The sequence below is a fragment of the uncultured Roseobacter sp. genome (assembly GCF_947495275.1).
GTDB lineage: Bacteria > Pseudomonadota > Alphaproteobacteria > Rhodobacterales > Rhodobacteraceae > Roseobacter.
The window spans coordinates 1-57,671 of sequence record NZ_CANLYL010000015.1 but is presented as its reverse complement, the minus strand read 5'-3'; the positions used below and the strand labels follow the sequence as shown (position 1 = coordinate 57,671).

Below are 57,671 nucleotides of genomic sequence, written 5' to 3'. Positions count from 1 at the left end.
TCAACATGATGTCATCGCTCATGGGAATCCGACTCGGCCACGTCTATCAGGGGCAGATGGTCAATGTCGTTGCCGATAACGCGAAATTAGAAAACCGCTCAGCCGGAATGGTGATGAACATTGCAAATGTGAACCGAGAGGCTGCGCAGTCAGCCCTGAAAGCGGTCCAAGGGAATACCAAGCTGGCAATTCTGATTGCTGCGGGGTGCTCGCCTGAAAAGGCGGAGGATATGTTGAATGCTCACGACGGGCATTTGGCGGAATGTATGAATATCCTGAATTCAAACCAAGACAAGACTGTCAAAAAGGGAGAAAACCATGACTAAATCAACACTGATCGGTGCCATGCTGGCAACAACAGTGCTCGCGGGGGCTGCTGCTGCGGAAGATGTGACGCTGACCATTGAGAGCTGGCGCAACGATGACCTGGCCATCTGGCAGGATAAGATCATTCCGGCATTCGAGGCCGCGCACCCCGGGATCAAATTGAACTTCACACCCTCCGCGCCTGCGGAATACAACGCCGTGCTGAACTCGAAACTGGATGCGGGATCGGCAGGCGACATTATCACATGCCGTCCTTTCGATGCATCATTGGCTCTGTTTGAAGCGGGTCACCTTGCGGACATCAGCGGCCTCGAGGGCATGGCCAGCTTCTCGCCGGTGGCAAAATCGGGTTGGAGCACTGACGATGCGTCAATCCAGTACTGTGTGCCCATGGCCTCGGTGATCCACGGATTTATCTACAACAAGGATGCCTTTGCTGAACTGGGCATCGAGGAGCCCAAGACCGAAGCTGAGTTCTTTGCGGCACTCGACAAGATCAAAGAGGACGGCACTTACATCCCGATGGCGATGGGCACCAATGACCAGTGGGAAGCCGCGACGATGGGATACAACAACATCGGGCCGAATTATTGGAAAGGCGAAGAAGGGCGCCTGGCATTGCTGGCCGGAGATCAGAAACTGACGGATGAGGCCTGGGTTGCTCCTTACCGCCAGCTTGCAAAATGGGGTAACTATCTGGGCGATGGCTACGAGGCACAAACCTACCCGGACAGCCAGAACATCTTCACGCTGGGCCGCGCCGCTGTCTATCCGACAGGGTCGTGGGAGATCTCCGGCTTCAACGGCTTGGCGGATTTTGAGATGGGCGCATTCTACCCACCTGTCCAAAATGCCGGCGACACTTGCTATATCTCCGACCACACCGACATCGGGATCGGCATGAACGCCGCAACACCCAACCCCGAAGCGGCCAAGACGTTCCTCAACTGGGTGGGTTCGTCAGAATTTGCCACGATCTTTGCCAATGCGCTGCCGGGGTTCTTTCCGCTGTCTGATGCACCTGTCACGTTGGAAGATCCCTTGGCACAGGAATTTATTTCCTGGCGAGCCGAATGTGAAAGCACCATCCGGTCCACCTATCAGGTCCTGTCGCGTGGCACGCCAAACCTTGAGAACGAGACATGGAACGCCTCCGTGGCTGTGATCAAAGGTGAGGAGAGCCCGGAAGATGCGGGCAAGCGCCTGCAAGAAGGTCTTTCCAGCTGGTACGACCCGCAGAAATAACATCCGATAAAACGACCACTGCTCCGGGACTTCCTCCTCCCTTGGTCCCGGGGCAGCAAATGGAGACCATCCGGCTCCAAATAATGACCACCTTTGAATCACCCGCTTGCCCGGTCTGTTGAAGCTGAGACTTCAACGGTCTCGGCAAGCGCATACCGAAACTGCGTCGCAAAATAGGAACCGCTCATGTCTGATCCGCATTCAAAGCCAAAGTTCAGATGGCATATCGTCGTGTTTCTGGCGCCTGCTGTGCTGGTCTACACGGCGGTGATGATTTACCCGCTGTTCAATACCCTGCGCCTGTCGCTTTTCACCGAAGTGGATCAAGCCCGCGTCTACGTCGGCTTGCAGAACTTCAGGACGCTTTTTGGTGATACCGTATGGTCCACCCAATTCTGGAACGCCTTGGGCAATAATTTCTGGTTTTTTGTCATTCACATGCTGGTGCAGAACCCCATAGGGATCGCGCTTGCAGCCATCCTCAGCCATCCAAAGCTGCGTTTCGCAAGCTTCTACCGTTCCGCTATTTTCATCCCGACCATCCTGAGCTTTGTGATCGTCGGCTTCGCCTGGAAGCTGATCCTGTCACCCATCTGGGGCATCGCACCCGGCATGCTGGATGCGGTCGGGCTGAAATCGCTCTACGCCCCCTGGTTGGGCAAGGAAGCCTACGCGCTGACAACTTTGTCGCTGGTCTCCGTCTGGCAGTTTGTGGGCATTCCGATGATGCTGATCTACGCGGCGCTGCTGTCCATTCCCGAAGAAATCCTCGAAGCTGCCGAAGTTGAGGGGATCACCGGTCTGGCGGCTTTCTGGAAGATCAAACTGCCGCTGATCCTGCCTTCGATCGGCATCATCTCGATCCTGACGTTTGTAGCCAACTTCAACGCGTTTGACCTGATTTATGCAGCGCAAGGAGCATTGGCGGGCCCGGATTTCAGCACTGATATCCTCGGCACCTTCATGTACCGCACGTTCTTCGGGTTCCAGCTGCAACTTGGCGACCCCCACATGGGCTCGACCATTGCGTCCGCCATGTTTGCCATCATCCTGGTCGGTGTGTGCCTGTACCTCTTCGGTATCCAGTCGCGCATGCGTCGCTATCAGTTCTGAGGAGAACGGACATGAACGCCGCACGCAAGAACCCTTTCAACACCTACGCCGCCCATGGCGCGTTGATCCTCTACACGCTGATTGCTCTGTTTCCGGTCTTTGTGATCGTGATCAACAGCTTCAAGACCCGCAAGGCGATTTTTCGCGAACCTCTGGCCCTGCCAAACAGCGACAGTTTTTCGTTGATCGGTTACGAGACCGTTCTGAAACAGGGGGATTTCTTCCTCTACTTCCAGAACTCGATGATTGTCACCGTGGGATCGCTTTTTTTCATCCTGCTCTTTGGCGCCATGGCCGCCTTTGCGTTGGCAGAGTATCGCTTCAAGGGCAACCTGATCATGGGCCTTTATCTGGCGCTGGGAATCATGATCCCGATCCGCATCGGCACCGTCGCCATTCTCGAAATGATGGTGCAGACCGGGTTGGTCAACACGCTCTGGGCGCTGATCCTTGTCTACACCGCCCAAGGATTGCCGCTTGCCGTCTTTATCCTGTCGGAATTCATGCGTCAGGTCAGCGATGATCTCAAAAATGCAGGCCGCATCGACGGGCTTAGCGAATACCGCATCTTTTTCCGTCTGGTTCTGCCGCTGGTGCGCCCGGCGATGGCAACTGTAGCCGTGTTCAACATGATCCCGATCTGGAACGATCTGTGGTTCCCGCTGATCCTGGCCCCGGCCGAAGAGGTCAAAACGCTGACGCTCGGCAGCCAGGTGTTCATTGGTCAGTTCGTAACTGACTGGAATGCGGTTCTGTCGGCCCTGTCTCTGGCGATCCTGCCGGTCATGGCGCTCTATGTCATCTTTTCCCGCCAGTTGATCCGGGGCATCACATCGGGAGCGGTGAAATGAGAGTTGTTGTCGCAGGTCTTGGGAATATGGGGCGCAGCCACGCGCTGGCCTATCACAATCACCCCGAGGCGCAGATTGTCGGGCTGGTCAATCGTTCAGATGTTGCGCTGCCCGAACCGCTGCAGGGATACTCCCGCTTCACCCAATTTGAAGAAGGGCTGGCGCAAAATCCCGATCTGGTCTGCATCGCAACCTATTCGGACAGCCATGCCGATTACGCCATCGCGGCCATGGAAGCGGGCGCGGATGTTTTCATCGAAAAACCTCTGGCCACGACGGTTGCAGATGCCGAACGCGTTGTTGCTACGGCCAAACGCCTGAACCGCAAACTTGTGGTTGGGTATATCCTCCGTCATCACCCCAGTTGGCAACGGTTGATTAGCGAGGCCCGCGCATTGGGTGGGCCATATGTCTTTCGAATGAACCTCAACCAGCAATCGGACGGACCAACCTGGGAAACCCATAAAGCGCTGATGCAAGCCACCTCTCCGCTGGTGGATTGCGGTGTGCATTATGTCGATGTGATGTGCCAGATCACCGATGCCAAACCGCTCCGCGTCAGCGGCATGGGGCTGCGCCTGTCGGATGAAATTGCGCCTGACATGTATAATTACGGGCAGCTACAGGTCTGGTTCGACGATGGGTCGCTGGGCTGGTACGAGGCCGGTTGGGGACCGATGATGTCGGAAACCGCCTTTTTCGTGAAGGATGTGGTGTCGCCCAACGGTTCCGTGTCCATCACCGATGGCAACAAGGGCGCCTCAGACGACATCGACGGACACACCTCTGTCGGCGGCCTGCTGGTGCACCGTCCCGAAGGCGACAGTCTGATAGACCTGCCAGACGAGCCCGGCCATCAGGCGCTTTGCGATGCCGAGCAGGCATTTATGCTCGATGCCATAAGCAAAAACACCGACCTCACGCGTCACATGAACGACGCCCTGCAATCCCTGCGCATCTGTATTGCCGCCGATGAAAGCATCCGGCGTGGCGCACCAGTCGATTTAGGAGATCTGAAATGACCGCTCTGACCCTCACGAATGTCCATAAATCCTTTGGGGAGATTGAGGTTCTCAAGGACATCAACCTCACCGTTGAAGATGGTGAGTTCGTGGTGTTTGTCGGCCCGTCGGGGTGTGGCAAATCAACCTTGCTGCGCGTTATCGCGGGGCTTGAGGATGCCTCCAGCGGTACCGTCAACATTGGCGGCGATGTGGTCAACGCAGTGCCACCCGCCAAACGCGGAATTGCGATGGTCTTCCAGTCCTACGCGCTTTATCCGCACCTCAGCGTCCGCGACAACATGGCCCTGGGGTTGCGGCAGGAAAAGCAGCCCAAATCCGTCATTGAGGAACGGGTGGAGAAGGCCGTGGAGATGCTCGATCTCGCGGCATACGTGGACCGCCGCCCGTCTGATCTGTCAGGTGGCCAACGACAGCGGGTTGCGATTGGACGGGCCATTGTGCGAGACCCCAAGCTCTTTCTATTCGACGAACCGCTGTCGAACCTTGATGCCGCATTGCGGATGAATACACGGATCGAGATCGCTGAGTTGCATCGTACACTCAGCGCGTCGATGATCTATGTTACCCATGATCAGACCGAAGCGATGACGCTTGCCGACAAAATCGTGGTGTTGCGGGATGGCCGGGTTGAACAGGTCGGAAGCCCGATGGAGCTTTACAACAATCCGGCAAACCAGTTCGTTGCGGGATTTTTGGGATCACCATCGATGAACTTCCTACAAAAAGCTCCGCTGGCGATCCCGGTAAACGGAACGCTTGGTATCCGGCCAGAGCATTTACGTATCGTGCCAAAGGGGCGGATCAAAGGCGCCGTCACCCATGTCGAGCGTTTGGGTGGTGATACCAATCTTCTGGTCGCAACGGACGAAAAAGAAGCGCTGACCGTGCGCCTCTTCGGTCAGAACGGCACGAACGTCGGTGAGAAGATCGAACTGGATTTCGATGATCACGCAGCATTTGTTTTTGACGCGGAAATGCAAAGAGCAGCGCTGTAGATAATCTGGAGATCAAGTCGCCTGTGAACGGATGCGATTTGGTGCCAGCTTCTTAGGTTGGTCCGTTGCGTTTAGTTCAAAAGTAGCTGCGCACTAAGCTACTTGCGATCAATCCCCAGCCGTCGGCGATAACAAAAAATGCCAGTTTAAACGGAAGCGACACAATTACCGGGGGCACCATCATCATGCCCATCGACATCAACACGGCCGCAACAACCAGGTCGATTATCAAAAAGGGCAGGAATATCAAAAACCCAATCTGAAATGCGCGGGATACTTCCGACAATAGGAAACTTGGCACCAAAACTGAAAGAGGCGCATCCGGGGTTGGCGAGGTACCAATTGTATCTGGACGAAGCTCTGCCATGGCAAAATAGGTTTCAGGGTCCAACCGACTGGCCATAAATACGCGAAATGGTGCCAGCACGCGCTGAAATGCGACCTCAATTTCTATTTCCTCATTGTTCAATGGAACAATACCATCTGTCCATGCTGCAACGAAAACCGGTTCCATCACGAAATAGGTCAGGAACAGAGCCAGGCTGACGATAAGCATATTTGGCGGGGATTGTTGCAGTCCAATTGCCTGGCGCAGAATTGAAAGAACGGTCACGATGAAGGGAAAGCAGGTCACCATTATTGCGAGCCCAGGCGCAAGACTCAAGACCGTTATAAGCGCGAATAGCTGGATCGTGCGCGCGCTTAGCGAACCATCCTCTCCCAGAGAAATGGATAGTTCCTGCGCGTTCGCCTCCCACGGAAATACTATGAGGACGAGGAGAACAGCTGCAAGTTGCCAGCGATGCCAGAACAAAAAATTACATACCTGCTTGAAGGTCAACGACTTCAGTCAATCTGACAATCAACTGACCATTCTGATCACCTTCCTGTTCTTCAAGGAGGCCCCGTGCGATCAGCCTGTCGCCAACATAAAGCTCGACGGGATCTTCAACTGATCTATCGAGCGCAAGTACGGCGTTTTCTCCAAGTGCGACAAGCTCTCTTATGAGCGGCCGAGCCTTCCCGACACACACGCTGACCTCAATCGGGACAGAGGTAAAAGGATTTGAAGAATCCAAGGCCGAACTCCGGGAAACACTAGCTTCATCCATCTTTATTCTCCTGCTCAGCTTCATGGAAAAACGCGGTCATCGCTTCTGAAATACCCGAAACAACCGCATCAAGGTCTACACTCTGCTCGGCGGACCCAATGCGGACAAAAGCCTGCCCTTCACCCAGCGTGGCTTCTGAAATCAACTCGAATGGGGCAGAAATCTTTCCCTGCGCCAACTCCCGAACGGTTTCGACGTTGGCGGGCGCGACCACGATCTCTACAGGCTGCTCGGCATTTTCTTTGATCATCTGGCATGTCTGCTCGATGATGTGGGCGCCAAGTGCATTTTTCACAACTTCTGGCAGCAGCTTGTCGATGATCTCTGCCATTATCGGCTCGATTGAAACTGTAAGCTTTGAAAGCGCCTCTTGGTATGTGAAGGTCATGTCCTGGAGGTTTTGACCAAAATCCGCACTGATCTTGGCGACGGTATCTGATTGCGCCTTTACGGCATCATCCCACCCAGCCTGATATCCTTTTTCAAAGGCGGCAAGCTTTTCATCTTCCAAACCTTCAATGCTGACGTCACCCGACGCCTCCTTATCAGCCTTCGAACCACCAAGATTGCGGTATCTGTGTGATAGGGACATCAGACACTCTCCTCTTTATCTTCCAACCAGCTCCGCAGAATTTCGACGGTTTCTTCCTGCCGTTCGCCGATCATTGCGCGAAGGCGATCTACCGGATCCTCCGAAAGCCCACCCCCCATTGGTAATTCTGGCAGCTCACCACCTTCGCCCCCAAACCCGGAAATGATCGGCAACTCAGGCAAATCGAAATCCTCGGATGTAACTTCTCCGGTTAACCCTGCTTCGTCTGATGATGCGTCAGTGCCTGCTGGCAACGCCGGCACATTTGAACTCGCCGGTTCAGCTGGCTTCATCAAAAGCGGTCGCACAACAAATAGACCCAATATTAGTGTAACCAGCGCCAACACCGCCATCTGAATGGTCGACATCAAATCGATGTGGAACCCATCCAAAAGAGACGTTCCCGCTTCTGTCCCGACGGGCGGCACATTTTGGAGTGCCATCGATTTAATGGTGATGATATCCCCTCTGGATTCATCAAACCCGACAGCTGAGGCAACCAAATCTTTGAGCGCATTCAACTCACTCTCTTCGCGTGGAGCAAACGTTTGGGACCCATCATCGCCCGCTATCGTCGCTTCATTTACCAAAACCGCGACGGTCAGCCTCTTGATTGCACCCGGAACGCGAACGATTTCCCGCTCAGTTTCAGAAACTTCGTAGTTGACGCGTTCGCGGGACTCACTGTTTTGGGAGGATGAGTTTTCACCACCAGCACCTTCTTCATCAGGTAGGTTCGAAGCGACCGTTACGTTTCCGCCCCCCGCTTCATTGGAGGTATTGCTCCGCTCCTCAGTGTCTGTGCTGATCGCAACACGGCTTTCAGGATCAAATGTCCTCTCCCGAATGGCTTCGCTTTCGGTCACAGTGTCGACGCTGACTTCGACAACTGCATTGCCAAAACCTACGCGCGCCTCCAGCAGGCGTTGAACCTTGTCTCGCAACAATTGGGCTTTGTCATCGCCACCATTGGCAGGAACGACATCTTCCGCCGTACCAACAAGTGTCCCATTTGCGTCGATAACAGCAACGTCTTCTGAAGCCAGGCCTGCGACCGCAGAGGACACAAGGAAGCGAATAGCCTTCGCTTGCTGAGCGGTAATTGTGGCTCCAGTGGATGTCACGGCAACGGACGCCTTGGGTGTCACACCTCGTTGAAAGGGATTTGATCCGGTGCTGGCAATATGGACGCGCGCCATCCCGATATGAGGGCTCGAAACGATGGTTCTTGCGAGCTCCCCTTCCTTTGCGCGCCAATAGGCCGCGTCAAACATTTGTGACGTTGTGCCAAATCCGGAAAGCGTGTCGAGAAGTTCATAACCACTGCTGGAATTGGCAGGAAGACCTTCACTTGCCAGCGTCATACGCAACTGGTCACGTTGCTGCGCATCGACGAAAATTGATCCCCCGCGGACCTCGAATTCAGCGCCACGCTGTTCCAATGCGCGAACAACGTCTCCTGCCGCACCGTTCTCCAACCCTGCATACAAAAGTGTCATGGTCGGCGCTGATGCCATTCTCGACATTGCCAGGATCGCGAAGAACATTGCGCCAGTTGCCACGACAACAATTATTTGACGGCGTATATTCATCCCCGTCCAGGCATTTAGTAGTTGCTGCACATTCGCCTCCGTCAAGCCAAACGTTCTGTTTAGCGATGACAACAGCAATGAACGATCTGGCTTAACAATCGGTTAGTGCAATCGCGTCTATAACGATTTTCGTAACCGCAAACGGAAATAATATGGCAGATGCGACGGCCGACGAACCGGCAACTGAAACAAAATCATCGAAAATGCCTTTGATTATTGGGCTCGTTCTGCTTCTGGCAGGCGGCGGTGGCGGGTTTTTCGCCACATGGTCTGGCATGATCCTTAGCGGCGAATCGGTGGATGAACATGCGGAAGAGGCGAAAGAACCGGATGCCCTTCCGGAAGTCGCCTTTGTAACGATCGATCCTATCACGATATCGCTTCCCAGTCGCAGCGTACAACAACATTTAAGGTTCAGGGCATCGCTTGAGGTACCAAGCGAACATGTCGACGATGTTGAAGCCATCTTGCCCCGTGTCGTCGATGTATTGAACAGCTACCTACGCGCACTTGAGTTAAAGGACCTCGAAAACCCTTCCTCACTGACGCGACTGAGGGCGCAAATGCTGCGCCGCGTTCAAGTAGTTGCCGGACCAGACCGCGTAAACGACGTACTGATCATGGAATTCGTGTTGAATTAAGGAGGGTGAAATGGACCTAATTGCAGACATTTTGTTGGCAGCAGGCGCTATTGGCGCCGGAATTTATTGTTTCGTCCTCGGGCGACGCCTCAACCGTTTCAACGACCTTGAAAAAGGTGTTGGCGGTGCGGTGGCGGTGCTTTCGGCGCAGGTCGATGATTTAACCAAGACCCTATCTGCGGCTCAGGCCACTGCCTCGACGTCAGCTCAAACGCTTACCGATCTTACCCAAAGAGCAGAAGAGATGTCGCGTCAGCTAGAGCTTCAAATGGCGTCCTTGCATGATATCCCAACCGCTGGCCAAACAAGTGCGCCGATCGCACCCAGCGAAGCCCCATCGCAGCAATCAAGCAATGAACCGATGTTTGTTCGGCATCGAGGAGCGGAGGCACATCAGTGATGATTAATTTGTCTTTCGGCGGCCGAAACGGTCGCGGGTCAATTTTGCTCATCGCCGGTCTTTTAATCGCGTCTGCTGCTCTTCGGGTCAGTTCGGGAGCGGGCCAAGCGATCGCTACCGAAAATCCCATGGCACCAGCTGAGGAAATGGCTGAGACCAAAAACAATACGCCGTCTCTGACCAAAGCGGAAAAAGCCGACATGTCCAATATGCTCAGAGCATTTCAGGAACGCGAACAGCGCATCAGTGAGCGCGAAATTCAAATCGATATGAGAATGAAAGCTCTAGCGGTTGCAGATGAAGAAATCGAACGCCGCCTGACCGTTTTGCAAGATGCCGAAGAGACATTGAAGGGTTTGTTAGCGCTTGCGAATACAGCCGCTGAAGACGACTTGGCGCGGCTGACGTCCGTTTACGAGAACATGAAGCCCAAAGATGCGGCACCGCTTTTCGAAGAAATGGAACCTGCATTTGCAGCCGGGTTTCTCGGTCGCATGAGGCCTGATGCCGCCGCCGGAATCATGGCGGGGCTTTCGCCGCAAGCCGCCTACTCGATCAGTGTGATTTTAGCCGGTCGCAATGCCGATGTTCCAAAAGGTTAGGTCTTGCTGAGGCTTTCTTAACCTCCATTTGCGATGGTGCAACAGTACTCTGGACTGGGGAATGACATGATTGGAATCATCGGCATTATCACCATTTTTGTCATGGTGTTCGGCGGCTACCTAGCCGCTGGCGGCAAAATGGGCATTATTTTTAAAGCATTGCCCTTCGAGCTCACGATGATTGGTGGCGCGGCGATTGGTGCTTTTCTGATCAGCAACGACATGTCCGCCATCAAGCAAACGGCTCGTGACATGGGAAGAGTGTTCAAGGGACCCAAATGGGCACACGAAGACTATCGCGACCTTTTGTGCTTGCTGTTTGAACTCATTCGCCTTGCGCGTCAGAATCCAGTCGCAATCGAAGAGCATATTGAGGCACCCGATGATTCATCGATTTTTTCCAAGTATCCAAAAATCTTGAAGGACCGCGAGGCAATCGCATTGATTTGTGACACAATGCGATCCGCTTCGATGAACTATGACGATCCGCACCAGGTCGAAGAAGTTCTTGAAAAGCGAATGGAAGCCAACATGCATCACGCGATGCATTCAAGCCATGCCTTGCAAACAGTGGCAGACGGATTGCCCGCGCTAGGTATCGTTGCGGCCGTCTTGGGCATCATCAAAACGATGGCATCGATCGATCAACCACCGGAAGTCTTGGGAAAGCTGATCGGCGGGGCGCTAGTAGGTACATTTCTTGGTGTATTTTTAGCTTATGGTTTGGTCGGGCCATTTGCCGCAAAAGTGAAAACAGTAACGGAAGACGATGGTCATTTCTATCAATTGATCCGTGAAGTCCTCGTCGCCAATCTTCATGCACATGCAACTAATATCTGCATCGAAGTTGGTCGCCAAAACACTCCTTCACACTGTCGTCCCAGCTTCTCCGAACTGGAGGAAGCGCTGAAGTCTGTAAAACAGGGTGCCGCATGAAGATACTGTTGGCCAGCTTGTTGGTTGGTACCGCAACTGTAGCAGTAGCCGAACCAATTGTCGTCCGCTCTGGAGATCATGAAGGATTTACGCGTCTTGTAATGCAACTTCCACAATCGGTCGACTGGCAGCTGGAAGGTGCAGCAGGTCAACAATCGATATTGTTTTCGGGACATTCCGACGGCTTCGACACAAGCCAAGCATTCGATGTAATCTCCCGGGACTTCCTGACGGAAATAAGGGCCTCTCCTTCACGACTGGATTTAGAACTTTCCTGCCTGTGCGAGCTGAATACATTCATTGACCAAGGGGATTTTCTGGTCATCGATATTCTGGACGGGCCCGCACTTCCGGAAGAACTCCCTTCCGCTACACCCCGTCGTGTTCAAGCGATACCCAGAACTGCGTTCAATTTTGGAGACTTGCTGTGGTCCGCTCCGGAGTCGAATGTAGGAGCTCAAAACAGCTCGGAAATTGATACGATTACACCTCGACTTTCAAGTTCGCCGCCTACAAATGACGAAGACAAACGGCAGCAAGCTCTGATCGAGGAAACCCGAAGCCAGCTTTTGGTTGGAGTAAGTAATGCGGCATCGCGAGGCATTCTGCAGCCCGCGACCCCAAATTTGGGAGACCTCGTCAGAAATAGCGATGAACAAGAGGTCATTTTTGATTCATCGGAACAGATAACAGAAGCGGCAACGCCGAGTCCGGGGAATATGAGAGTTACCAACAGCCGTGATGTTCCTGAGAGCGATTCCGATATCGATTTAATGACTTCAGGAGCAACCTGTGGGGATCCTAAAAAACTAGCAATTTCAGATTGGGGAAATGACGAAGCATTTTACCTACAAATCGCAGCTCAACGTACGGCGCTCTATAACGAACTTGACAAGCTTAACACTGATCAAGCTCTTCAACTTGCTCGATTGTACCTTTACTTTGGCTTCGGCGTTGAAGCCAAACAAGTTCTCCGACTGGCCGAAGGTTTAGAAGCCGACTACCCAGAGTTACTCGACCTCGCCGATATAATGGAGTTTGGCCATGCTAGAAATCCCCGCTTCGCTCACCGATACCTCGACTGCGATTCCGATCTGGCGCTTTGGGCCTTGATGGCAGCAAAAGATGTGCCCGTAGATCAGATACTGAACGAAAAGGCAGCACTTCGTGCACTCTCAAAGCTCCCGTTCCACCTCAGGGCGTTTCTCGCTCCTATCGTGAGTAAAAGACTGACGCGTTACGGCGACTTAGAAGCTGCATCGATTGCATTGAGAAGTGTGCAATTGGGTAGTGCGGCGCCCACAAAACAATCCGAGTTAGCAAAGGCTAAAATTGAAACTGAACTTGGAAACAATGCTACAGCAAACGAACTCTTAGAGGGCGTCATCCGATCCAATACTCAAGAGACACCTGAGGCGCTGATCGAGTTGGTCAATAGCTCAGTGGAGGAAGATAGCCCAATATCGGCAGATGTAGCTTTGCTAATAGAATCGTTTAATTTCGAACTTCGCGATAGCGACATTGGGACGGAACTGCTTCGAGCTCACACGATTGCGTCAGCGAAATCAGGCCAATTCGAAAAGGCATTCCTCGCCATGCAGAGTCCGGAAATAGTCGCTGACAATCAGTTGATTGCGGAACTTCAGTCCCACGTTTTTCATGAGTTGGCGCGCTCTAGCGATGACATTATCTTTTTGGAGAACCTGTTTTCTCGATTCCCGCCGCAGCCTCAAGAGCTTGATCCAAAAACAATAGTGGCGACGGCTTCCAGGCTACATGACCTTGGGTTCTTTCGGGAAGCTGAGCGCGTTTTAGCAAACGGGATTTCGGACAATCACAATCCTGAGACTTCGCTGCTGCTAGCGCAAATTCAGTTAGCCCTTGGTCACCCAAATGATGCCCTCGTTTCGCTCGGAGATATCACTGGGCAGGACGCGAACAGAATCCGAGCGGAAGCATATTTGTCGCTTGGGGACAGTCGTACTGCAGCCACGCTGTTTCTTTCAGCAAATGACTTAGAATCCGCATCGCGTTCAACTTGGCTATCCGATGATTGGGTTGATCTTGCGCCGACACACGCTCCAGAGTTATCTGAAGTTGGCGCTCTGGCTAACGAAACGGTCGCTGAGATTCCAAGTGGCAACAGAATGCTGGCTGTTACTGGAACAGCTTTGAAGCAAAGTGCCTTAGCACGTGGAACTTTGGCAAATTTGTTAAATGAGTTTTCTGTCGCGAATTAAATGATTTTGGAAAATTAGCTGATTCATCTGTCAGTTACTAAAAATAAACTTTGAATAGCTACCCTAAATGAAATCCGCAGAATGCGGCTTTGAGGGATCAGAATGTCAATTGTTGAGCAGTTCAAGCATCTGTCATATTCGCGTTTGTTGGTTGTGCTCAGTTTAGTGTGCCTAAACGCGCCAGCGCATTCTGCAGAAGATAACTTATGCGACCAAGCAGCAGCCATAGCCGCCGAAGAAGCTGGCGTTCCATTAGAGATACTTCGTGCGATCAGTAGAACCGAGACAGGGCGAACAACAAATGGCCGCTTTGAGCCTTGGCCATGGGCAATTAATGTCGAGGGAAAGGGGCTTTGGCTAACGACCGAGGTCGCAGTCGTAGATTTCACTCGGAAACACCTCTCTTCTGGAAAAGAAAATATCGATATTGGATGCTTCCAACTGAATTATCGATGGCATGGCGACGCATTCGCCTCGATCTCGGAAATGTTCGACCCCGTCAGAAATGCTCAATATGCCGCCAAATTTTTGTCTGATCTCTTTGCTGAGAAAGGTGATTGGGTGTCGGCTGCGGGAGCATACCATTCGCGAACGCAAGAGCACGCAACACGTTATCAACGGAGGTTTTCAAGGGTGCTCTCGGGCTTGGGCGAACCGGGCCTTCAAACTGTCGACGCGGGTTTATTGCCATCTCAACAAAATCAATTCCCCCTATTGCGAAAAACTAATCATAAACCTTTGCGAGGATCTCTTGTTCCTCTGAGCGCAACGTCAGGCCGGTCGCTCCTTCGGCGTGGAACTAAAGGTAGCGGATTGTGAAAAACCTGTTTGACAAAGCTCTGTTTAACCCCACTATCCTCCTAGCGGTAGCTCTCATGGCCATCATCGTAATGATGATTTTGCCCATGCCGGCGTGGGTGTTGGACGTAGGGCTTGCAGCATCTTTTGCGTTGGCAATACTGATATTTACTGTCACTCTTTTCATAGAACGGCCGCTTGATTTTTCAGCTTTCCCTACAATTTTGCTAGCATCACTGATGTTAAGGCTGTCGTTAAATGTTTCATCGACCAAGTTGATTATTGGCCAGGGCCATACCGGGACAGATGCAGCAGGTGATGTCATTGAAGGCTTCGCTCAATTCGTCATGGGCGGCAGCGTCTTCTTGGGTCTTGTCGTATTCTGCGTACTTCTGATCGTTAACTTCATGGTAATCACCAAGGGCGCGACACGAATGGCGGAAGTCGGTGCGCGGTTTGCGCTGGACGGAATGCCAGGAAAACAACTCGCCATCGATAGCGATATGGCAGCGGGGGCGATAACGCATACAGAAGCACGCGAGAGACGCGAAAGAGAACAACAAGAAACCACCTTCTTCGGATCTTTGGATGGCGCGTCAAAATTTGTGAAAGGCGACGCGGTAGCAGGTTTGCTCATTACGCTGCTGAATCTCGTTGCGGGATTGGTGATGGGTGTTGCCGTCCATGGCATGCCTATCGGTCAGGCATTCGAAACATATTCAATTCTGACTGTTGGGGATGGGCTCGTATCCCAAATCCCTGCAGTTGTGATCTCGATAGCATCCGCTCTGTTGCTTGCTCGGGGCGGCGCCCAGGGTGCCACCGATCTCGCTGTCTTCAGCCAACTTGGGAAACACCCCTCTGCGATCGCAACTGTGGCCGCTCTAATGATCCTGTTTGCGTTGTTCCCCGGACTGCCTTTTGCACCATTCATATTTGGCGGCGCCTGTCTGGGCACAGCCGCATATTGGCTGCACCGACAAGCTAAGGCCTCACCGCAATTGTCAGAAACCGGTCCCACCGAAGAGGCATTGCCCAAAGACAAACCACTCGGAGATATTTTGGAACTGGATGACATTCACGTCGAATTCGCGCCAGATTTAGTAAACATGGTTCTTGATCCTGGAACGGGGCTAGATGCGCGTATCTCGAACATGCGTACGCATGTTGCTTCAGTTTTTGGTCTTATTCTGCCGGAGATCCGGCTGACCGATAATGCAGCATTGCCAGTCGGAACCTATGTGTTGCGAATCCAGGGCGTTGAACAAGCGCGTGCCGAAATTAACCCAGACCAAATACTCGCGCTCGTTCCAGATGGTTCGACCACTGCGCCCAATGGTACTGACACGACCGAACCAGTATACGGCGCACCTGCGAGATGGATAAACAACCGGGATCAAGAACAAGCCGCTCTTGACGGGCTCACGCTGGTTACACCTGCCGAAATTCTGGCTACGCATCTATTAGAAACTGTGAAGCGCAACTTCTCAAGATTGTTATCGCTCAAATCCTTGCGCCGACTGCTGTCAGAAATGGTAAACATTTCAGATCCCATCCGTGCCGAAGCAAATCGCAAACTACTCGATGAGATGATCCCGGACAAAGTGCCGGTTGATGTATTGCACGCCGTGCTGCGACTCTTGGTCGATGAACAGGTCTCAATCAGAAACCTTCCCTTGATCTTGGAGGCAACGGCCGAAGCACGGGCACAAAACGCGCAGCCTGAGGCGATTTGTGAACATGTCCGGCAGCGACTGGGCTTTCAGCTTGTTGCTGAGCTCAAAAGAGAGGATGGAACCTTACCACTTGTTCAACTTGCTCCAGAGTGGGAAGAAACATTTAATACCTATCAGGTCGAGGCAGATCGCGGACTCGACATCGCTCTGCCGCCAGATCTCTTCAATCAACTCGCTGAAAACGTTTCGGAAAAACTGCTCTCGGCAAGCCAAGATGGGATCAACGCAGCAATAGTCACGAACACTCGAAGAAGAAGATTCTTGCGGACTGTCATGCGCGCAAAAGGTATTTCCAATCCTGTTCTCTCCTTTGAGGAGATTGGTTTGGATGCCCGCCCTGCATTAGTCGGTGTTGTTGCTGCATGACTGCACTGGCGGAACTGATGCCAATTTTGAACGATGCGCTATGGCATGGTTTTTTGGTTTTCCTAAGGGTAGCGGCTTTGGCGTCGTTGTTACCAGCATTCGGAGAGCAATCTGTCCCTGCCCGCGTTAAACTAATCGTCGCCTTGGCCTTCACCGTGGCAGTGGCCCCAGCCATTGCACCCATACAAACACCTGTCGACCTGGGTAATTTCGTACTGGTGATGCTGCCGGAGATACTGGCCGGGTTGGCACTCGGTATCGGCATCAGATTATTTGTCTTGGCACTTCAGACCGCTGGTACGATCGCCGCACACTCGACATCGCTCTCGCAGGTTTTTGGCGGTGCGGGCGTGGACCCGATGCCTGCAATGGGATACGTGCTTATCATTGGCGGGTTGGCCTTGGCCGTGATGACGGGTTTGCACGTTAAGGCGGCGGAAATGATCATCCTGTCCTATGACTTCATGCCGATGGGAAAGTTTACGGACGGATCAGTCCTTTCCGAGTGGGGCGCTGCTCATGTCGCACGGGCCTTTACTCTTGCCTTCACCCTTGCCGCTCCTTTCATCATTCTGTCGGTTCTGTATAACGTCGCGCTTGGCGCTATAAATAAAGCGATGCCGCAACTCATGGTGGCTTTTGTTGGCGCACCAGTTATCACCGCGGGCGGCCTGTTTCTGCTTCTCGTGGCGTCGCCGCTCATCCTGTCTGTTTGGGTGGGCGTCATGGATGAATTCCTGAGCAACCCCTTTGGTCCACTCCCATGAGCGAGCAAGCCGACCAAAGTGACAAGACATATGATGCAACGCCTCAAAAACTCCTTGAGGCGCGAAAAAAAGGCGAGATCGCACGCTCAACAGAAGTGTTGACAGCTGCCGCCTACGCGGGCTTGTTACTTGCCTTTGTATCGGCAGGCAGCAGCGGTTTGATACAATTGGGGTCTTCCTTGATGGTCCTGATCGATCAATCTGCTCAACTTGCGCCGCTCTTTTTTGAAGGAACTGCGGCAGCGCCCACTCAAGGGCTACTAAGAAGCGTCATAAGCTCTCTGGCACCCATTTTCTTGTTACCTGCATTGGCAGTTTTATTGTGCCTCATTGCGCTCAAAGGGATTGTTTTCGCGCCTAATAAAATTGCGCCCAAACTGTCCAAGATCTCCATCATCTCAAATGCAAAAAACAAGTTTGGGCGAACTGGTCTTTTCCAATTTGTAATCAGTTTTGCGAAACTGCTGATTTACTCTGCGTGCCTGGCAATCTTCATCAACTCAAGATTGGAAGAAATGGTTTCGGTCCTACAGACCAACCCACGGATCGTTATCGTTCTCCTTGCCGAAATCTGTCTTTCCTTCCTTCTCGTCGTGGTCGTTGTCTCCGGAATAATCGGTGTCATTGATGCGACATGGCAGCACTTCGAGCATCTAAGAAAAAACATGATGTCACGAAAAGAAATCATGGATGAAACCAAAAACAGCGAAGGCGATCCGCACATGAAGCAGGAACGCCGACAACGCGCGCAATCCATCGCAGGGGCACAAATGATGGCGGATGTGCCGACTGCTGATGTGATTATTGTGAACCCAACGCATTTTGCGGTCGCATTGAAGTGGGATCGAAAGCCGGGTCAGGCACCAGAATGTGTTGCAAAAGGCGTCGACGAGATAGCCTTGCGGATAAGAGAAATCGCTGCGGAAAACAACGTACCCATTCACAGTGACCCTCCGACTGCCCGTGCCCTTCACGCAACCACCGAAATAGGCGATCAAATCGCACCGGATCACTATCGTGCGGTTGCAGCTGCCATAAGATTCGCAGAAACAATGCGTCAAAAAGCCAAGGCGCGTCCGTTTTGAAAATTGCTGAATTGGAACAGTTACGGAAACTGGTCGACGCCAGGTACCAGGTCAGGCAGCAAGCCTTTCGGTCTTTGCTGACCCGAGAAAACACACTGCGAAATGAATTAATCAAGTTAAGCGAACAAAAGCGCGCCTCCGAAAAGAATGGAGAGCTCCAGATGAGGGCTATTGGCGCTGACGTGATATGGAATGCTTGGTTGGAAAAAGCAAAAATATCTTTGAACATGCAGCTGGCATTGGTTCTGGCAGAAAAGGAGCAACATGTTCGACAAGTTAGACAGGCATTTGGAAAAGTGATGGCAGCTGATGAACTTCTGGATGATCAGCTATCCAGCCTCCAACGCAGCAAGAATGAAAGCCGGTTGGAGCAAGCTATTTCACAAACTGTTTTCAAATGAGCGAGCGCTCGGAATTGGCGTTCTCTGTCAGATTTGATCTTCGCAGCAGGTTTTCATAGATTTTCCCCGAGAACAACTTTGCTGGCTCGTTCCATTTCGCATGGGTCTACCGTCGCACCTAAGCTCGAAGTGCAAACAGGTGCCCGTTGACCTGCTCGCCATTTAACCCGCCATTTTGCAAGCCCCGGTTCAGAAAGCCTCGCAAAGTTCTTTCTAATTTGACGATGATTGTTCAAAGTCAACACGTAGAGCGGTGGGGGCGTTATGGATAATACGGATTCAGCAGATATCGAGATGGGCCCGGGCATGGATCTGGTGATTTCGCTTCTGGCTTTTGTGGTGGTTATCCTCACGCTCTTGGCTATTGAGCGCAAAGCCGAAGTTGCTTCACAAGCGCTAGGAAGCGCAAATATCGTGAGCATTCCAGCCGAAGAGTATCAGGAATTCCAAAGTTCGCAGGACATATTGGAAGGGCGTATTGTTGAGGTAGAAAACGATCTGGCGCGAAGTCAGGCAGAAGCGAATGCGGCGCGCGATGATGCCCGGGCGGCAGGCATTGCTCGCGATCTGGCACAATCCGAAGTTGATTCGTTGCGTGCAGAGATTACCGCTTCCGCAAACGCCGCGATTGATTTGGGCAAACAGTCAGATTTTCTTAGTCGCAGAGAGGGCGAGTTGACCAAGCGGTTGGATGAGCTTGGCCGGAGTTTGAATACAGCGCTAGCCTCGCTTGCTCAAAAAGAACGCGCGCTGAACGGACAGACCAAGCGCACCAATAAGCTTGTTGAGGAAAACAAACTGTTGGCGCAAAAATTGGCGGTGGAAGTACTAAACAAAGAATCAGCTTCCAATGCCGGGCAACAATCCACCAGCGAGGTGGACAATCTTAAACGCGCTTTGGAGCGACAACAGTCCGAAAACGCAGCACTCCTGGAGGACGCGAACGCGCAACTTTCGGCGTTTGACTCACGGATAGCTCAATTGCAGCAACTGCTGGATGCAGCCAACGAGCAGCTTCGGCTGCAAGAAAGGCGCATTGCCGTTAATTTGAACGACAGCAGCGATCTCGAAGTATTCGAGCAAGGTAAGGCAAATCTGACGCCCCGAGGTCGGATCGAAATGTACCGGCTGCTGCCGGGGCTGTTGAACAATATCGCGCTACAGAAAACCAATGTTGTACGCGTTGCGGGCCACGCGTCGCCCGAGCGCATGGCGCGGGGTATTCGCCGTGGTTTCGACAACAACCTCCAGCTTTCTGCGGAACGGGCCCTGACCATTGCATATGAATTAGCATCTTTGGGGGTGCCGATGCGCTGTATTGCGATCGAAGGGTACGGGCGCAGCCGTTCCGCGACCCTGCAGAATTTTCTGCAAGGATCACTGGATCTGGATAGTTTCGACAACATTTACTCCAAAGTGGATTCGACGCAGCGGCTCTTCTGGCGGCGGAGTTTTCCAAAAGAACGTCGTGTCGAGATTCTCGCCACCTTTGAGAAAGACGGACAATGCAGTTATCAACTGCTGCTGAATGGCTTTCGCAAAGCGGTTAACGAAGCGCGTAGCCGGGTCAGGTAGGCGTCTGTAGCCGCAAACCCAGTTCCTCCAGCAGGCCCGGTGCCATTTCTTCTATGAGCGGCGCATACAAGGGGAAGCCGCCATATAGTGCCGCGCCGGTCAACCCCAGCAGAATTAGAACCCAAACCCAACCACCTTTGCGCTTCCTTTTTGGCGCTTTGTCTTTGGCGGCCATGGTTTTCAGCTCGCGGGTCAGGGCCGAAATCGCAGCCGTCAGGTCAGCTTCACGTGCTAGGGATTCACCTTGCAGCTGGTCAAGCGTTGCGCCAACTTGGGTGTTGGATTTTGACAACGCGACAATGGTGTCGCTTAACTGCGAACGATCCTCGGCCATGCTCTCTACCATGGCTTCGCGTATCGTACCAAGATCGGTCGCAAGGGAATTGGCAAGATCAGCGGCATGATCTCGGGCTACCGTGGCATTGTCTTCCAACATTTTCCGAAAGTGGTCTGCCCATTTTTCTTCGAAGCCATGTAGGCTGTTCGTTGCTTCTGCAATTCGGTCGATTTGCGCGCGATGTCGGTTGCTGAGCTCTGAAAGATCATCGGTGCTGCGCGCAACAGCCTGCATGATCCTAGCGCTTTCGGTCGTGTGATCGCGGAAGGCCTCAGATGCGATGGTGACAGTACGCTCAACCTGCACCCCATGGCTTTCCATTTCACGCGCGTGGTTACGCATCTCCGATGTCAGATGATCGACTGTCTGCGAAAGGTCGCCTCCAAAACGGACGCGGGAAAATAACTGCCGAAGCGCCAAAGCCAGATCCTCGATCGCTCCGCGTAGTTTCTGGAAAGCGTTCTCAATCGCCAAACCCATGATCCCGATGACCAGCGCTGCCGCTAATCCAGCAATTGACGACGCAAAGGACACTGTGAGACCGCTCAGCAATTGGCCTATTGGAATATTGGTAATGTCCTTTTCGTCAAGTGCCGCCCCCACCGGTGCAAGCCCGAACAACAGGCCGAAGAACGTCAACAGGATGCCGATGCGCAGGGCAAAGCCGGACAGAGGGCGCAAGTTACCGCGGTGCCCCGCAAGTTCGGCTTCTATCACCTGTTTGGCGATCCCGTCGTCGGATCGCAAGGCGCGCGCGGTGTCGTAATATTTTACCACCAGTTTGGCGCAGATCGAATTGCGCGCTTCCGCTGGCACATAGCGAGGAGGTCGAACGTCGTCGGAACCCAGCGCTTCATCATCGCCGTCAAGCGTTTGCAGGTCATCGCGCACCAGCCTGAAAATCGCGATTGCGTAGCGATACTCAGCCGCGAATTTAACCAGAGTCACCGCTGCCAAGTACAGCGAAAGCAGTGTAAAAACGAGAAAAATAGCCAACGATACAAAAAAAGCACCTTTGCCTAGATACCAAAACTCACGCGGGGCCTGAATGACGAATAAGAAAGGCAGCAGCGTTGTTAAGGCAGCAGCCACGAGAAAATAAATCTTGCCTTCACCGAGATCGCGGCGAAAAACAGTTAGAATAAGCGGCAAGACGCTGTCCGCGAGGCCACGGACCCGATCACTATATGTCATGGCGCACCTACTTCTTGGACCAGCGGTTCTTGCGGGCGTCGTCTGTGCCATCCGCCGCTGTGTCTTCGGTCTTGGGGTCATGACCGATCTCGCCTTGGGGGCGGTTGTTTCGTTGTGCGCGCCGCGATTCCGCCATAGCGCGTTCAACCTCTGATAGGCTTTGGGCCTCGTTTTCGACGGCCTTGGTTCTTGCTGCCTGCAAATCTTCAAGGTGGATACGTTCGCCGGTAAGGTGGCTTCGTTCGTATTCCAACTCATGTTCTCGCCTGAGATCGTCGAGCGCTTTTTGGTGTCTCTGATTGGTCAAAGGTTGGGTAATCTTTTCGTCAATGACGCCTTGCTCAACCTCACTGTTGCCGCGCTCAATGCTCAGAAAATCGATTCCAACGCCGCGTGCGAGCAGGAGAGCGCCGACTTCATCGTTGAGCAAACGGATCAAGCTGGAATGGCTCTCAAGATCGTTGCAGCGCAACCCTTCGTGACTGCGGCCATCAAGCGCTGCAAGTACCCATCCCTCAATCTGACCCCAGAGTCTGTCCGGGTCGAGTTCCCGCAGGGCCAGATTGACCACATACTGCCGGTCGGGCGGCCTTAGTTCCGCCTTCAGCGTGAACGGTACCAGTGCTTCCTTGGGCCGCAATCCCGGTGACAGATCGTCGATGCCCGGAGCATCAGGCAGAACATCAACCACGAATTCCCGCGGGCCCTCGCGCAATAGCTGAGCCTGCTTTTCGCGGATCTCCGGGTCAATTTTAGTTACTTGAACGCGGCTGACGACAAACCCCAAATGGCTCAGAAGCCGGGCGGAAATCTCGCGCTCCAATTCGGCTTTGACGGGTTCACTGCGCTCGGTGTTATGCATGACTCGGTTATCGAGCGCTTCGAAGTGGGAAATGTAATCCTCCAGTTCGATCCCCTGCATCACCAGTTTTGCCGCTTCAACCCCGGTGTCTTTGATCTGTTGAGGTATGGGCTTTTTGTCACTTCCGGCTTGAAAGGCAGGTCCGACAGTCGGGAATTTGCCCTGAATGACCATGGAAAACACTGCATCATGGTCAGGATTAGTGGTGCCAAAACGCATCTGATCAACTTCAAACTCGCGTTTTGTCAGGTATCGCCATTCCGGAATCGTAGGTTCGACCAGGACAATACCAACCTTCAGGCCTTTCTCCTCAGCACGGCGAGACAGGCAGTCGCGCAACTTCGAGCTGACGGAATCGAAGTTATCGGGATTCAGGTCATCGGTATCGCGTTCGAATAGAATCTTATCAAAACAGGTTTTGAGATTTTTTTCTGTCCAACTGCGCAAACTGGGTAACTCGGCTTGCACGTAACGCTTGGCCCCATTTGCAGCGATAGACAGTTCGACTTTGGTGCGGAATGCAAAAACACGACCACTGTGTGAGCGCCATTCCGAAGGAAACGTGTCAATGAGCGTCTCTTGGAACTGCGATAGATCGCTTGTCAGCTCCATACGATCGATTTTCCAGCCAAAACGCAGGCAGGCGCCGTCGAGATGCTGTCTGAGGCGGTCCGCGAAAGCTTCGGTCTCACGGACACTGTCGAGCGTCTCGTGGCGCTCCACATAATCGCGTACGACTTCACGGATTTCGCTAATCCACGCGGTCTCATTCGCGGGCGGTTTAACTTCAGCTTTCCCCGCGTGATCAAGCCTGATGCCGACGGACACCGGCAGCGCCCAGTCCACATCGCGTGGGCGCACGTTGAAAGTTCCTGTCTTTACCTCGCGCGTTGTGTCTGGCAGGTCTCCGGTTTCGACCTGCACCTCAGCAAGGAAACCTTTTTCCTTGAGCGCCTTGCAGATGTCATCTTCGAGCTTCCCGCTGTTCAGCGTCATCCAAAGCGCCAGATCCTCAGGGCCCAAGGCATCGACCTGCGCCTGCATCACATCCTTGACCCAACCGCGGACACATTCGGTGGGTAGAGAGGGCGAGCTCGCCAAGGCCTCTACCGCTGTCTCACCCGGTTTGGGAATGGCCAGCCGCAAACGCACACTCGCTTTCAGAGTGCGTTTGGCCCGAAAGTCACGCAAGTCAATCGGTAGTTGTCCGACCTCAACCTTGCTGTCCAGGCGCATGAACCAGAGCGAGGAGCCGATGCTTCTTTCCAGTAGTTTCCGCGCAATCTGCCCGTCCGGGCGGGTCCGGATTTCAACCATGAAAGGCGGTAATTCTTCGCGCTTTTCGGCCTTCCGTATCAAATCGTCCATAGCGCTAATCAACACCGTCTAAATCTCCTTCGATATCACTTCCGAGCCGTATGAAATTTCGGAAAGACCTTCTATCAACATTTGAAATTCAGCGCGCTTTTCCTCAACCCAACCCCGGTAACACGCCCGTTTAGGTTGACTTGAAAAAACGTCATTGGCAAGTGGCAGGCTATCAAACAGGATCTTGCGGGCGGTGCGCCAATGCTGACGCAGCAGGCTGCAATCATGGCGGCTAAGATGGCGAGCGAGGTGACCGGGAAAGGCTTCGATATGCGCGCGGGCCTCCTCAATATCATCATCAGCAATATCATCGCCAAGTGCCAAAAACGGCCAGCGGCTAACCGCAAGCGAACGAACAAAGCTGGCGGTCGAAAAGTAGATGTCGGCGACTTCGTCTCGGGGATTGCCCTCGAGCGTGTCAATGATCGCCTGCAACGGTGCGCTGCTTGTTTCGTCTTGCCAAGCGGAACGGATTTTCGCGTCGGATCGGTTGACTCGGTCCACTAGATCTCGCGACAACGCCTTAAGCAAGAGACCCTGCACTTCCTCTTGGCTGGGGGGTGTGTGTTCGGCGCGAGCGTAGGCTTCAAAGCTGGAGCAAAGGATACGCGCCGCGTCTCCGAGAAAGTGGTTTTGTTGTTGTCCTTGCGTGGTGATTTGCAGCAAATCAATCTTGGCAGACCAAAGTGCTTTCACCATTTCCGAAGTTTCGCCTTCGCTCAGCGCTGAAAAAACACGCGCTCCCAGCAATTTGGAGCCAGAGGTCTCACCTCTTGTGAAGTCCAGTTTGATGGCGTCGTAGGTCAATCGCACATACATCAGTTCAAGAAAATAACGGGTGTCGCCGGCTTCCTGCCGATGGGCATAGTGATCCAGTACAAGTCGCTCGCGCACCTCGATGTCGTCGCGCATGGCATAATAGAGAACGTTGCGGGTCAGCTTGATCGCCACCGACGCGTCTGATCCGTTCTCCTTCGTATCGCTCAACCGTTGCAGTGCTTCGATAAAAACGTTGCGCTTGCTGCCACCGCCCGCGATCAGTTTCAAAAACGTGCTGGACATGTCGGCGGTTGGGTACTCGGGTTCGATACACAGATACAAAAGCGCAAAAATACCTGTCTGACAGACGCTGAAATCTTTCCGGAGACGGATATGGTCAACCATTATCCGGCGCGCAGTTTCCAGTAGTTCATCGCCGCGCCCGTGATCGCTTTCATGTTTCCAGTACATGTACAAAAGCCGTGTCGCAGGAAACGCGCGGTACATTATTTGTAATATGCTGCTGCTTTGCTTCGCAATCTCCTGCTCTTCCAACCCGGTCAGGGTTGCCGACCACAAATGCTCAAACCGAAACCCTGTGGGGTGAATTTGCGCAACTGCGAACAACATTTCGCTCAGCGTACGTACCATACTGCCGCCATCCATCCAGCTATCCGAACAGGTGGGATAAACTTTCAGGATGGCATTGCCTGTCTCGATTAGGCTTTTGGGGTAAAGCCGCCTGAGCATATCGGGCACCGAGCGCCCCTGAAGCATTTGAAAGCGCAGAATTTGACTACGTTCTGGCACGCCGTCTTCTTCTGAGTTGGGACCATGATCTTCGTGCACTTCGATGTTGCAACGATGCATTAGCGCATCAAACTGATCGGACCAAACTTGTACGGCTGCCACACTCTCTGGTTCAGACTTGGTGATGATGTGATTACCATCGGTTCCTTCGCGGGTTTCGACATGCGTCAGGCGGGGTTTTTGCAATGTCTCGTTTTTGAGAACCTCCGATCCCAAACGAAAAATCGTTTCGATCCTCGGACCATGCCTGTCGTCTGCGCTGAGCGCCATGAAGGTCATCAAAAGACGCACAAGGCTTGCATCCCATCCTTCGTTGAGTTTCGCGACAAATGTGGCATCGCGCGCAGCCTTGTCCTGCCGGGCGATATTGACCATTCGGGTCAGAAATTCGTTGTCGGTGATGGTGTTACCAGAGCTACCATATTCTTTTGAGAAGGTCAGCAGATCGTCGGCGATGCGCAGCTCCTGCGTTGCCTCGTCTCCGGCGGCCCGACGAAGTTCGCTCGCCGCCTGATGGATGGCCTGCGAAGAAATCCGCCCGCCTTCGCCAAACTGCGACAGATATGCCGCGATCCAATCAACCCTGACTGTCCCGGCAACATCAGCAGAAACGACATTCGGGGCCAGCGAGAACGCGCTTTGGCGGTCAATGGTGACCAAGACCCTGAGGTCAAATTTTTCGGCCAGGGTCTTAATTTCAAGAAGGCCCTTAGATGTATTGGGATTCGTTGCAAACTGGCGCTGTGTTAACGGTACAAAGATGATCTGCCCGGACAGAGCCGCACCATGATCGTCTAGTGCTAGGCTTAGGGACTTCGGGAATGCAACTTTGTCCCGGCCGGTGTCTGCGCGATGCAGATCAAGCTCTCCAAGGTGACTGTGCAAACAGGCCTGAGCCAGTTCCAGAGCAAAAAGCGGTGTTGCCATGACGACGAGTCGGTGGGTTTGCAGGGCCTGCAAGAGCGCGTCGGCATAGCCGGAAAGCGACTCATAGGTCGGATCAGCTGGCTCAGCCTTAAGAGCATAGGATTGGATCGCAGCGTCGCGATCAGAATCGTTAAGACGAAACTTGGGCAAGTCCGCTGCTTCCGGGTCTCCGCCCAGGACGCCGTTGGAGGTATCCGATCCCTCCTCGTCTGATATATCCGAATACTCCGTTTCCACCGGTGTTTCGCCAACTGGGGTATCTTCATCGACCTCATCTTCCACAGGTGACCTATCGGGTTCATCTACGACTTCCTCTGTGGGCTCTGCCTCGGGTTCTTTTGGTGAATCTTCGGTCATCATCTCTCCCATTTGGCGGCGGTTAGTGTTTGCTCCAATGCGTTTTGGGGCAAATCAAGACACACGCGTTGCACAACGCCACCTGTTTCGCCCAGACCAGACAAGGTGCGTTTGCGTGGCGGGCCTCCGATCTCAAGCGGCGGGGCGACAATACTCAGCGTGCCATCCGCTTCGCTGACCAACTCCCAATGCCCTAACGGAGCCATCTGAACGCCGAAAGGGCCCGGCAGGCCGCGCGGCGGCACTCGCTTTCCGACCAGCGTTTCGCGGCCCGCAGGCCAAGGCGGCGGGGCCTCTCGATCCGGGGGGGTATGAGCTGTGCGCCACTCATCAAAAGTTGGCAGGCGCAAGCGCCAACCGGGCCCGAGGTGGGCAAACAATCGCGGCAGGTCAGCAGGATTCAAGCCTGTCAACGCAGCGCCGGCGTTGGGCAGACCAATTGCGCCCAATGGCAACACGGATTGCGCCATCAGCACCGGTCTGCCATCTGCGTTTGGCACGAGAGTGAAACGCTGTTCCAGTTCAGCCATGGGCGGGCCGAGAAGGACGGTGGCATGTTTTCCCGGCAGTCCGAGTGCTCCGGCCCACAAGCGCTGGCTTTCGCTCGGGGTGGCCAAAGACCTACGGATCAGATCCCACCACGGTTTGATGACAGGCTGCACGTCATGCGCCCAAAGATAGTGAACAAGATGCGTGGCTCCCCGCACCTGCGAAAACCCCGCGCGCCCGCCCCTTTGCGATTGACCAACAATCGGCATCAGATCATGTTCGATCATCATGAAGGGTCCACCGCTATACCCTTCTTCCAAACCACCCTGCACCTCCAAAATCCCAGTTGCCGCGCCGGGCCGATCATGTTGCGGCATATCGAAGTGTTTTGGTTGAAATCGAGATAGCGAAAACTGATCTGTTCCTTCGCTGGCCGGGTAGCCCAAAGCGGCAACCAGATGGCCGTGTTGTGACAGGCTGCTGTCCTGCCCAAAGGCGAAAACGACAGGCTGGCCGATCTCTTCGGCGAGCCTGACAAGCGACAGATCGTGCTGGCGATCTTCATGGACAACTGCGCCCGACACAATCCGCCCGGCGATCTTAATCGAAAGCGTCTGGGCACCCTCGGTTACATGATGGGCTGTGAGCACCAGGCCATTTGCCACACAAACACCAGTACCAAGACAATCGAAATGCCTCTTGGTTCCAAATCCACCCGTCTTTCCAATTGCTGCAAGCCGTCGTCGTGCCCATGCATCGGCTCGTGCGCGCAGATTATCTGTTTTTATGTCGCTCACGCATAAAGCTCGGAAAGATACCGCGCGAGTTGTCGCTGCACATAGTCGCCACGCTCCAGCGCGTCTTGTTCAACCATTAACTGGTCTCCGGTCTCGTCCGCCTGACGCGCCGCATTATGAGCGTGGTCCATGAACAGATGACGGGCATAAAGACCTACCGGTTTGCCCACATAGGTCTCTGGTTCGGCCTCGGCACCGGGCCCGGCCAAAGCCTGCCGGACCGAAAAGAGCATCAAGCCTTCCAAGTCATCGCGCAGGCGCTTGGGAACGCTGAGAGACCGATTAGGGCCAACGGGCGCACCCCGGGCAACGGCTGCAAGTGTAGCCTTCAGGCGCTTGCTGTTCATGATTTCCATCTCGACCGCGTTCAGCTTTTCGATTGGCCCGTCGCTGCCGTCCACATATCCGATGACATGGGATAGCTGTCGGTATTGCGCGCGTACCGACGGGCGTAAGAACACGCGAAAATCATCCTCTTCCACAGCGGCTGTCAGCACACCCTTTCGGGTTTCGAAAAGGTCGCGCGGGCTCTTGGCAATACCGGCTTTGAGCTGTGCAAGCTCTGAGGCGTCGTCCAGAAGAGCTGGACGTTCCCGCCTGTGGGGCCTTAGCGGCGACATTGCGGCCCAGTAGCTGCTATGCGGTGATTGCGCAACGACCAGATGGGTGCCCGGGACGATATCTTTGGTGTCATCACCGGGCAAAATCTTGAACTCCTGCCGCCTGACGGCGACCCCGGGCGCTTCGGCCATCCGGGTGATGTCAATAAACTGGAGCGGAATTTCTTCCCCATACAGAAAGGCGCCATAGCCTTCTTGATCGGAGTCCGTGTTCAAAACGCGCGTGGCTGAAGTCAACATTACCTTTTCGAGTTTGCCAACAGGGCGTGATGTACCGAATTCGATGTCGCGTACATCGAAGACGTCCACAAAGCTCAATACACCCATTTATTAACCACCCCACAACACCCATCGACCCCGGGATCCCACTCCCATGCAATCAGATTTGCCGATTTGGGTAGAGCAGTCAATTTTTTTGCGTCCGGTCAAAGGCGCCGGTGGGAACAACGCGACACGTCATATCCCGGGAGGTTGTTCCGGGCTGGCTACGGGGACCCTCCTCCCCGCCGGAGACGATAAATGTCGGATACTCAAACCTCTAACCGAGGCCTTGGCTGGCCTCCCCTCTTTTACGTGCTGTTTTATGGACTGGGAGCTTTTATCATTTCGGCCTTTGGGCTGGATAGCGTAAACTCCCAAGGGCCCCTGCTCACAGCGCTGGCTGTCTATACCGGTGCTGCCATGCTGGGTCTGGGTGTCAGTCTCGCAGGCGGGCGCAACGCGGTGCGGGATCTTGTGCCCTCCCGCGCGGAGCTTTGCGCGTTGTTTTTCCCAATTCTAATGATCACAGGCAGTGGATTGCTGTTCTGGTATGTCGCGCTAGAAGTTTCAATTCTGGCCGTGACAGCCGCCCTGCCGATCAAGGTTGCGCTGGAACGCGAAGCAGCACTTTTGGTCTTTGGCGATGAAGACGGTACCAACGGCCTGCACGCGAAACGCCGCAAGGCACGTCGCGGGATCGACTTCGGCATGGCGCTTGCGCTCTTGCTGCTGGGCTTGATGGCCGCACATGGCAGCGAAGCCTGGACACTCGAAAAACTCGGTCTGCTGACTCTTTTGGTTGCCGGTGGCATCGTAAGCGAGTTGTCGATGCTCTGGGTTCAGAAAGGCAGCATGACCCGCAAGGGCAAGCCGCTGACACCCGCACGTCAGGTGTTTTACATCAACATCGGTGTCATCGCATTGGTACTGCCCGCTGTAGTGCTCTACGGTGCTCCCGGTGCTTTAGAAGGCGCATTCGCAGCTTGGCAGACACTGGCCCTGCTGGCCGCTGGCGCATTGGGTGTAGCTGTGCCGAACATTCTGCGATTGAACTTGTTTCGCCGCGGCGTACACGGATCGGAGTTGAGCGTTCTTGCCCTTGGCTTCCCCGGGGCAGCCTATGTGGTCAAGATCCTTGCGGTTGCCCTGGTCATGATCGCTGAAATGGTTGTGTCTGACCTGCCCCAAATCGCGGTATTGCAAAGCGCGTCATCTATGGCTGTTTGGGATTTGATCATCAGCCTCATGATCGGCGTTTTCGTCGTGGATCGTCTGGTTAGCGACTGGCGCCCCAGAAAGAAAGCGGCCGGAAATGCCGCTTTAGCCGAACCTCATGGTGCCTTGCAGGAACTGCCGTTGTCGTTGCAGATCAATCGCGCCGATGACGTCAAGGCTGATGCCTGGTCTGCGTATATGGAGGCTGAAACCCGGTTCTTGCAGCTGCCAACGACCCAGGCCCTAGAGGCAATGGCTAAGACACGGTCTCACCTCGGCTTGGATGGCTACAGAGCCTTGCCATCCAAACTGGTTACGAAGCTGCCTGAAGTTATGGCAGCTGGTGACGACGCAAACGGTCGGGCGTTGCTGGAGGGCCTGAACCGGTATGCTCAGGCGCGTCACGTCTTGATGAGCGATGCTGCCTTGTCTCCTCGCGATTTGCGCGATCGGGTTTGGGCAATGCACGAAGCTCATCTGGCCATCCTGCGTAATTCTTTGCCAACTGCGCGCTATGCGATGGTCGCTCCTGTCTTGCGCACACGTGTCAGCCTTCTGATTGGCCTTGAGCGCGGATTTGAAGTCGTTTCTCGTGTCAGTGCACCTGTTGCACGTTGGTTGGCAGCTGTCACCGGCGATACAGGTATCGAACGTTGGGCACATCGTACGGCGGGTATTCTGCGCCAGTTCTTCACCCATGAAGCGCTTCTATACACCGGTCTTGAAACCAGTTGGGGCTTTCGCTTCGTCATCCCGGGGACAGGCGGGATCGGGGCGAATATGGGCGGTTGGGTTATGTTCTACTCTGGCAGCCTTAAGAACTACCTTTCAGATGCTGTGCCCATGCGCATCAACCCCGGTTTCACTCTGGCCACTGCGGTCTTTGTCTGGACATTTAACCGTCCCGGCATCGGTTTCGGACCAAGTGTACCTTGGGGGAACGCTTATGTAGACGCGCACCGCTACAAGCTGCTCATCGGGTTTGATGGGGTCGGGTATGTGCGCACTGGCGAATGGCGTGGCCGCGGACCCTACAGCACGGTATCAGGCTCCCTGCCCTTTATGCCCGGGATCAGGATCACATGGAACGCCTCGGTTTTCAGCCCCGGTTTTGTGCCCCTAGTTCGCTATAGCACGCCCTTTGCCCAGCGCATGCAAAAACACGCAGAGGGTCTGACAAATTGGATTGCCAGCCCGTTCAAGCAAGGGAAATGAATCCATTCTAAAAACAGGCGGGTCCGCTTCTGCGGGCCTGCCATTTAACTTTTCAAGGCGCCCGTTGCCATAGTCTAGGCAAACCTATGTTCCTCAGTAGATATCTGGCCGATATTTCGAAATCGATTGCTGCTGAAGCTGCCAGGCCGGCGACAAAAAAAAATCGGAAAAACGACTGCTAAGCTGGTAGTCGCGCTGAATAGTCAAGTGAATTCCACCGCGATGGCGATCGCGACATCCTGACCAAAGAACTAAGTGGAAAATTTCAAAGTGAGCCACGCCCCTGGCTTCCTGGCAAATGCGAGGGCTGGTTTGGCGATACCATCAAAATGTATTCGTTTACATTTAAGATGTATTCGTTTACATAAATTTCTGAAAGTGATCCGTGGGAGGAAAATCATGAAAGCAATTATTGGAGCGAGTGCGCTGATCGCCGCGTTTCTAGCGCTGCCGATCTCGGCGCATGCACAATCTGAAGTGGTTGTCTGGGTGGCGGGTGAGCCGGGGCAGACAACCGTCTATGATGATCTCGCCGCAGCATTCAATGCACAGAATGCAGCCACGACCGTAACCGTCGTCAAGAATTCGTCAGACCTCTTTAACCCCGCACTTATTCCCGCCTTGTCTGCGGGGGAAGGGCCGGACCTTTTTTCTTTTGGCACTGGGCCGGGTCAACCCGCAGCGCTGATCGCCGGTGGATTGGTGGCTGATCTGACTGACGCTTATTTCGAGCACGGCTGGGGTGCAACGATCCCCGCTGGCATCGTGGCGCAGACCTCCAGTGACGGAAAGTTATGGGCCTTTGGCAATGAGGTCGAGACAACCGGCATGTTCTACAACAAAGCAATCTTTTCCGATCATGGTATTGAAGTGCCAACCAGTTGGGCAGAAATGGAGGTCGTCGTTTCCAAGCTGCAGCAGGCGGGGTTCGACACCCCCATCGGTCTTGGCGCGGCGGATAAATGGCCAATCTCCCACTGGCAATCCATGATGTTTGGTCGCTATGCAGGGCCGGAGGGCATCGAAAGCGTTCTCTTCGGGGATGGTGCGTGGACAGACGCACCCTTCGTCGCGGCCTCTGCCAAGCTACAGGAGATGGGTAAGGCCGGATGGTTCGGGCCAACGCCCGTCGCGATTGGCTACGGCGAATTGATGGATCGCTTCTGGGCTGGCGAAGTGCCGATGACCTTTACCGGGCCGTGGGTGATCGGCGGCGGAACAGAGGCTACCGGCGATCGGATTGGCGAATTCGGCGTCTTTGCTGTGCCACCTATCGAGGATGAGCAGAAAATCCATCCAACAAACTCGATCGGCAGTGGTTGGTACATCCGCGAAAGCTCTGAGAACAAGGAAGCTGCGATCGACTTCCTGAATTTTATGTTCACATCAACCGAAGGTCGGGTGGCTCTGCTGAATGCAGGCACGGTTCCTGTCGGACCGCTGGACACCGCTCTGGCCGAAGCGAAGATGCCAGTCCTTGCGGTCGACATCTGGAAAGCCTCCGATGATCACGCGGCAAACGGCTCGGTTCCGGCATTCCTAGATACGATCACACCGGGTAGCTTGACGACAGTGTCCTACGATGGCCTGCAAGCGTTGCTGCTGGACGTGATGACGGCGGAGGAGTTTGCTGCCGAGATGCAAAACGCCTGGGTCGCGGCGAAAGAAGCAGGTGAGATCATGCTGCCCGGCGGCATCGCCGAACGCTAGATTTGACGCACCAAATATTGCCTCCCCCGGGGAAACTCTTCCTTTCTCCGGGGGCGTGAACATCCGCCGCACAACTCAAACCATTCCGCCGGGAATAGCCGTATGTTTTCTTATCCGGACTCCAAATGGGCGCAGCGCCTGAACCCCGTTCTGTTCCTGCTGCCTGCTCTGACGATCTACGCTGTATTCGCCCTTTACCCAACCTATTCCGTGATCGAATACTCCTTCACGGATTGGGATGGAATCAGACCGGAACGTAACTTCGTCGGGCTAGAAAACTATCAACGCCTCTTCACAGACAAGATATTTTGGGAGGCGTTTCGGAATACCTTCATCTGGTCTGGCGTAATCATAGTGATTAATGTCGGTCTTGGGTTGGTGATCGCAGCGATGCTGGCGCGAGTCTGGAAGGCCCGGCTTTTGATCCAGACCTGCATTGTGCTTCCGGTGGTGATCTCGCCCATGGCGGTCGCCACAATCTGGCGCTGGATGTATCAGCCCGCAGGCGTCATCAATCAGGTGCTTGAGAACATTGGTTTGGGCGCTCTGGCGACCCCATGGCTCGGCAGCCCCGATGCCGTGCTCTACGCACTGGCCTTGGCACATAGCTGGTCGACCATTGGCCTCAGTGTCATCATCTTTCTGGCAGGGCTTCAGGCCGTGGACGAAGATCTCTATGAGGCGGCGCGCGTTGATGGTGCAAACCCGTTTCAGGCGTTCCGCTTCGTCACCCTTCCAGCACTGCGGCCCGTTACCGCTGTTGTCTTCATCCTGACGCTCACGCAGTCCTTCAAAGTGTTCGACATCGTCTGGGCCACAACACAGGGCGGCCCGATCCGATTTTCCGAAATTCTGTCGACCTACATGTACAAGCGCGGGGCGCTCGAGAACCAATATGGGTATGGCTCCGCCATTGGCGTCGCGCTTTTGGTGATCGTCAGCATCGCGACCATACTATACATGCAAATTCAGAATAGGGAGGACCGTTAGATGGGACGGTGGCTCCTTGTTTTCGTTTTGGGTGTCATCGCCATTTTGATGGTCTCACCGCTGATCCTAACGGTCTTCACATCGCTGAAACCCACGACGGAACTGGTGAACCCACCGTGGTATCCGCCGTTCAATCTGACGTTCGAGCATTATGTCCGTGTCTGGACCGAAGGCGGTTTCAGCCGTTATTTCTTCAACACGTTGGTGATTTCCGTGATCGACGCGCTGATGATGATCCTGATCGCTTCGCTCGCGGCCTACGCCATGGTTTTCATGGAGTTTCGGGGCAAGATTGTGCTGCAAGTGCTGTTTCTGATTGGCCTGATGATCCCTGTCACGGCCATCGTCTTGCCTCTGTTCCAGATTGTGCGGTCCTTCGGGTTGCTCAACACCCATCTCGGCGTGATCTTTGCCGACCTTGCGCTGGCAGTTTCGATCTTCGTGTTTATGTTTTCGTCCTATTTCATAGGTGTGCCCAAAGCGCTGCATGAGGCGGCGCGGATCGACGGTGCGACCGAATTTCAGATTTACCGGCGCGTTGTAATGCCAATCGCCACACCCGCCGTCGTGACCACGGCGCTTCTGGAGTTTCTATGGAGCTGGAACGACCTGCTGCTGCGGCTGCTGCTTATGACACAGGACCAGATGCGAACGCTATCGGTCGGGCTCCTGAACTTCCAAGGCACAATGACCCGCGATGTCACTGGCCTGTCCAGCGGCACTGTTATCATGGCGATCCCGGTCGTGATCCTGTTTCTCTTCTTTCAACGTCACTTCGTGCGCGGGATGACCGCAGGCGCGGTGAAATGAGGCAAATCCAAATGTCGAAACCACTTATCATTATGGACCAGCACTTTAGGCAGGTCGAAGAGCTGTTCCGACCAAGCGCATTTGCCGGATTAAGTGAGCACTGCGACATCCATGGCGGTGTGAACTGGCCCATGACGCGCGAGGATTTCCTTTTACGATTACCCGAAGCAGAGTTCGTCGTCGCAGCAAAACCAGAACTGGACCGGAGCGACTTGGACAAAGCGCCAAATCTCAAGGCAGTGATCGAAGTTTCGGGCACCTTCCAGACCGGCATCGACTATGAAGCCTGTTTCGAGCGCGATATAGAAGTTCTGTCTTGCGCGCCCGGGTTCCGCCGGTCGGTCGCGGAGATGGCCCTCGGACTGATGATTGCAGGTGGACGTGGCATCGTAGATGAGCACGAACGGTTTCGCGCAGGGTCAGAACGCTGGTTCAATGACAACCTCGGAACCGACTTCTCACTCTACGGGCAAAGCATCGGTTTTGTTGGTTTTGGGTCAATCGCGCAGGAATGTCTGCGCCTGCTCAAACCTTTTGCGCCAAGGGTCCATGCCTTCGATCCCTGGCTGAAAGCCGCTGGCGCGTCCTTCGATGACATGACTTTTGTCGCGCTAGAGGAGATTGTGAGAACCTGCCGCTGCATTGTCGTGGCAGCAACCCCCACAGAAGAGAATTACAAGTTGGTGTCGCGCGGGCTGATCGAACAGATGCGCCCAGGCACTTTGGTTGTCGTCATCAGTCGGTCACATCTTGTGGATTTTGACGCGCTAGTCGAGGCCGCTGATGCGGGCCGCATTCGGCTCGCCAGTGATGTGTTTCCACGCGAGCCTGTGTCGAAACGCGCAGAGATGCGACAGGCCGAAAATGTCATCTGGTCGCCGCATCGCGCGGCCGCCGTTGAAGGAGGGCGTCACCCGATCGGCGATATGATCCTGCATGATGTCGCGGCGATCCTTTCGGGATCGAAGGATCGGCTCCTGCAAGCTGCATCCCTGGCGACTGTCCGCAAAATCATTCGCGCCCCGCTGGTGGCAGGATAAGGGAGGAACAAATGGCTGGCGTAGAACTAAAAAACCTGTCGAAGGCTTACGGCGATGTTGAGGTCTTGCATGACATCAATCTGTCGATTGCCGACGGCGAATTTGTCGTTTTTGTCGGACCTTCGGGTTGTGGCAAGTCCACTTTACTCAGGATGATCGCTGGACTTGAAGAGGTCACGGGCGGCGACCTGATGATCGGCGGCAAACGTGCCAACGATCTGTCGCCACGCCAACGGGACATCGCGATGGTCTTCCAGTCATATGCGCTCTACCCGCAGATGACCGTGGCGGAAAACATGGGGTTTTCCCTGAGTCTAGAGCGCCGTTCGAAGGATGAGATCGCGCAAAAGGTGCAAGAAGCTGCGGACGCGCTCAAACTGGGTCCTTACCTTGACCGCAAACCCGGTCAGCTCTCGGGCGGTCAGCGCCAGCGTGTGGCCATTGGCCGTGCGATCGTACGCAAGCCGCAAGTCTTCTTGCTGGACGAGCCGTTATCGAATCTTGATGCCGCCTTGCGTTCGGAAACACGCGTCGAAATTAGCGAACTGCACCAGCGCATGGAAACAACTATGGTCTACGTCACCCATGATCAGGTCGAAGCCATGACCATGGCGGACCGGATCGTCGTCCTGAACGCTGGTAATATTGAACAGGTCGGCAGCCCGATGGAGCTCTATAACCACCCGGCAACAGAGTTTGTCGCCGGATTCATCGGTTCTCCGAAGATGAATTTCGTCAAAGGCCGATACGCCGATGCCGTAGGCGCCGCCACGCTCGGCGTTCGTCCTGAGCACTTTGCGATCGGTGCAGGTGACAATACTTGGGAGGGAAAAGTGACCTTGGTCGAACGCCTCGGCCATGACACCATTCTTTACGTGAAAGTCCCCGGTGCTGGAGTTTTGACTGTCAGTCTTGACGGGCAACATGACCAGCAAGTCGGAGAGACTGTTTACTTGCGCCCACAACCTGAATTCATTCATAAATTCAATGATAACGGCAGGCCTGTTGCCGCCTGATCAAGCTGGGATAAACCTATGAGCAGAAAGCGGCCCACGGTGAAGGACGTCGCGCGTGAGGCGGGTGTTTCAATTGCAACCGTATCCCGTGCCATGTCGCGTCCCGGTGACGTGAAATCCGACACCCGAGACCACGTTTTCCAAGTGATGAAGGATCTCGGCTACCGTGCCAATCAAGCCGCCGGTGACCTGCGGCGCGGGCGCAGCAAAACACTGCTCGTTCTGGTCTCCGAAATCACGAATGCATTCTTCGCGGAGTTCTTCAAAGGCATCGAGGAAGAGGCGCGCGCGCAGGGCTATGTCATTCTGATCGGCGACACATCTGAAGATGCCGACAATGAACGCGCCTTCTCAGACATGTTGCTGATGAACCAGGCGGGCGGCTTGATCCTCAACACAAACGGTTTTCTGGAAGACCTGCTGCCAAGCGATGCTGAGGGTGTCTATTCTGGGCCGCCCTTGGTCTCCTGCGGCGGCCACAAGGAGATCGAGTTGCCGACCGTGCGCACAGATGACGTGCTTGGCGGACGGCTTGCAGCGAGCCACCTTATTGAATTGGGTCACCGCGACATCGTGCAGGTCTGTGGCCCCTTACAGGTCAACGGTTTTGAACGCCGCTACCATGGGTTTTCTCAGACGCTCAAAAATGCCGGCATTCGCGTTCAGCGGGATCGGGAGCTTTATGGATCACTTTCCGTAGATTACGGACTCGAAGCTGCAGGCCGTCTGATCGAGGCGGGTGATTTGCCCACGGCGGTTTTTGTCCACAATGATGAGACCGCAACCGGCCTATTGCATGGGCTAGTAAGTGCCGGAGTGCGTGTGCCGGAAGATATCTCAGTGATAGGCTATGATGATATGCCCTACTCCGCGATTTTTAACCCTGGCCTTTCCAGCATACGTCTTCCACGTCGCGAATGGGGTCAGTTGGCCTGTCGCAAGCTCATTTCAATTCTTGATAACTCAGACGATGCCTCGGATCCGGTGATAATCACACCAGAACTGATCCCGCGCGCGAGCACCGCCGCTCCGCGCAAACTGACAAATGGCAAGCAGCTATGATCAGAGCCGTCGTCTGGGGAGAAAACGTCCATGAACAAACCAACAAGACGGTGGCAGATGTCTATCCTGAGGGTATGCATGCCTGCATCGCCGACGCCCTGAATGGTGACACGGGGATAGAGGCCACCACCGCCACTTTGCAAGATCCGGAACACGGATTATCGCAGTCGCGCATCGATCAGACGGATGTCTTGCTCTGGTGGGGTCACGCCGCACATGGTGATGTTTCCGACGACATCGTAGATCGGGTTACAGAGGCGGTTTGGAGCGGAATGGGCCTTATCATTCTTCACTCCGCACATTTCTCGAAAATCTTCAAAAGGCTTATGGGAACACCATGCAATCTGACCTGGCGCGAGGCTGGAGAGCGAGAGCGCCTTTGGGTTACCGCCCGGGGCCATCCGATTACACAAGACCTTCCCGATCATTTCGAGCTGGAACATGAGGAAATGTACGGCGAGCCCTTTGCTGTGCCGGAACCGCTTGAGACGGTGCTTATTAGTTGGTTTCAGGGCGGGGAGGTCTTCCGGTCAGGTCTCACCTATCGGCGCGGCGCGGGCAATATATTCTATTTTCGACCCGGCCATGAAACCTACCCGACCTATTACGATCAAAACGTTCGAAAGGTCCTGACCAACGCCGTCAAATGGGCGGTTAACCCAGAAGCGCGCATACCAGATGTCGCCTCGGCGCCGAACAGAGTGGTCGAAGACACGCTGGAGCCAATCAGCACACGTGGACCGAAACTGCATGCTGATGGCGAAGCAGGATACCGCTAGGCAGCCTTGCATTTACGCGGCATCTTATACCGTCACCCTGTAGATGGGATTGACCCCAGCGCGCCGGATGACACATGGCGGACCCCGGGATCACAAACCGGTTTGGTTCAAGCACGGTGGCTGTTGGCGCCGCGCTGCCGTCAATCGACTTGGTGTCATCTTGGTCGATGGAACTGCAGTTCTCCAGCTTTGGGCAGGTCCCCGGACAACGCCTCGAGCGATGCTCAGCTTTCTGCACGATGTGCATTTCAAAACCTTCAGGGATGAACTGTGCCAGCGGGCTGAGTGCTTCTTGCTCTGGCACGACATGCATGAGGTGAAGCGTGTTCTCCGATCTGGCCAAATCACGCACTTCGGGTATGCTGCGATCAAGGGACGGCCTTGCTTCAAGGCATGGCGCTCACGACAAAGTTTGAAGATCGATCCGGACGCGTTCATGGCAATGGGTATGGGAGAACCGACACCGAAAGATGACGATGGCAGCTGCAATCCCGGATTGCTGGCAGGCGATAAATGTCACATCAATGTAGTGGATCGTTGGGGCAATATGGTGTCAGCAATATCTTCGGGCGGGTGGATGGAATCTCGGCTGTCATCCTTCAGCTTGACCTCTGCCCGGGGACCCGATTACGGATGAAAGTCATCAAACGAGAACAGCTTTGCCGAAGCCGCATCGCAACATTTGACGACCAGCTAGAAGTCCGGTCTGCGCCGATAGCGGGCTTTGCTCGACGCGTCCCTCCTGTTATGTCGATCAAAGGAGTGCCAGTTATGACCCCAGAAAAGCTCAGAGAGATTTACGGCCCCGCTTCACCGCACGCGACAGCAAAAACGCTCTCTCATTTTGACATGCATTGCCGCCACTTCATCGAAAACGCTACTTTTCTTGTTGTGGCAACATCCGATGGAACTGATCTTGACGTATCGCCGAAAGGGGATGCCCCGGGGTTTGTCAAAATCGAAAATGATACAACGTTGCTTGTTCCGGATCGACCGGGCAACAACCGGATTGACGGTTTGATGAACATTCTGGCCTATCCGAAAGTAGCTGTTTTCTTCATGATTCCGTCAATTGCAGAAACGCTACGTGTAAATGGCACTGCCGAAATCAGCGATGATCCGACGCTTTGCGATGCGTTTAAGGTGAATGAGCGAAGCCCAAAAACGGTACTTCGCATTACTGCTGAAGAGATATTCATTCACTGCGGCAAGGCCTCGATACGCGCTGGACTATGGCGTCCGGAAACTTGGCCTGAAAGCCGTCCAATCCCTTCGATGTATCAAATAGTCCAAGACCATTCCAATCTGGAAGTTACCTCGACCGATCAATCTTATGCCGAGCAACGCTATCGGGAAACCCTGTACTGAAAGGGCGTTGTTCGTGTTGAATCAGAAATAGGCGAGACCGGTGAAAACAGCGTTGTTGTAACCGGCCTATAGGCAAACAAAAAAAGCTATTGCTCGCGTGCTGCACTATGGCTTGGTCTATGCGCTTTTAGCCCAGGATGAATTCCCGGAAGACCTGGTCACTCCATGTGGCGTCCGATCTTCGGAAGACCGAAAGCGGCTGCGCAGGCAAAGTGACGTTGCTTTCCGAGAGGCCGAATGCCAAGCCGGTCCAGCCGTTCTGGTATCACATTGACGCCCCTTAGGCACAATGGACGAGATCGGCACACCGACGGAATGGTTGGCGGACCATGACGCACCGAAAGAGGTTTGTTGCTTATGCGCATCCCAGAAGGCGCATGCAGGGTTCCTTGCCAGAGCCCGCCGCCTAGCGCATTTACGCGCGTGTGCTGGCCCGGCGCATGGCCTCTTGGGCTTTTCATTCTCCGCACGGGACCCGCGCTTTGGTGAATGTAACTACGGACACACCAATGAATGCGACTTCCTTGGTGGAAGACATTCGGCAAGCGATCGCTGGTTTCCGATAGATGATTTCTACAAAAACGGCGGGATACGCGCTTCGGATCACATTTGGTTGCTTGCGGAAACCACTGCCAATGGGCGAAACAGATTTAATCCATTCCGGCAATGATTTCATTGCGCTTCACTGTGTTGAAGTGAAGAGACCCATAACCCAAAGCAGACAGATCGCTATCCATCCGTCTTAACATTGCTCCGAGGCTTATTTTGGCAAATCGAATTGGCAGCGCGAAGACGTTGCGGTCGCGGAACACGGCACATGAAGACGGCGAGCACGTTTCGTCAGTTACTCAACGAGTGACAAAACTGCCTCGAGCCTATCGACAACCGATTCCGCACCAACATCAAACAAGCGTTGCGAGTGCCCATTTGTGCAGTGTGACCCACCAGAAAAACCGATGCATGTCATACCCGCTGATTTAGCTGCTGTGACGCCTGCAACGCTATCCTCGATCACGATACAATTGGACGGAGAAGCCTCCATTTTTTCTGCGGCATAAAGGAAAATATCTGGATGCGGCTTTCCCCTTTCAACCAATCTGGTCGAGAAGATGTTCGGATAGACCAGCTCGTACAATTCGGTTTCGATCAAGCCTAGTGCTAATTTTGCGGGAGAGGCTGACGAAGCAATACACTTGGCTGTTTTTAGAGAAGTAAGCAGAGTTTCTGCACCGCAAATCGGTTGCAATTCTGTTCTGTATTTTTCGATGACGGCACTTTTTATTTTTGCCCTAAAGTTAGCAGGAAAAGGTTTCCCAATTTCAGTAGCAAGAGCAGCGTCGACAGCTTCATCCGGCATACCTGCAAATCTCATTGATACTTCTTCAGGTGTAATTTCATATCCTATGCCTGTGAACGCTTCAGCATCTGCACGGCATGCAATGATCTCACTGTCGAGTAGCACCCCATCACAATCGAAAATCACCAGATCGAACTTTGTCATTACAGGCGTAGCCTCATTTGAAGTTCCAGCCGTTAGAACAGAAATGGCCTGCAAATCCAACGTTGGCAATATCCTGTGTTGCAGTCATTCTTTGATCCAGATTTTTTGCGATCCTTTACCAACGCCACTTCATGGAAACTGCACCGCAGCATTGCAGCAACTCTTCGAAAGACCTGTGCAGATGGCTCCAGAACGGTCGTGTGTCCGGCCTGCTTGCCTGGCAGTTACCACCAGCCCTGATGGGTTCCGCAAGCAGCGTTCCAATCGGCCAATCGCAAAGGGATCTCAGAACACCTCCGATAGGTACCACAACCGTTTCATTGGCGTAGTGTCAGCTTTTGTGCTAATTTCTTACATATTCTAGGAATTTTTTGCCCCATAGCGCGCCAAGGCGATTTGAGATGCGTGTAGTTCTGAGTTTGATCGTGGCGATTTGCCTGCTGGTACATCCAGCTGGGCAATTGATGGCGCAATCAACCAATACCGTGCCTCGGGGTGCTGAACCGATCCCGGGCTATTCCGGCCTGTATGTCGCGAATGCCTCAAGGTTTATGAAGAGTGCTTTTCTGGTGGTTATGCTGACCCGACCCCGAAATGTTCGGGAGTTTCTGGGAAAGGTCAAAACCTGTACGGCGACGCGAGAGGTGTTTATCCGGCTAAGGGGTGAAGGCATTAGGTCAGACCTCATACGGTTTGCTCAGGTCGTCACTGTTCTAACTGCTGGCGATTGCGATGTCTTTATTGGCGGGGATTTCAATTTCGCTCAACTTGACCGGCCGCTGGACTCGGGCGATGATACATCAGACACGGACAACCCGGAGACGGATAAAAATGCGGGGAGCAACGACAAGGGTGACGATGTCGAACGTGCCGACAGGACGCGCCCGGACATCGCGCCTGAAACGCAAACTGTGCAAGGCCAAGGTCGCACCGCACCAGTCAGGGTAAAGGTGGCCGACGGCGAAAGCGGCATTCAATCGGTCTTTTTCATTTACGAGGATAACAACCGCGTACCTATGTCCGCGCCTCAGGGTTCCTCCAACTACTCAGCAACCATAGATCTGCCGCGGGACTTCAACGAGCGTTCAGCGACAATCCTGGCAACGAATTCAGCCGGTCTTTCAGCGCGCGCGAAGGTTGTGCTCCGGCTTGTGCCCTGGTGTGGCCCGCGTGTTGCGGTAAGCAATGCGCTGGTCAGGCAAGTGCAGGAAAATCTTGCATGTGTCGGGAATTCGCCGGGCGGGAGCGATGGTGCGCTTGGGCCCAATACCTGCAAAGCCATCGGCGGCTACCTGGGTGGTCGCATGGATAGGTTCAACGCGGGAGGTATCCGGTGGACGGCGCTGCGGGACGAATTGAACAGCGCGTGTATTGCCGTTCAACCTGTTGAACTGGATTTACCGAACGAGGTCGAGGTTGATAGTCCTCGCACGAATGTCGGCGTTGGTTTGCGGCAGGCAGGGCCCACCAGATGGATCAGGATCACAGGTCCCGGTATCAGCAATCAAACCCAGGAATGGGGTGGGTCGCAGCTTTACTTTGACCTACCGATGCCACCGCCGGGTCAGAAGGCCGCGTTTCAGGTGGAGGCTCTGGGACCGGAAGGTAGGCCGCGCGACGCCGCAACCTTGCGTCTGATCCGACCGTCGGTGCGGATTGATGTGAGCCCCTCAGGTGCGGTGAATGTCGATGCCCAGAGCGTTGGGTTTATGGTCACAATCCCAAGTGGTGCTTCCGCAGTGTCCCGGCTTGAAGCCCGCAGAGTCGGGGTGGCTTCAGTCGGTAGGGAATTCAGTGGTGGCTCCGAAGTTCTCACACTTCCTTCGCCCGAGCCCGGCGGCTCTGAGAGGGTGACTTTTGTGGCGCTTGATCGGAGCGGTCGGCAAATAGCTGAGCAAACCGTGACGCTGACCCGCCCGGAGCCGGTCGTGCCGCCGCGCCTTACGCTGGAAAGCGCCGCAGGACAAGTTGTCGATGCGAATGAGGTACAATTGAACCTCGTTCTGGAAAACGCCGGGACTGTGACAGACTTGGTCATCCGTGGTGCGCCGGACATGATCGAATTAGCGCGATGGCCCGTCGGAAATGGCAAGTGGAGCAATACGCAGGCAATGCCCGCCCCGGGTCAAGCACTCGTTTTTCATGCACAGGCTGTTGATCAAGGGAACAATGTTCTGGCTGAAGACAGTTTGCGCGTTGAACGCCCCGCAGTTCGCCTGCAAGTGCGGCCAGACCGACGATTTGAGGTTGATACGGACATGATCACGGCCGAGGCCCATGTCACGACCGGCGCGGACTGGATCGAGAGCATCATCGCCAGGGGTGCGAATGACGGTTCGGATCGAACCGCGATGGCCGAGAGCGCTTTGGTTCAGGGTCGCGCGGAACTGCAAATCGACATGCCAGACCCCGGTGCGACGCGGCTTGTGAACATCTTGGCGATTGGTCGCGACGGCGAAGATTATGCGTCTGCACAGATCACGCTGACCCGACCAGCCGCCAAACTGGTCACGCTGCTTGTAACCTCGCCGGATGGGTTTGAGATTGAGGCGAGCACCACGCGCCTCTTAGTTGAGGTCATCAACCCGGCAGATACTGCGGTGATCGTTGTGTCAGATTCAGGCACGAACCAAGTGCTGGAGCGCGGTCGTTTTGACGGGGTCGAGTGGCTTGGGGAGATCAACACACCGGAACCAGGTCAGAGCCGTGCGCTTGTGATCGAGGCGCAGGACGCCGCTGGCCAAATGCTCGCAAGTTCGCAAATCACGTTGATCCGCCCTGTCTCGCCCGGTTTTGCCACCCCACCTTGGGTCTGGATCGGCGGTCTCATTCTGAGCGGCATCGGCATGGGGTTTTTCGGCGCGCGCCTGCGAGGTCGCAGGCAAGGTGATACTGCGGGCCATGAAACACATGCGCCGACACCCCAGCTACGCGTCTTTGCGGAACCCGATCAGGATCCCAGAATAGCGCTTGTTCCGTCTGCCCCGGCGAGCCTTGCAATACGCATTGACGAGGATGAAGCACCGGCAGTCGAGATTGCGTTTGAAGAAAACAAGGAGCCAGCACGATGACTGAAACAGCAAGGGTAGAGGGCAAGGTTCTGTCGAAGGAATTGCCTGAAGTCCGCATGCAAGAACTGGCTGAAGCAGTAAGTCAGTCCTTGTTGAAGGGCGACGGCGGGCCGAAGCTGAAGGCGATAGACCTCGACGGGTCGACGCTGAGAATGGCTGTGGAGAAGGCTGTCGATGACGCGCTGGCGATCTCACCGGTAAAAGAGTTGCTCAAGGCGTGGAAAGGACTGGAACAGGTCGGTGCGCTCATCGGAGACGAGGGCCCCAAGGATGACAAACCCCGGCAAGTTTCGATTGCCAGCCACAATTTGAAAGCCGAATTCACCCCTCACATCGTCATTGAACTGGGCAAAATCATCGAGCTACGTAAATTACCGGTCCCGGTGATTTTCACGCTCAAGGTCGAAGGGTTGATTGTCACCGTAACCAACCGTCGTATTACCGCGATTGCTGCGGGCCGCGCGAAGCCCACGGTCGAAGTGAAGGTTGACGGCGCCACGATTTTCAAAGAGGCGCTACCGACCATCAACCTACCGCTGGAGATCAAGTCCGAGGCCGAAACTTCGGAGACGGCATAGGCGGACATCTCTTGTCCAAACGCGATATCACCTTTGCGCCGATCAAGCAGAGAATTGTGGGTCCAAAACCAATAACAAAGCCGAGCCAACCGCAAGTGTCTTAGTATTTACTGATCTGGAGGCGCTGCCTTCTGCCCTGTTTTACAGATATTTTGTACTCTCAAGGCAAGGACGGTATTCCCCGGATCCCGCAGTTCGGGAGCCTTCGGTCGGACGTTCACGGCCGATCCACTGGTGCCTATAGCGTTTCGACTCAATATCGGATCGCTTGTTCGTTGCCTCTCCCTTCGGTCGAACGCGAAAAGCGATGTTCGATGCCTCAAGGTAAAGTCGAAACGCTTTAGATATCTTTGAATGTGCCGGTCGCCAGAATCTGGCCTGTGGGCATGCCTGTTGGCGAGCCTCCCGGTGGTTCTTCGGAGATTGCAACTGTGCCGGTGCGCACCCCCGGGGCGATGTCATCGGGAACGCGGATACGTGTCAGACCTTCGGCTTCCAGCAGTCCCAGCGATACGGGCAGGTCGCTGCCTTGGGCGATCAGCCACAGTTCCAATACACGACCTTCAGGGATGACATCTGCGAAACGTTCAATAACGATCTCATGTGTTGGCGGAATGACACCAGCGATTAAAATGATTGTGCCGTCCTCCGACGTAAGCTCGGCCTGAAACTGCGGGGTCAAATCGACTGTCCCGCGCAACAGCGGGCCAAATGCGAAAACCGCAATGAGCATCGCAACTGCGATACCCAATATTCCGATTGACCACCTACGCAAGAAGGGCGGCGATGACGGTGTCTGCGCGATCTTGGCCATGATAGCAGTCCTGACGTGCGCGGGGGGCATAACCTCTTCGATTTCGTCGGCGATTGGCACCAGTTGTGCTTCCCACCGATGAACCAATTGGCGCAGACCGGCGTCATCCCGCAAACGTGTCTCAAAGCGCTGACGTTCCGAAGCATCGAGAAGATGCAGGACATATTCGGCTGCGAAAACCTCGTCGTCATATGGATCATCGGCTGTGGTCATCGCGTCAGACAGTCCCTCAGTTTTTGCAGGCTGCGGCGTAGCCAAGTTCGCATGGTGTTGAGCGGCACTCCATGGCGTGCCGCGAGTTCCTTGTATGTTTCACCGCTCAAATAAGCCCGTCTGACGGCATCCGCACGCGCCGCTTCCAGCTCATCCATGCAAGCTTCAATCCGCGCCCTTTCAGAACTGGCGATTGCCTCTGCCTCGGGGCCAGGTCGATCATCCGCCAAGTCCACAACGGTGTCGATGTCCTTTGTTGGTGCCTTGCGGGTTCGCAACCTGTCGATCGCCAGATTGCGGGCCAGTGTAATGAGCCATGTCATCGGGCTGTGGCCTGTGACGGCGTAGTTGTCGGCTTTGTGCCAGATCCGGGCATAGATCTCTTGCAAAACCTCTTCGGCTTCACTGCGGTTGTTCAAGACATGAAGGCAGACGCCGAAGAGCTTCCGGCTTGTCGCGTCATAGAGCGCCGAAAACGCGGAATGATCGCGCAATGCAATTTGCGCGATCATCTTTTCGATATCTGCTGGTGTTGTCATAAAGATGTCCCCGCCCAAGACACGCTATGCCGAAACAGACACGTGTCAATTAAAAGCGAAGATACCTCCCGCAGCTTCCAAAAGGCACTTGGGCTATTCGCACCTATGTCAACCTATGCTTACTGCGCGGTCACAACCGTCATCACCAGTTTATCGTCGATCCGAATTGGGCCATCTTCTTTCGCGCCAAGCGTATATTCGAAAACGCCAGTCTTTGTACCGCCCGCTTCGGCGTGAACCATGAGCATCAGCATCTCACCAGAGGAGATTTCTTCGGTGAGGATGGCTGCTACATCCATGTTGTCTCCCATACGGAGCGGGGCATACCCAACAACCGGGCCCGGCTTCATCTCAGCGTCCGTACGGTGCACTACAAGCCAGCCGTTCTCTCCGGCGACAACCTTATGCGCGCTCACAACTCCGTTTGACACCGATTGGTTGGTCGCTTCAACAAGGGGTACCGGCGCGTGACCATCTGCGAAGACACCCGTTGATATCATGCTCAAAAGGCCTGCGACTACTATCTTACTCATGTTTTTCTCCTATTCTTAAATTTGGCGCTCGATGGCCAGATGCCATAGTCACGCAAGGGATCGTTGGTTAGTTTCAAAGGCGCAAAAATATTTGCAGAGCCCAGTTAAGATGGGCTCTTGCGGCGCGACCGCAGCACGCCGAACGCCCCCAGGCCTGCAAGTAACAATGGCAAGGCGGCGGGCAGTGGAACCGCTGGAACTTCCGCGTTCAAAGCATTGCGAAAAAACTGCTCACCGGCGGGATTGATAAACTGATCGTCAAGAAAGTTGCTATCGCCAATGGCGATAACGAGACCAGATCCGAAGACCTTGCTCAAACCAATGACATTGCCATTATTTATTGCCAGGGTGGTAGACATCCCTGTCGCCAAAACCCCGGATCCGGAGTCGGTCAGATCACTGCCTGCAACGCCGTTTGACAGCAGGGCGATGCCGGGATCATTCGCCCAGACCGAGCCACTGGCGGCAGCCTGACCGATCAACTCGATACCAAATGGGTTGAGAACCGCCTCATAGCTGGCTCGAAAGAAAGGGATCTCACCTGTCGACAAAAGAATCCCGCCGCCGCTGACCCAGGATATCAATGCGTCCTGCTCCGTGGAGGACAGAATGGGTGAACCGCTCCCAAAAGCTAGCACAGAAGTATAGAATACGTCGAGCCCGTTCAGATATTCAGCGGTCAACACGTCTGTCGTGTCAGCCAAAGTATGGCCCTCGTCAGCAATAGCGTTGCGCAGTACATCACGATCAGCGCCCGTGTTCAGGACGCGCCTCTCAAGAACGCGCGTGTCGTCAAAAGAGCCGATGGTTGCCGCATTTGAAACTCCCGCCGACAATATCAGCGCCATGGCCGTCACGATCAGTTTTCTCGTCATTCTCATGTTCTTCCCCTGTTGAACGTTTTAATCGTCAGGGGTTTTGAATTTTCCGCTGCAAAGCGCCGCGTAAACTTACCCCAACAAAACAGTCACGAGCTTGGAGCTTGAAAAGTTTCAACTGAACTCAGGTTTTTCCGTTTTCGTCCAGATCCAAGGATTTGGAATGGCTGCCGAGAGCTGACAGGCAAAGAAACCCGCCCGCTATTGCCCAGTTCTTGACAAAGATAGACATCTGCCAGCCATCAGTTGGAACAAGATGGAAAAGGCTTGTGAACCCGCAGTAGGCAGCGAGCAAGAAGCATGTGGGCCTCAGATACCAATTGAAGATGACGCAGGCACCAGCGCAAAAGTTCAACAACGCCGCAGGTACGATGAGGTTCTCGGCCATCCCTTGATCAGCAAGCAGTTGCATCACCGGGCCCGGATCCAGCATCTTCTGCAACCCACCAATCACAAAGAGGCCGCCCATCATCGACCTACCGATGACAGGCCAAATATTTTCGGGAAATGTCACCACATTCTCCTGATTGAACGACCGACGCGCGATTGAGGGCGATTTGAAGTCGTCGTTTATGGAGGTATTCACGGGGTCCGGTTCAAATAGTTTCAACCCGTTTGAAGAATTTTAAAACGACCACTCATTCTCGTCATTTGGTTGGCGACAAAGGATTGACTCCAGCGAACCCGCTCGTCTGCTTAAATATGCGCCGCATTGCAGACGAGGCGCGCAATACACTGGTTAGGCCAACACACCGCCTGCTTGGTGTCGATCAGATGATGCAATCAGCCGGTAGAGTCTCAAAATATGCGAGAGTCGTCGCATCTTGTCGCGAACCGGGATTCAACCACAGATATGAGTAGCCTGCGTCCAAAAGGCGGAATGAGAATTAAAGGAAGTCTGCCATGATCCTATATCCATTGATTGAATTACTTGATGGCCGATGTGTCAGCCTGTTTCGGGGTCGCACCAATGAACCCCACATTTGGCACGTCGATCCCGTCGAAAAAGCCAAGAGCTTTGCCAAATCTGGCGCGGAGTGGCTCCAGATCACTGATTTTGACGCCATGTCTGGTGATGAACGCAATGCGGATCTTGTACGAGAGATCATCCGCACTGTGGGCATTCCGGTGCAATTGGGGGGCGGGTTTCGTAGCTTGCAGCGCATTGCCGAATGGATCGACCATGGCGTCGGGCGCGTGGTGGTAGGTACGCTGGCCTTGCATCAGCCGGAAATCGTAAAGGAGGCCGCAAAACTGTTCCCCGATCAAGTTGTGCTCGCGGTTGATGTCTTCGAAGGCTTGGTGGTCAGCGATGCCTGGCAACATAAAAGCGCTTTTACACCTTCGGCTTTTCTCAAGGCCTTCGACGATGATCCTTTTGCGGCGATCATCGTAACAGATATCGACGCAGATATCGGAGATGCCGAAGATAGCATCGCTTTGGTTACGCAACTGGCCAGTGAGGCCAAACCTCTTGTGATTGCCAGGGGATTGTCGCGCACTTTAGATGATCTCTCGCGGCTAAAATACGTCCCGTTCGTTTCGGGGGCGCTTGTGGGCCGCGCCTTGTTCGACGGAAGCATCGTATTGGAAGATGCTCTTGATTTGGTTAAGCCCGAAAGTGAAAGGCGCGCACAGTTCATTCATGACGATCTGTAGGGATTAGCAACGGATCGCTAGATTTGGTTCGCTGCACAAGGCTGAATGACATTGCTGAAGGTGCTCAGCAAAGATTTGGGCAAAGGATGGCACGCGCTGAATTTTGGGGATGGGCTGTCCGCTCAATGCATCGCGAAAACTGACCAGCCTGTTTGGTTGGCTAGTTTTTCCAAAGCCAGCGAGCCGAGTTTTGAATTACCGACCTCATTCAGACCCGGGGACCAGACTGCGATAGATGCCTGTCCCGGTACAATGGCCAGAATACCACCACCGACGCCACTTTTGCCAGGCAGGCCGACACGAAAGGCGAACGCCCCGGAACCATCATAGTGCCCGCAGGTCAGCATCAATGCGTTTATACGCCGCGCGATGATCGCCGGGATGATCTGGGGACCTTCAGGATCCAGGCGCCCGCCCCACGCCAGATAGCGCCCGGCAAGCGCCAGTTGCTGGCAGGACATGCTGACCGCGCAGTGATTGAAATAGACACCCAGTGCCTTCTCAGGCGCATTGCGAATGATCCCCCAATCGCGCATGAAGTTGGCCAATGCGACGTTGCGAAACCCGGATGCCTTTTCGGACTTGGCGACGACTGCATCCACGGAAATACTTTCGTCCTGCGCGACCTCGCGCAGAAACTGTAAAATCTCGGTGATGACCTCGACCGGTGTACGGCGGCCCAGCAGCGCATCCGTCACCGCGATGGCACCGGCATTGATGAAGGGATTGCGTGGTCGACCGTTTTCCGCCTCAAGCTGAACGATGGAATTGAACGGATCACCCGAGGGCTCCCACCCGACGCGATCCCAGAGCGCTTCGCCCAATTGTCTGAGGGCCAGGGTCAGCGTGAAAACCTTCGACACGCTCTGGATGGAAAAGGGTGTATCCGCGTGCCCGCCCTTTACGATCCCCCCATCGGCGGTGACCACGGCGATACCGAACTGAGAGGGGTCCACGCAGGCCAGCTGCGGGATGTAGTTGGCGACGGTGCCGCGGTCTTCAACCCGGGCCATATCGCTGTTGATCTGCGAAATAATCTGCCTGAGATCGGGTGTGTCATTCGCCATGACGGGTCCTTCATTGCTTGGCCGGATGTGCTCGTGACCCGCGTCCCGACCGGTTACCGATACGGTCGGGACGCGGGTGTTGATCTTGCAAGACCACGATCACGGTGGTCCGGACCTAGCCCTTGCCGTGGCGCGTCCAGATCGTACCGTCGATCTTGCCCGCGAGTTCGGGATAATCATCGTTGTCAAAAATGGGTTCTTTTCCGGCTGCGCGTTGGGCAAAGTAGTCCTTCGTCAGCTTGATCACCGTGCCCGAGAGCAGCATGATTGCGATCAGGTTCACCGTGGCCATCAGCCCCATGGAAGCATCGGCGGCATTGAACACCGTGCGCACGCTCTGCATTGATCCCCAGATCACCATCAGCACGACCAGGCTGCGCATGACCATCAACGAGGTCCTGCCGCCCAGTCCAAGGTAGGTCAGCGCGTTTTCCGCATAGGAATAGTTGCCGATGATCGATGTGAAGGCGAAGAAGAAGATGGCGATTGCCACGAAAAGATTGCCGAGCCCGCCGATATGGGCCGTCAGCGCGTTCTGCGTCAGTTCGATCCCGGTGACCTCCTGATTTGGGGCATAGATGCCCGACAGCAGGATCATCAGCGCCGTCGCGGTACAGATCAGAATCGTGTCAATAAAGACACCCAGCCCCTGCACCATGCCCTGCGAGGCGGGGTGGTGCGGCGCCGGTGTGGCAACCGCCGCGATGTTTGGTGCCGACCCCATGCCCGCTTCGTTCGAGAACAACCCGCGTTTTACCCCGTTGAGCAGGGCTGCCATCACGCCGCCCGTGACGCCCCCGGCTGCTTCCTGCAGGCCAAAGGCCGAGGAAATGATCAACCAGAACGTGCCCGGAACATCGGCGATATTGATGATGATGACGATAAGCGCCAGCAGCAAGTAGAGACCAGCCATCACGGGCACCACAATTTCAGCCACACTGGCGATCTTCTTGATCCCGCCAAAGATGACCAGTGACACGAGCCCACCGATGATCAACCCGACAACCAGCTTGGGAATGTCGAAAGCGGCGGCTGTGGCATCGGCAATCGAGTTGGCCTGAACGGCGGAGAACACCAGCCCGAACGACAGGATCAATGCCAGCGAGAACACCACGCCCATCCAGCGCTGTCCCAGACCGCGGGCCATATAAAACCCCGGCCCGCCACGGTATTCGCCGTCTTCATTCTTGACCTTGTAAAGCTGGGCCAGCGTGGATTCAGCATAGGCGGTCGCCATGCCGACCAGCGCCACCATCCACATCCAGAAGATCGCGCCCGGCCCGCCAAGGGTTAGCGCCACAGCCACACCCGCAAGGTTTCCGGTACCGACCCGTGACGCAAGACTGATGGTCAGCGCCTGGAGCGGCGAAATTCCCGCGGCGTCCGTTTTCGGGCTCTTGGCGATAACCCGAAAGAACTCTGGGAAATGCCGAAACTGGAGAAACCCGAGGCGCAGAGTGAAATACAAACCCACCGCCAGCAGGCCATATATCAATACATATCCCCAGAAAATGGTGTTGAGGAAGTCGATTATCGCGTCCATGTCTCTCTCCCTGATTTCTGATAGCTCCGGCATTAAACCCCACGACCATAGTGTACTTACCGATATGAGCAATGCGGGAGAGAGGCGCTTGTTAAGGCGTGCCTGTCTTAGCTCAGTAGAATTGTGCCAAGAGATGATTGGTCTTGGGGGCAAACAGATGGTGGGTTTATTTGACTTAGAAAGCCCAGAGCAGGGACTAAGAAACCGTTGGTCTCGCTTCGGCTCACCACGGCGAGACAGGACTGAAGAGGTAATACCAACATCTTTGGATCAGGTTTGGTTTCTGATCCACCACAGATTGTTTTGCAAAGCTATGTTTGCAGTAAGCAGATGTATCGTTGTCGCGCTTACATGATGCATCGATCAACAGCTAAGGATGACGGCAAAACTTCAATCGTTTCGAAAGATCGAAGGTAATGGACAAAAACATTACAGAAGCGTTTGACCTCAAATTCGCCAGGATTCAGCTTTGGGCATGGCAAAATTCTTTCTGCCTGTTTCTGAAGGTCAGACAGCCGAGAAGACCTCGCATTGCCAAGGCCCGGAGGCATGTCCCATCCAATACGCCAACCCTCCGCAGCTTCACGACGATTAGATGGAAACTGAGACCGTTCCAGATGCTCTGCCTGTGTTGGGCTTACAGACGGGCCACCCTCAATTTGGCATGGTGATCTCAGCCCAAAGTTATTTTATAAAGTACTAAATGATTCGCTTATCAGGGGACGCTGTTCATGCGGAAACAGGCGGCAACGCGACAATCGGATGTCTTGAAAGTCCTAAAAAAGCACGGCAAGCCCATGACGGCATATGCCATTCTGGACCGAATGAAACCTGGCGAGCCCGGTCTCGCGGCACCAACGATCTACCGCACGCTCGCGGCACTGACGGAACAAGGCCGGGCGCACAAGTTGGAATCCATGAAGGCATTTGTACCTTGCCGCTGTGATCACGAGGCATCAGTTCCTGTGCTCGCCGTCTGTGAGGATTGTGGCACCGTTGAGGAACATGATGGGTCTCCGATTTTGCCTAAGCTCAAAGCCCTGTCTGAGCAGTCAGCATTTCAGGCCACGCGCCACATCGTCGAAATCCACGGTCGCTGCCAAGCCTGCGCGACATAAGCCTTCCAGACCTCCAAATAGGATCAAAGCCATGACCAGACTCGTTCCAACTGCTCTCATCATCCTCACTGCAAGCGCTGCTACTGCAGACGAAACCCGCCAATTGGACGCCCACGAACACGGCGTAGGTCAGTTGAACATCGCTTTCGATGGTGACCAGATCGCGATGGAATTGCACGCACCGGGTGCGGATATCGTGGGCTTTGAATATACTGCCGAGAGCGCTGAAGATCGCGGCCTTGTGGACGCTGCGGTGGCCACGCTTGCACGTCCCCTTGATCTCTTCGCTCTGCCTGCGGCTGCTGGATGCAGCGTTGTTCAGGCAAGTGCGTCCCTGGAAAGTGAAGAGGCAAATGATGAGCATGGGCATGAGGATCATGCAGAACACGAAGAAGAGGGTGACGATCACGCAGAGCACGATCATGAAGACGAACACCATGCCGAAGAGGACGGCCACACAGAGTTTCACGCCGAATACCTGCTGAATTGCGCAAATCCCGCGCAGGCGACGCTGATCGACTTTGCCTACTTCGACGCCTTTCCGAACGCGCTGGAACTGGAGGTTCAGGTGATCACTGACCGGGGTGCTACAGCCTTCGAGGTTGAGCGCGATGCACCCGTTCTTGATCTGCGCGACATGTTCTGAGCCAAGCGCGATTATGTGTGCGGCCAGCCCAATCCTGTCATTGCAGCATGTCCACTACCATTGGCAGGGTCGGGCGTCCTTTGCGCTCGATATTCCGGAATTCGCTGTTGACCCTTCCGAGAGCGTTTTGCTTCTGGGTGAAAGCGGGTCTGGCAAATCGACACTTCTGTCATTGATCTGCGGCACGATTACGGCGCGGTCAGGGTCTGTTGTCGTCGCAGGCACCGACATCGTGTCTCTTTCGGCGGGCAAACGGGACAGGTTTCGTGCCGAGCAGATCGGGCTGATCTTTCAGCAGTTCAACTTGCTGCCATACGCAAGTGTCCTCGATAATATCCTGCTGCCGCTGCGCTTTGCACCCCTGCGCCGCGCGCGCGTGCCGTCACCACGCGACACAGCCAGGATGCTCTGTTTGAATTTGGGTTTGCCTGAAGACGCGATCACGGCTCAAGCCGGAACGCTCAGTGTGGGCCAGCAACAGCGGGTCGCAGCCGCACGGGCCCTGATTGGCGCACCCCCTTTGATCATCGCAGACGAACCAACATCCGCATTAGATGCAGCGACGCAGACCACCTTCCTGGACCTCCTTTTCGCGCAGACCCGCGCCTGTGGTAGCACGCTCCTTATGGTGAGCCATGATGCGCGTCTGGCGGAGCATTTCGATCGCGTCGTACAATTGTCGGACGTGACACTTCCACAGCAGACCGCCGCATGATGCTACGTCTCTGCCTTGGCTCGCTTATGGCACGTGCGCTGACCGTCGCCATGACCATCGTCGCTATTGCCTTGTCCGTGGCTCTGTTCCTGGGGGTCGAAAAAGTCCGGACCGGTGCGAAGGCCAGCTTTGCCGATACGATCTCCGGCACGGACCTGATTGTCGGGGCGCGGTCGGGTTCCGTGCAGTTGCTGCTCTATTCGGTCTTCCGCATTGGGAACGCCACGAACAATCTGACTTGGGCGAGCTACCAGGACATTGCCGCCCGTCCAGAGGTCGATTGGATCGTGCCTATCTCGCTTGGCGACAGCCACCGTCAGTTCCGGGTCATGGGCACATCCACCGCGTTCTTTGAGCGTTATAAATACCGCGCCGGGCAATCGTTGGCCGTAGAAAAAGGCGCGATCATGGATGATCTTTTTGACACCGTGATCGGGGCGGATGTGGCAGCGACGCTTAGCTATGCAGTGGGAGACCCCATTGTCGTGGCTCACGGGCTTGCGTCTTTTGTCGAGCACGAGGATCAACCCTTTCGCGTGTCCGGTATATTGGAAAAGACCGGCACACCGGTAGACCGCACGGTGATTGTCAGCCTCGAAGCGATTGAAGCAATACACGTGGATTGGCAAAGCGGGGCCAAGATTCCGGGTCAATCGACCCCTGCCGACGTAATCCGCCAGATGGAACTGGAGCCAATTGCCGTGACGGCGGCGCTCGTGGGTGTCAAAAGCCGCTTGCAGGTCTTTGGCTTGCAACGCGCCATCAATGAATACCCGCAGGAGCCGTTGCTGGCGATCCTGCCGGGTGTCGCTCTCCAGGAGCTTTGGCAAATCGTGGGGATCGCAGAGACCGCTCTGATCGCCGTGTCGGCCATGGTTGTTGTCACCGCGCTCATTGGCATGATGGCAACGATCTTCTCCAGCCTGAATGAACGCCGCCGCGAAATGGCGATCTTTCGCGCCATGGGCGCGCGGCCTCGCGTCATTCTCAGCCTGCTGGTGCTTGAGGCCGCTCTGATGGCGGCCCTCGGTGCCGTCATCGGACTTGCTCTGCTTTATGCTGGGCTTTTTGTGGCCCAACCGCTTGTCGATGCAACCTTTGGCCTTTGGCTTCCGATTGAACCGCCATCGCTTCGGGAGTTTTGGGTCCTGTTGGGCGTCGTGGCCGCTGGCGCAATTGTGAGCCTTGTGCCCGCGTTCCGGGCCTACCGTATGTCGCTGGCAGATGGTATGATGGTGCGAATTTAGCAGAAGGGTTTGGAACGATGACACTTTCCCGCCGACATCTCATTGCGGCTGCTGCAGCTTGCGCTGTCCTGCCACGTGCTGGCGTTGCAGCGACACCTCGCGTGATCGGTTGGGATGATCTCATCCCTCCGGGTGTGCCTTATGCCGAAATCATTGGTGAGGGTGAAATTGACGCAATCAACGACACCTGGCTGCCAGAATTCGATGAGAACGCAACCAAGCTGAACAAGGAACTGCACGGCGCCTACATCAAGATGCCGGGCTATGTGCTGCCAATCGATATGTCTACTGCGGGCGTCACCAGCTTTATCATGGTGCCCTACGTCGGGGCCTGCATTCACACGCCACCACCGCCCGCCAACCAGCTTGTCTTTGTGGATAGCAAGACGCCTTGGCCAAGTGACCAGCTGTGGGACCCGGTTTGGGTTACGGGCCGGATGCGGCATGAACTGCAATCCACTACGATTGCAGACATCGGCTATGGGCTCAGCGCTGATCTCATCGAGGTCTACGAATGGTAGCAAATCACTTGGACCGGCGGGCAATGCTGGCCGCGCTCAGTGTATTTGTGGTGGCGCCAAGCAGTGTGGCCGCCCAGGACTTCATAGATCTGGAGTGGACCGATCTGGTGCCAGAGGGTCAACCGGCTATCCCGCCCGTCATTCAAGGGCTGTTACAACACGATGGCCCCAGCCTGTCGAACCAGCAACCACCCTCACACGGCGTGCGTACAGACTGGAACGGCGAGATCGTCCGACTGCCAGGGTTTATCGTTCCGATTGATTATTCGGGCACCGGTGTCACCGCCTTTATACTGGTACCGTTCGTAGGTGCCTGCGTACATGTTCCGCCACCGCCCGCAAACCAGTTGGTTTTTGTCACTACCGGCGTGCCCTACGAAAGCTCCGGTCTGTTTGAGCCTGTGAATGTCATCGGCATGTTCGGCACAGCTTCGACATCCACGCAGTTAGCCGATATCGCCTACGCTCTGTCGGCGGATCGTATAGAGCCTTTCTGATCAAATCGAGGCCTGTGCTTTCGGTCTTTCAGTGGACCGTTTCAGCGCTGTTCGACAATGATGCAATGCGGCGAATTTGGTTGAAAAGAGTATCCTTGATCGGCGAGTGAACTGCTGATTGAATTCTCTCGACGCATGGAAGTATC

General features: G+C 54.7%; 52 protein-coding genes (1 of these 52 running past the window's edge). 35 read left to right on the top strand and 17 right to left on the bottom strand.

Annotated features, from left to right (window positions below; all coding sequences use genetic code 11):
* The 6 genes from Q0802_RS21030 to Q0802_RS21005 form a co-directional block, all read left to right on the top strand.
* Positions 1-326 carry the 3' end of an N-acetylmuramic acid 6-phosphate etherase gene (locus Q0802_RS21030; RefSeq protein ID WP_298921826.1) on the top strand. It extends 598 nt beyond the left edge of the window, so only the last 326 of its 924 coding nucleotides appear in the window; its start codon lies off the left edge, out of view; the stop codon is at positions 324-326.
* Positions 319-1,572 (top strand): ABC transporter substrate-binding protein, encoded by a 1,254-nt coding sequence (locus Q0802_RS21025; protein WP_298921825.1) that lies wholly within the window; start codon positions 319-321, stop codon positions 1,570-1,572. Before Q0802_RS21030 ends, Q0802_RS21025 begins: the two co-directional genes overlap by 8 nt.
* A 186-nt stretch (positions 1,573-1,758) precedes the next feature.
* Positions 1,759-2,685 carry a sugar ABC transporter permease gene (locus Q0802_RS21020; protein ID WP_298921824.1) on the top strand — a complete coding sequence of 309 codons (927 nt, stop codon included), beginning with the start codon at positions 1,759-1,761 and terminating at the stop codon, positions 2,683-2,685.
* A gap of 11 nt (positions 2,686-2,696) precedes the next feature.
* Positions 2,697-3,536 carry a carbohydrate ABC transporter permease gene (locus Q0802_RS21015; protein ID WP_298921823.1) on the top strand — a complete coding sequence of 280 codons (840 nt, stop codon included), beginning with the start codon at positions 2,697-2,699 and terminating at the stop codon, positions 3,534-3,536.
* On the top strand, positions 3,533-4,558 hold the full coding sequence (locus Q0802_RS21010) for a Gfo/Idh/MocA family oxidoreductase (RefSeq protein ID WP_298921822.1): 1,026 nt from the start codon (positions 3,533-3,535) through the stop codon (positions 4,556-4,558). Before Q0802_RS21015 ends, Q0802_RS21010 begins: the two co-directional genes overlap by 4 nt.
* Positions 4,555-5,556: an ABC transporter ATP-binding protein gene (locus Q0802_RS21005; protein ID WP_298921821.1), complete on the top strand. Its 1,002-nt coding sequence runs from the start codon at positions 4,555-4,557 to the stop codon at positions 5,554-5,556. Before Q0802_RS21010 ends, Q0802_RS21005 begins: the two co-directional genes overlap by 4 nt.
* Positions 5,557-5,632: 76 nt before the next feature.
* Here Q0802_RS21005 and fliP read toward each other — a convergent pair whose 3' ends face one another.
* The 4 genes from fliP to fliF all read right to left on the bottom strand — a co-directional run bounded on the left by fliP (position 5,633) and on the right by fliF (position 8,882).
* Positions 5,633-6,325, bottom strand: coding sequence for a flagellar type III secretion system pore protein FliP (gene fliP, locus Q0802_RS21000; protein ID WP_298921877.1), 693 nt, complete (start codon positions 6,323-6,325; stop codon positions 5,633-5,635).
* 49 nt (positions 6,326-6,374) lie between these two features.
* Positions 6,375-6,668, bottom strand: a complete 294-nt coding sequence (locus Q0802_RS20995) for a FliM/FliN family flagellar motor C-terminal domain-containing protein (protein WP_298921820.1) — start codon at positions 6,666-6,668, stop codon at positions 6,375-6,377.
* A complete protein-coding gene (locus Q0802_RS20990; RefSeq protein WP_298921819.1) occupies positions 6,661-7,179 on the bottom strand; it encodes an ABC transporter ATP-binding protein in 519 nt (172 codons plus the stop codon). The genes Q0802_RS20995 and Q0802_RS20990 overlap by 8 nt, the downstream gene beginning before the upstream one ends.
* An 80-nt stretch (positions 7,180-7,259) precedes the next feature.
* Complete coding sequence (gene fliF, locus Q0802_RS20985) at positions 7,260-8,882, bottom strand: flagellar basal-body MS-ring/collar protein FliF (protein WP_298921818.1); 1,623 nt, start codon at positions 8,880-8,882, stop codon at positions 7,260-7,262.
* A gap of 122 nt (positions 8,883-9,004) precedes the next feature.
* On the opposite strand from fliF, the gene Q0802_RS20980 reads away from it, so the two are divergent.
* The 11 genes from Q0802_RS20980 (at position 9,005) to Q0802_RS20930 (ending at position 20,399) form a co-directional block, all read left to right on the top strand.
* The gene (locus tag Q0802_RS20980; protein ID WP_298921817.1) at positions 9,005-9,493 is read left to right on the top strand and encodes a flagellar basal body-associated FliL family protein; all 489 of its coding nucleotides are present in this window, start codon (positions 9,005-9,007) and stop codon (positions 9,491-9,493) included.
* Positions 9,494-9,503: 10 nt separating this feature from the next.
* The gene (locus Q0802_RS20975; RefSeq protein WP_298921816.1) at positions 9,504-9,893 is read left to right on the top strand and encodes a hypothetical protein; all 390 of its coding nucleotides are present in this window, start codon (positions 9,504-9,506) and stop codon (positions 9,891-9,893) included.
* A 44-nt stretch (positions 9,894-9,937) separates the two neighbouring features.
* A complete protein-coding gene (locus Q0802_RS20970) occupies positions 9,938-10,495 on the top strand; it encodes a hypothetical protein (protein WP_366523346.1) in 558 nt (185 codons plus the stop codon).
* Positions 10,496-10,561: 66 nt separating this feature from the next.
* Positions 10,562-11,431 (top strand): flagellar motor stator protein MotA, encoded by an 870-nt coding sequence (gene motA, locus Q0802_RS20965; protein ID WP_298921814.1) that lies wholly within the window; start codon positions 10,562-10,564, stop codon positions 11,429-11,431.
* Positions 11,428-13,671 (top strand): hypothetical protein, encoded by a 2,244-nt coding sequence (locus Q0802_RS20960; protein WP_298921812.1) that lies wholly within the window; start codon positions 11,428-11,430, stop codon positions 13,669-13,671. The genes motA and Q0802_RS20960 overlap by 4 nt, the downstream gene beginning before the upstream one ends.
* 102 nt (positions 13,672-13,773) lie before the next feature.
* Positions 13,774-14,490, top strand: coding sequence for a transglycosylase SLT domain-containing protein (locus Q0802_RS20955; protein ID WP_298921811.1), 717 nt, complete (start codon positions 13,774-13,776; stop codon positions 14,488-14,490).
* A complete protein-coding gene (flhA, locus tag Q0802_RS20950; RefSeq protein ID WP_298921810.1) occupies positions 14,487-16,571 on the top strand; it encodes a flagellar biosynthesis protein FlhA in 2,085 nt (694 codons plus the stop codon). Before Q0802_RS20955 ends, flhA begins: the two co-directional genes overlap by 4 nt.
* Positions 16,568-17,338: a flagellar biosynthetic protein FliR gene (locus Q0802_RS20945; protein ID WP_298921809.1), complete on the top strand. Its 771-nt coding sequence runs from the start codon at positions 16,568-16,570 to the stop codon at positions 17,336-17,338. The genes flhA and Q0802_RS20945 overlap by 4 nt, the downstream gene beginning before the upstream one ends.
* Positions 17,335-18,423 (top strand): flagellar type III secretion system protein FlhB, encoded by a 1,089-nt coding sequence (locus Q0802_RS20940; protein WP_298921807.1) that lies wholly within the window; start codon positions 17,335-17,337, stop codon positions 18,421-18,423. Before Q0802_RS20945 ends, Q0802_RS20940 begins: the two co-directional genes overlap by 4 nt.
* Positions 18,420-18,824: a hypothetical protein gene (locus Q0802_RS20935; protein WP_298921806.1), complete on the top strand. Its 405-nt coding sequence runs from the start codon at positions 18,420-18,422 to the stop codon at positions 18,822-18,824. The genes Q0802_RS20940 and Q0802_RS20935 overlap by 4 nt, the downstream gene beginning before the upstream one ends.
* A gap of 264 nt (positions 18,825-19,088) precedes the next feature.
* The gene (locus Q0802_RS20930) at positions 19,089-20,399 is read left to right on the top strand and encodes an OmpA family protein (protein WP_298921804.1); all 1,311 of its coding nucleotides are present in this window, start codon (positions 19,089-19,091) and stop codon (positions 20,397-20,399) included.
* Here Q0802_RS20930 and Q0802_RS20925 read toward each other — a convergent pair.
* Genes Q0802_RS20925 through Q0802_RS20905 form a run of 5 tightly spaced genes read right to left on the bottom strand, consistent with a single transcriptional unit; the run spans position 20,392 to position 29,246 of the window.
* The gene (locus Q0802_RS20925) at positions 20,392-21,930 is read right to left on the bottom strand and encodes a methyl-accepting chemotaxis protein (RefSeq protein ID WP_298921803.1); all 1,539 of its coding nucleotides are present in this window, start codon (positions 21,928-21,930) and stop codon (positions 20,392-20,394) included. The genes Q0802_RS20930 and Q0802_RS20925 overlap by 8 nt on opposite strands.
* Before the next feature lie 7 nt (positions 21,931-21,937).
* Complete coding sequence (locus tag Q0802_RS20920) at positions 21,938-24,160, bottom strand: hypothetical protein (protein WP_298921802.1); 2,223 nt, start codon at positions 24,158-24,160, stop codon at positions 21,938-21,940.
* An 18-nt stretch (positions 24,161-24,178) separates the two neighbouring features.
* Complete coding sequence (locus Q0802_RS20915; RefSeq protein ID WP_298921800.1) at positions 24,179-27,013, bottom strand: hypothetical protein; 2,835 nt, start codon at positions 27,011-27,013, stop codon at positions 24,179-24,181.
* Positions 27,013-28,299, bottom strand: coding sequence for a serine protease (locus Q0802_RS20910; protein WP_298921798.1), 1,287 nt, complete (start codon positions 28,297-28,299; stop codon positions 27,013-27,015). Before Q0802_RS20910 ends, Q0802_RS20915 begins: the two co-directional genes overlap by 1 nt.
* Positions 28,296-29,246: a hypothetical protein gene (locus tag Q0802_RS20905; RefSeq protein WP_298921797.1), complete on the bottom strand. Its 951-nt coding sequence runs from the start codon at positions 29,244-29,246 to the stop codon at positions 28,296-28,298. The genes Q0802_RS20910 and Q0802_RS20905 overlap by 4 nt, the downstream gene beginning before the upstream one ends.
* A gap of 192 nt (positions 29,247-29,438) precedes the next feature.
* On the opposite strand from Q0802_RS20905, the gene Q0802_RS20900 reads away from it, so the two are divergent.
* The 9 genes from Q0802_RS20900 to Q0802_RS20860 all read left to right on the top strand — a co-directional run bounded on the left by Q0802_RS20900 (position 29,439) and on the right by Q0802_RS20860 (position 40,385).
* On the top strand, positions 29,439-31,610 hold the full coding sequence (locus Q0802_RS20900) for a hypothetical protein (protein WP_298921796.1): 2,172 nt from the start codon (positions 29,439-29,441) through the stop codon (positions 31,608-31,610).
* 399 nt (positions 31,611-32,009) lie between these two features.
* Positions 32,010-33,320, top strand: coding sequence for an extracellular solute-binding protein (locus tag Q0802_RS20895; RefSeq protein WP_298921795.1), 1,311 nt, complete (start codon positions 32,010-32,012; stop codon positions 33,318-33,320).
* 102 nt (positions 33,321-33,422) lie between these two features.
* Positions 33,423-34,310, top strand: coding sequence for a sugar ABC transporter permease (locus tag Q0802_RS20890; protein ID WP_298921793.1), 888 nt, complete (start codon positions 33,423-33,425; stop codon positions 34,308-34,310).
* The gene (locus tag Q0802_RS20885; RefSeq protein ID WP_298921791.1) at positions 34,311-35,120 is read left to right on the top strand and encodes a carbohydrate ABC transporter permease; all 810 of its coding nucleotides are present in this window, start codon (positions 34,311-34,313) and stop codon (positions 35,118-35,120) included.
* 11 nt (positions 35,121-35,131) lie between these two features.
* Complete coding sequence (locus tag Q0802_RS20880; protein WP_298921789.1) at positions 35,132-36,160, top strand: NAD(P)-dependent oxidoreductase; 1,029 nt, start codon at positions 35,132-35,134, stop codon at positions 36,158-36,160.
* Between the two features lie 11 nt (positions 36,161-36,171).
* A complete protein-coding gene (locus Q0802_RS20875; protein WP_298921788.1) occupies positions 36,172-37,176 on the top strand; it encodes an ABC transporter ATP-binding protein in 1,005 nt (334 codons plus the stop codon).
* An 18-nt stretch (positions 37,177-37,194) separates the two neighbouring features.
* Entirely contained in the window at positions 37,195-38,238 is a 1,044-nt protein-coding gene (locus Q0802_RS20870) for a LacI family DNA-binding transcriptional regulator (protein WP_298921787.1), read from the top strand.
* Entirely contained in the window at positions 38,235-39,017 is a 783-nt protein-coding gene (locus Q0802_RS20865) for a ThuA domain-containing protein (protein WP_298921786.1), read from the top strand. Before Q0802_RS20870 ends, Q0802_RS20865 begins: the two co-directional genes overlap by 4 nt.
* Positions 39,018-39,650: 633 nt before the next feature.
* Entirely contained in the window at positions 39,651-40,385 is a 735-nt protein-coding gene (locus Q0802_RS20860; RefSeq protein WP_298921785.1) for a pyridoxamine 5'-phosphate oxidase family protein, read from the top strand.
* Positions 40,386-41,229: 844 nt separating this feature from the next.
* On the opposite strand, the gene Q0802_RS20855 is transcribed toward Q0802_RS20860, so the two are convergent.
* Positions 41,230-41,886, bottom strand: coding sequence for an HAD family phosphatase (locus Q0802_RS20855; RefSeq protein ID WP_298921784.1), 657 nt, complete (start codon positions 41,884-41,886; stop codon positions 41,230-41,232).
* Between the two features lie 401 nt (positions 41,887-42,287).
* Between Q0802_RS20855 and Q0802_RS20850 the strand changes: the two genes are divergently transcribed.
* Together Q0802_RS20850 and Q0802_RS20845 are read left to right on the top strand one after the other, a co-directional pair.
* The gene (locus Q0802_RS20850; RefSeq protein ID WP_298921782.1) at positions 42,288-44,957 is read left to right on the top strand and encodes a hypothetical protein; all 2,670 of its coding nucleotides are present in this window, start codon (positions 42,288-42,290) and stop codon (positions 44,955-44,957) included.
* Positions 44,954-45,535 (top strand): hypothetical protein, encoded by a 582-nt coding sequence (locus Q0802_RS20845; RefSeq protein ID WP_298921781.1) that lies wholly within the window; start codon positions 44,954-44,956, stop codon positions 45,533-45,535. The genes Q0802_RS20850 and Q0802_RS20845 overlap by 4 nt, the downstream gene beginning before the upstream one ends.
* A 340-nt stretch (positions 45,536-45,875) precedes the next feature.
* Here Q0802_RS20845 and Q0802_RS20840 read toward each other — a convergent pair whose 3' ends face one another.
* The 5 genes from Q0802_RS20840 to Q0802_RS20820 form a co-directional block, all read right to left on the bottom strand.
* Complete coding sequence (locus Q0802_RS20840; protein WP_298921780.1) at positions 45,876-46,562, bottom strand: anti-sigma factor; 687 nt, start codon at positions 46,560-46,562, stop codon at positions 45,876-45,878.
* Positions 46,559-47,101 (bottom strand): sigma-70 family RNA polymerase sigma factor, encoded by a 543-nt coding sequence (locus tag Q0802_RS20835; protein WP_298921779.1) that lies wholly within the window; start codon positions 47,099-47,101, stop codon positions 46,559-46,561. Before Q0802_RS20835 ends, Q0802_RS20840 begins: the two co-directional genes overlap by 4 nt.
* A 119-nt stretch (positions 47,102-47,220) precedes the next feature.
* Positions 47,221-47,601 (bottom strand): hypothetical protein, encoded by a 381-nt coding sequence (locus Q0802_RS20830; RefSeq protein ID WP_298921875.1) that lies wholly within the window; start codon positions 47,599-47,601, stop codon positions 47,221-47,223.
* Between the two features lie 137 nt (positions 47,602-47,738).
* Entirely contained in the window at positions 47,739-48,515 is a 777-nt protein-coding gene (locus Q0802_RS20825; RefSeq protein ID WP_298921778.1) for a VPLPA-CTERM sorting domain-containing protein, read from the bottom strand.
* 121 nt (positions 48,516-48,636) lie between these two features.
* Positions 48,637-49,026 carry a DoxX family protein gene (locus tag Q0802_RS20820; protein WP_298921777.1) on the bottom strand — a complete coding sequence of 130 codons (390 nt, stop codon included), beginning with the start codon at positions 49,024-49,026 and terminating at the stop codon, positions 48,637-48,639.
* Between the two features lie 389 nt (positions 49,027-49,415).
* Here Q0802_RS20820 and Q0802_RS20815 point away from each other — a divergent pair, with 389 nt between their 5' ends.
* The gene (locus Q0802_RS20815; protein ID WP_298921776.1) at positions 49,416-50,171 is read left to right on the top strand and encodes a 1-(5-phosphoribosyl)-5-[(5-phosphoribosylamino)methylideneamino] imidazole-4-carboxamide isomerase; all 756 of its coding nucleotides are present in this window, start codon (positions 49,416-49,418) and stop codon (positions 50,169-50,171) included.
* 122 nt (positions 50,172-50,293) lie between these two features.
* On the opposite strand, the gene Q0802_RS20810 is transcribed toward Q0802_RS20815, so the two are convergent.
* On the bottom strand, positions 50,294-51,238 hold the full coding sequence (locus Q0802_RS20810) for a glutaminase (protein WP_298921773.1): 945 nt from the start codon (positions 51,236-51,238) through the stop codon (positions 50,294-50,296).
* A 115-nt stretch (positions 51,239-51,353) separates the two neighbouring features.
* On the bottom strand, positions 51,354-52,781 hold the full coding sequence (locus Q0802_RS20805) for a sodium:alanine symporter family protein (protein ID WP_298921771.1): 1,428 nt from the start codon (positions 52,779-52,781) through the stop codon (positions 51,354-51,356).
* A 731-nt stretch (positions 52,782-53,512) separates the two neighbouring features.
* On the opposite strand from Q0802_RS20805, the gene Q0802_RS20800 reads away from it, so the two are divergent.
* From Q0802_RS20800 to Q0802_RS20775, 6 genes are read left to right on the top strand one after another with little or no spacing between them, the layout of a single operon-like run.
* Positions 53,513-53,899 carry a Fur family transcriptional regulator gene (locus Q0802_RS20800; RefSeq protein ID WP_298921770.1) on the top strand — a complete coding sequence of 129 codons (387 nt, stop codon included), beginning with the start codon at positions 53,513-53,515 and terminating at the stop codon, positions 53,897-53,899.
* 31 nt (positions 53,900-53,930) lie between these two features.
* Positions 53,931-54,545 carry a DUF2796 domain-containing protein gene (locus Q0802_RS20795; protein ID WP_298921768.1) on the top strand — a complete coding sequence of 205 codons (615 nt, stop codon included), beginning with the start codon at positions 53,931-53,933 and terminating at the stop codon, positions 54,543-54,545.
* Between the two features lie 13 nt (positions 54,546-54,558).
* Complete coding sequence (locus Q0802_RS20790; protein WP_298921767.1) at positions 54,559-55,260, top strand: ABC transporter ATP-binding protein; 702 nt, start codon at positions 54,559-54,561, stop codon at positions 55,258-55,260.
* Positions 55,257-56,507: an ABC transporter permease gene (locus Q0802_RS20785; RefSeq protein ID WP_298921765.1), complete on the top strand. Its 1,251-nt coding sequence runs from the start codon at positions 55,257-55,259 to the stop codon at positions 56,505-56,507. The genes Q0802_RS20790 and Q0802_RS20785 overlap by 4 nt, the downstream gene beginning before the upstream one ends.
* 17 nt (positions 56,508-56,524) lie before the next feature.
* Positions 56,525-57,028 (top strand): DUF3299 domain-containing protein, encoded by a 504-nt coding sequence (locus tag Q0802_RS20780; RefSeq protein WP_298921764.1) that lies wholly within the window; start codon positions 56,525-56,527, stop codon positions 57,026-57,028.
* Entirely contained in the window at positions 57,022-57,525 is a 504-nt protein-coding gene (locus tag Q0802_RS20775; RefSeq protein ID WP_298921763.1) for a DUF3299 domain-containing protein, read from the top strand. Before Q0802_RS20780 ends, Q0802_RS20775 begins: the two co-directional genes overlap by 7 nt.
* The last annotated feature ends 146 nt before the right edge of the window (positions 57,526-57,671 follow it).

Coding starts and splice junctions, on each gene's coding strand:
- Q0802_RS20895 (WP_298921795.1), top strand. CDS start 32,010: ATGAAAGCAATTATTGGAGCGAGTGCGCTGATCGCCGCGTTTCTAGCG.
- Q0802_RS20960 (WP_298921812.1), top strand. CDS start 11,428: ATGAAGATACTGTTGGCCAGCTTGTTGGTTGGTACCGCAACTGTAGCA.
- Q0802_RS20885 (WP_298921791.1), top strand. CDS start 34,311: ATGGGACGGTGGCTCCTTGTTTTCGTTTTGGGTGTCATCGCCATTTTG.
- Q0802_RS20835 (WP_298921779.1), bottom strand. CDS start 47,101: ATGACAACACCAGCAGATATCGAAAAGATGATCGCGCAAATTGCATTG.
- Q0802_RS20855 (WP_298921784.1), bottom strand. CDS start 41,886: ATGACAAAGTTCGATCTGGTGATTTTCGATTGTGATGGGGTGCTACTC.
- Q0802_RS20775 (WP_298921763.1), top strand. CDS start 57,022: ATGGTAGCAAATCACTTGGACCGGCGGGCAATGCTGGCCGCGCTCAGT.
- Q0802_RS20795 (WP_298921768.1), top strand. CDS start 53,931: ATGACCAGACTCGTTCCAACTGCTCTCATCATCCTCACTGCAAGCGCT.
- Q0802_RS20800 (WP_298921770.1), top strand. CDS start 53,513: ATGCGGAAACAGGCGGCAACGCGACAATCGGATGTCTTGAAAGTCCTA.
- Q0802_RS20930 (WP_298921804.1), top strand. CDS start 19,089: ATGGATAATACGGATTCAGCAGATATCGAGATGGGCCCGGGCATGGAT.
- Q0802_RS20805 (WP_298921771.1), bottom strand. CDS start 52,781: ATGGACGCGATAATCGACTTCCTCAACACCATTTTCTGGGGATATGTA.
- Q0802_RS20940 (WP_298921807.1), top strand. CDS start 17,335: ATGAGCGAGCAAGCCGACCAAAGTGACAAGACATATGATGCAACGCCT.
- Q0802_RS20995 (WP_298921820.1), bottom strand. CDS start 6,668: ATGGATGAAGCTAGTGTTTCCCGGAGTTCGGCCTTGGATTCTTCAAAT.
- Q0802_RS20850 (WP_298921782.1), top strand. CDS start 42,288: ATGCGTGTAGTTCTGAGTTTGATCGTGGCGATTTGCCTGCTGGTACAT.
- Q0802_RS20955 (WP_298921811.1), top strand. CDS start 13,774: ATGTCAATTGTTGAGCAGTTCAAGCATCTGTCATATTCGCGTTTGTTG.
- Q0802_RS20980 (WP_298921817.1), top strand. CDS start 9,005: ATGGCAGATGCGACGGCCGACGAACCGGCAACTGAAACAAAATCATCG.
- Q0802_RS20845 (WP_298921781.1), top strand. CDS start 44,954: ATGACTGAAACAGCAAGGGTAGAGGGCAAGGTTCTGTCGAAGGAATTG.
- Q0802_RS21015 (WP_298921823.1), top strand. CDS start 2,697: ATGAACGCCGCACGCAAGAACCCTTTCAACACCTACGCCGCCCATGGC.
- Q0802_RS20870 (WP_298921787.1), top strand. CDS start 37,195: ATGAGCAGAAAGCGGCCCACGGTGAAGGACGTCGCGCGTGAGGCGGGT.
- Q0802_RS20840 (WP_298921780.1), bottom strand. CDS start 46,562: ATGACCACAGCCGATGATCCATATGACGACGAGGTTTTCGCAGCCGAA.
- Q0802_RS20920 (WP_298921802.1), bottom strand. CDS start 24,160: ATGGACGATTTGATACGGAAGGCCGAAAAGCGCGAAGAATTACCGCCT.
- Q0802_RS20890 (WP_298921793.1), top strand. CDS start 33,423: ATGTTTTCTTATCCGGACTCCAAATGGGCGCAGCGCCTGAACCCCGTT.
- Q0802_RS20815 (WP_298921776.1), top strand. CDS start 49,416: ATGATCCTATATCCATTGATTGAATTACTTGATGGCCGATGTGTCAGC.
- Q0802_RS21010 (WP_298921822.1), top strand. CDS start 3,533: ATGAGAGTTGTTGTCGCAGGTCTTGGGAATATGGGGCGCAGCCACGCG.
- Q0802_RS20915 (WP_298921800.1), bottom strand. CDS start 27,013: ATGACCGAAGATTCACCAAAAGAACCCGAGGCAGAGCCCACAGAGGAA.
- Q0802_RS20785 (WP_298921765.1), top strand. CDS start 55,257: ATGATGCTACGTCTCTGCCTTGGCTCGCTTATGGCACGTGCGCTGACC.
- Q0802_RS20925 (WP_298921803.1), bottom strand. CDS start 21,930: ATGACATATAGTGATCGGGTCCGTGGCCTCGCGGACAGCGTCTTGCCG.
- Q0802_RS21005 (WP_298921821.1), top strand. CDS start 4,555: ATGACCGCTCTGACCCTCACGAATGTCCATAAATCCTTTGGGGAGATT.
- Q0802_RS20860 (WP_298921785.1), top strand. CDS start 39,651: ATGAAAGTCATCAAACGAGAACAGCTTTGCCGAAGCCGCATCGCAACA.
- Q0802_RS20790 (WP_298921767.1), top strand. CDS start 54,559: ATGTGTGCGGCCAGCCCAATCCTGTCATTGCAGCATGTCCACTACCAT.
- Q0802_RS20880 (WP_298921789.1), top strand. CDS start 35,132: ATGTCGAAACCACTTATCATTATGGACCAGCACTTTAGGCAGGTCGAA.
- Q0802_RS20905 (WP_298921797.1), bottom strand. CDS start 29,246: ATGGGTGTATTGAGCTTTGTGGACGTCTTCGATGTACGCGACATCGAA.
- Q0802_RS20900 (WP_298921796.1), top strand. CDS start 29,439: ATGTCGGATACTCAAACCTCTAACCGAGGCCTTGGCTGGCCTCCCCTC.
- Q0802_RS20945 (WP_298921809.1), top strand. CDS start 16,568: ATGACTGCACTGGCGGAACTGATGCCAATTTTGAACGATGCGCTATGG.
- Q0802_RS20975 (WP_298921816.1), top strand. CDS start 9,504: ATGGACCTAATTGCAGACATTTTGTTGGCAGCAGGCGCTATTGGCGCC.
- Q0802_RS21020 (WP_298921824.1), top strand. CDS start 1,759: ATGTCTGATCCGCATTCAAAGCCAAAGTTCAGATGGCATATCGTCGTG.
- Q0802_RS20780 (WP_298921764.1), top strand. CDS start 56,525: ATGACACTTTCCCGCCGACATCTCATTGCGGCTGCTGCAGCTTGCGCT.
- Q0802_RS20830 (WP_298921875.1), bottom strand. CDS start 47,601: ATGATATCAACGGGTGTCTTCGCAGATGGTCACGCGCCGGTACCCCTT.
- Q0802_RS20810 (WP_298921773.1), bottom strand. CDS start 51,238: ATGGCGAATGACACACCCGATCTCAGGCAGATTATTTCGCAGATCAAC.
- Q0802_RS20865 (WP_298921786.1), top strand. CDS start 38,235: ATGATCAGAGCCGTCGTCTGGGGAGAAAACGTCCATGAACAAACCAAC.
- Q0802_RS20875 (WP_298921788.1), top strand. CDS start 36,172: ATGGCTGGCGTAGAACTAAAAAACCTGTCGAAGGCTTACGGCGATGTT.
- motA (WP_298921814.1), top strand. CDS start 10,562: ATGATTGGAATCATCGGCATTATCACCATTTTTGTCATGGTGTTCGGC.
- Q0802_RS20825 (WP_298921778.1), bottom strand. CDS start 48,515: ATGAGAATGACGAGAAAACTGATCGTGACGGCCATGGCGCTGATATTG.
- Q0802_RS21025 (WP_298921825.1), top strand. CDS start 319: ATGACTAAATCAACACTGATCGGTGCCATGCTGGCAACAACAGTGCTC.